This is a genomic window from Chryseobacterium sp. CFS15 (genome assembly GCF_031118795.1).
Taxonomy (GTDB): Bacteria; Bacteroidota; Bacteroidia; order Flavobacteriales; family Weeksellaceae; genus Chryseobacterium; species Chryseobacterium indoltheticum.
Genome location: NZ_JAVHYL010000010.1, coordinates 57672 through 115342 on the forward strand (window position 1 = coordinate 57672; position 57671 = coordinate 115342).

The following is a 57671-nucleotide window of genomic DNA, read 5'->3' on the forward strand; positions in this document are numbered from 1 at the left end:
CTACTTTACCGTCTTTATCAACCACGATGAAGCTTGGTAATTTGAAGCCGTACACTCCGTATTTTTTAGCAATATCAGAATTCAAACCTCCGTCACCGTAAACATTTGTTCCAGGAATTCCTTTTAACAAAGCATTGCTGGTTTTTGTAAACTGCTCTTTGGTATCATCTAAATTTACGAATACAAAATTCATTTTAGACTTGTAAAAATTCACTACTTCTTTCAAAACAGGCATTGTACCTTCAGCAATGTAAGGATTCCAAGATGCATAGAATACCAACATGTATGGTTTTCCTTTGTTTTCACTTAATTTATAAGCACTGCCATCTTGTTTTACCAAACTAGCTTCCGGAGCATCATCACCAATTTTGAAACCGTTGATTGCGAAAAGCATCTTTTTTAAATCAGCTTTAATGGTAGCATCTTTAATATCTTCTTCGATAATTTTTTTGATCTTATCTGTAGATGCAGCCGGCGTTTGTGGATGGATATCAGACTGAGCCATTACAAAAGCCAATAGATAATCTTTTTCGGTTTGAGAAACGTCTTTTTTACCTTTCAAGAATTGATTGAATAATTCTGAAGTTGTAATATCTGTTTTTCCCTGTGCTTTTGCCTGAGCAAATGTTTGGAAATCTGTACTCATTTTTGTTAAAAGATACTGTCTGTAAAACGGACTTGTTTTAATCATATTATCTTTATTCTCCTGTAGTTTGGCTTCATAATCTGTGAATGCCTTACCCAACTTGAATGAAGGATTGTTGCCAGACATTTGCTTTTTGGTCATTTCATAATTTACCAATAAATTAAGAATTGCCGTTTTAGCATCTATTTTTTTCCATTCAACCACTTCTTTTCCAGGATTGAATTTCTTTTCATTTTCCTCAATATTTTTATTGATATCAGCCTCTATTTTCTGCATTGCCTTTACATAAGCGCCTTCATCACCTGAAGCCAACTGCTGGATATTAAGACTCTGACCGTAGTTTGTTAAGAATTTCTGACAAGCCTGAAAGAAATCATTATCACTTTTAGCATCACCTGTTACAACATATTCGCCAGGGAAAGTAGCAGAATTACCTGAAATATTAAGTTTCTGACCACCTTTAAGGAAAATAAGATTCTGTTTTCCGGCATAGTTGATTACGTACATTCCGTTTTTTGGAGCTTCAAAAGTTCCTTTAAAGTTTCCGTCTTTATCGATACCAAAGTTAGCCAATGGCAAGGTCGCAACACCGGAAGCCTCTACAAACTCAATTCTTTCTAATGGAGAACCGCCTGCGATTTTTCCTTTTACTTCAACTTTTTTTGAACAAGACATTACAAATATTGCAATGACAAACAACAAAAGATATTTTTTCATTTTTGATTTTAAATAATTAAGCAAAAATAAGTTTTTCAAATATACTAAATGCAATGTTTGAAGGTAATTTATGAAAGATTTAACTAAAAAAATAAATTTAATTTTTTAGTATTCTGGAAATTGTTTTTTCTTTTAAACACAACACTTCATCTGCTATCTCATCTAAGGATTCTAGATTATGACTTATGATAAAAATTATTTTATCATTTTTAAGCTTACTAATTAATTGATATATAAAATTACGATTGTCTTTATCTAATGAAGAAGTTGGCTCGTCTAGAATTAAAAATTGAGGGTTATGATACAAAGCTCTCATCCAACCCAATAACTGCTTTTGACCTCCTGACAAATTTATCCCCTCTTCTCCTACTATAGTCATTAAATTTTGAGGAAGAGAACTTACAAACTGTTGAAAGCCCAAGTTAATAACATCATTTAACTTTTGATTATCCAAATTTTCATCTAAAATAATATTCTCTAAAAAAGTTGTATTAAACAATTGTATGTTTTGTGGAACAATAGAAATAAGATTTCTCCAATTAGCTGTAGAAATATCTTTTAGGGAAATAGTATCATTGATTATTACCTCGCCGCTTTCTTGAATATAGTTTTTCTGCAAAACTTCAGTAAATGTTGTCTTTCCGCCTCCACTTTCACCTAAAAGGCAAATAACTTTACCTTTTTCTAGTTTTAGAGAAACGTTTTCTAATAATTTACTCCTTCCGTTAAATCTAAAATCTAATTGTTTAATTTCTATTTTCTGAATATTATTAATTTCTAAACCATCTAATTTTTCTTTTGTAATTGATGAATATTCAAACATTCTATCAAAAGCAACTTTTGCTTCCTGAATGGGAATACTTACCAAAGCCAAATTTGTAATAGAAGTAAGCAAAGAACTAGAGATCCCAATAATAGCCATCATTTCTCCTATCTTAATTTGACTATTCAAAACATTGTATGAAGAAAAACTTAGAATTGTAACAAGAAAAACTACTAAAGCCAAGCCAGAATACAATGTAATTTTAACATTTACTTTTCCAAGCTCAAAGATTTTGGATTGAAAATTACCAAAAATTGAAAGGTTTTTCTTTAAAAATAAATCTTGTTTTCCAAAACCTTTTACTACATCTATTCCTCTTATACTATCTATATAATTTGCCTCATTTATGCTGTAAGCTTGCATTACTTCTCTTTGAGATAAAATAATCTTTTTATTAAATCTGAAAATGATATAAAAAATAATTGGTGAAACAATCAAACATATTATTGCTAGTTTCCAATAATAAAAAAACAAAAAACCTATAGAAATCAAAACACCTAAAATATCTACAACAGTATTGGTAATTAAATATTTTATTACGTTTTGAATTCTTTGTGTATCATTTAATCTTGAAACAAAGTCACCAATTTTTCTTGTATCAAAAAAAAGTTTGGGAAGATATAGTAGTGAATTGAAAAATGATTTGTTGATTCTTTGATTAAATTCTTTAGTCTGCCTGATAATGTAAAAATCTCTTAGTGCTTGTAAAACAACCCTAGCAAATAAAAGAAAGCTAAAAAAACCAATACTCAAAAAAAGAATGCTGACTTTTTTTTGAGGTAAAATATCATCAATTAGTTTTTGAGAAAAAATTGACATCGCCATACCAAGAAAAGTTGTTACAGCTCCTAAAACAATAACTGTATAAATAGATTCCTGGTCTTCTTTTATGAGTTTATGTAGCCATTCCCTTTTTTCGGATGCGATTTTACCGCTTATTTTGAACTCTTCATTTGGCTGAAGTGTAAGACAGGTTTTTGATACCCATAGTTCTTGTAATTTTTCTTTGCTCCAATATTCTAAACCTTTGGCAGGATCTCCAATAAGAAATTGATTATTTTTATTAGAATCTCTATAATAACAAACCACATAATGCTCGTATTTATTTTCTAAAATTACATGCAGAATTACTGGTTGATTATGTTCTATTAAAGCATCAATATCAGCTTCACAACCATCAGCATCAAACCCAATCTCTTTTGCACATTGATATAAACCTAAAAGTGTGGTTCCGGTTTTACTTGTCCCACTTTTGCCACGCAATACTTCTAAAGAAACATCACCTCGATAGTATCTTACCAACGATTGCAAACAACCTACTCCGCAATCAGTCTGGTCTTTTTGAAGAGAGAAGGTTTTTCTAATTTTTTTCATTGGAATTCTCAAATAACTTCTCAAGTTTTATAGCCCCTGAATTTCGTTTTATCAACTTGTTGTTTTTATCATAGACCAAAAAGTATGGTACACTTTTCATTTGATATTTTCTATAAAAACTTGCATTCTCATCATAACACCAATGAATATTTTCATTTTTATCTAAATAATATTTTTCTGCAAACTTTTTTATTTCATTCGCAGGTTCACTAGCTACCCAAACCCATTGAATGTCATTGTATTTATTAATATTTTCATACAACTCTTCGGCTTCACCTTGACAAAAATGACAATCGGGACTGAAGTATACAATTACTTTGGTGGTATTCTTTAAATTTTCAGAAGTCAGTAAACTTCCGTCAATAGTTTTTAAATTAAATTCAGGAATTGTTTCTAAAATTTTTACTCCTTCTTTTTTTTGTTGGAGATTAAAAAACAAATAAGCGATTACCCCAATTACTAAAACCGGAATAGTTATGGCAAGTATTTTTAGCCTAGTATTTTTCATCAATATTGAGCATTAAGAATTAAGAAACATACCGTTCCTGCCCAAAGCAGCAAACCGATGCCATAAGTAAGACTAATTAATCCAAAAGATTTTATATAGCTGATTTTTTCGTCTAAAAGCTCTCTTACTCCCCAAGCTAAAAAAATCCAATAAAATAATTCGAACAGATTAACCAACTGTAAAGGATAAGACAGCCATTTTTCTGTAGAGATATATTCTCGGAGGTTGAGCAATGAAATAGGATAATAGGTTTGTAGGTTTTCCATTGTGTAATCTGTATTAATCCAATGAAAATTAACAAATTTATAAAACCCTGCAATAATAAAGATAAACTCTGCGACAAGTGCCAAAAACACAAAGTCACTAAACTTTATTTCTTCTATTTTTGGAAGGTCTAAAAGTTTTAAAAAATTAAGGCAAAACGCAATAAGTAAAGCTTTGATACCAATCAACAAAGGGGTTACTACATAGTTCAGCCACCACCATTTTTTCTGACTTTCCATGTAGTTTTGTACCACCTCGCTGGGATAATCTTTGGTAAGGAAATCAATAATTTTGGAATTGGTCGTGATAAAACTTTTATCCAAATAAATAAGTAAAATATATAGAAGAATCACCATCATATATACTGAAAAGTTTTTCATAATAAGTGCTTAAAAAGGATGTGTCAATGTTGAGACATCCAAATATTAAAGTTTAGAATAATTTAAAGTAAATTATTGCTAACATAAAGTAATGCAATTTACTGATGACATATCACTTGAATTCATGATTCTTACAAAAATTGAAAAATTTGAAATTAAACTGATAAGTCATGAACTTGTTTTGACAAATAAATTTAATTTATAACATTGCACAAACCTTAAATTCTATTTTCTAATAAAAAAGAGGCTGTTCAATAGCACAGCCTCTTAACTTTTTCTAAATCATTGTTTAATAACCATGATCTTTATCTTTAATTACACAATTGTATGCTGCACCCATACCACTTAAACCAACGAAGAATAAAAGAGATTCATATATACATTTTAAACCGCCAGAGATATTTGCCATATCATTTTGTTCCATTTTTTTCATAAAATTTATTTTTTTTTTAATAATATTAAATAGCTAATTATCAACAAACTTGGTAAAATTAAAACGAATGAAATATCATCAAATTTAAAAAGATTAAACTTTAAAAAAATCAACAATAAAAATTGCATGATTAAAAGAAAGAACAATAATATTTTTTCGTTTTTCATTTTTTATTAAAAGCAATCAGAATAATTAACTAATCCCCATCCACCAGCTACATACGCCATAGGACTAACTATAATCCCCGCAGCAATAGATCCGACAATCATCATTCCTGCCAAATAACATTTTCGACCACCATTACCTTGCAAATTTTCCATTTGCGAAACATTTAATTTTTTCATAATGTTTTAAAATTTTGTATTTATAGTTTTTACTTTAAAAACCTTATACGAATTTGCAAGGAAATAATCAAAAAACCTATTCGATTTTAGAATAATCCCTAAATAGGGAGAATAAAGTTTTTACAAAATAAATATTTTTTTGTAATTTTATATTAAATACATTCAAACACACATATGAAAAAAATCACTGAAAAAGACTTAGGCTTTAAGCTAAGAAAACTTAGAGAAAATAATGGTATTTCTCAGCAAACCCTGGCTATAGATTTAGAAATTTCCCAAAGCAAAGTTTCTAAAATAGAAAACGGTACTGAAAAAATAACTTTACCATATTTTATAAAAATTTTAAAATACTTTTCATTATCATCTGATGAAATGATTGATTTTTTGGAAGATAAGAAAAAAAGACAAATACAATAGACAAAAAAAGACTTCAAGAAACGTTTCTTGAAGTCTTTTTTAATTTATTTTAAAAACAGATTATCCTCTGTCTGCGTAAGCAGCCATATATTCTCTGTTCATTCTTGCGATATTCTCAAGAGAAATTCCTTTAGGACATTCTACTTCACAAGCTCCTGTATTTGAACAGTTACCGAATCCTTCTTCATCCATAGCTTTCACCATGTTCAGAACTCTTCTTTTTGCTTCTACTCTACCTTGAGGTAAAAGTGCGTATTGAGAAACTTTAGCTCCGACAAAAAGCATTGCAGAACCGTTTTTACAAGTCGCCACACAAGCTCCACAACCAATACAAGCTGCAGCATCCATTGCTTTGTCTGCATCTTCTTTAGGAATAGGAATTGCGTTAGCATCCAAAGTATTTCCTGACGTGTTTACCGAGATAAATCCACCTGCAGCCATTACTCTGTCAAATGCGCTTCTGTCTACCATTAAATCTTTGATAACAGGAAACGCAGCACTTCTCCAAGGTTCGATAACGATGGTTTCACCGTCTTTGAACATTCTCATGTGAAGCTGGCACGTTGTAATACCAGTATCCGGACCATGAGCTCTACCATTGATGTAAAGAGAACACATTCCGCAGATTCCTTCACGACAGTCGTGATCGAAAGCGATCGGCTCTTTTCCTTCGTTGATTAAGTTTTCGTTTAGAATATCTAACATTTCCAAGAATGAAGAATCTGTAGAAACATCTGATATTTTGTAGGTCTCAAACTGACCTTTAGTTTTTGTATTTTTTTGTCTCCAAATTTTCAGCGTAAGATGAAGGCCTTTTTTTGCACTCATAATTATTTATTTATAGGTTGGAGATTATTTGTAACTTCTCGCTTTAACTTCGATGTTCTCATAGATAAGGTCTTCTTTGTGCAGAACTTCTTGTTTGATATCATCACCCTGATATTCCCAAGCTCCTACATATTTAAAGTTAACATCATCTCTTTCTGCTTCACCTTCCGGAGTTGCATGATCTTCTCTGAAATGCCCACCACAAGATTCATTTCTGTGTAATGCATCGATAGCCATTAATTGTCCTAATTCGATAAAGTCTGCTACTCTGAACGCTTTTTCAAGCTCTGTATTCATCCCTTCAGCTTCACCCATTACTTTTACGTTCTGCCAGAAATCTTTTTTAACCTGATCAATTTCTGCAATCGCTTCTCTTAAACCTTCAGGAGTTCTTCCCATTCCCACTTTATTCCACATAATGTGTCCTAATTGTTTATGGAAATAATCTACTGAATGTGTTCCTTTATTATTAACAAAGAAGTTTACTTTGTCTTTAATTTCTTTCTCAGCTGCTTCAAACTCTGCAGAATTTGTAGGAATTTCTCCTGTTCTAATGTCTGCAGAAAGATAATCTGCAATCGTGTAAGGAAGCACGAAATATCCGTCTGCCAAACCTTGCATCAATGCAGAAGCTCCCAATCTGTTGGCTCCGTGGTCTGAGAAGTTAGCTTCACCAATTACGAAACATCCAGGAATTGTAGATTGTAAGTTATAATCAACCCAAACACCACCCATGGTGTAGTGAACAGCCGGGTAAATCTTCATTGGCGTTTTGTAAGGATCATCAGCAGTAATCTTTTCGTACATTACGAATAAGTTACCATATTTTTCTTCAATCCAAGCTTTTCCAAGATCATAGATTTGTTGATCCGTAGGATTATGAATATGCTTTTCAATAGCAGCTTCTTTACCTTTTTTAATGATTTCTGTAGAGAAATCTAGATAAACACCTTCTTTAGTTTCGTTATTTTCGATCCCGAAACCAGCATCACATCTTTCTTTACCCGCTCTAGACGCAACGTCACGAGGAACTAAGTTTCCAAATGCAGGATATCTTCTTTCTAAATAGTAATCTCTGTCTTCTTCTTTGATATTTTCAGGTCTCAATTTACCTTCTCTGATGGCAACTGAATCTTCAATTTTCTTAGGAACCCAGATTCTTCCAGAGTTTCTAAGTGATTCAGACATCAAAGTCAGTTTAGACTGCTGTGTACCATGAACAGGAATACAAGTCGGGTGAATCTGTACATAACAAGGGTTTGCAAAATATGCTCCTTTTTTATGAATCTTCCAAGCTGCAGAAACGTTTGATCCCATTGCGTTGGTAGAAAGGAAATATACGTTTCCGTATCCTCCTGAAGCAATTACAACGGCATGTGCAGAATGTCTTTCGATCTCACCTGTTACCAAGTTTCTTGCAATAATACCTCTTGCTTTTCCGTCTACGATTACCAATTCTAGCATTTCGTGACGATTATACATTTTTACTCTTCCTTTTCCAATTTGACGGCTTAGTGAAGAATATGCACCTAATAATAACTGTTGACCAGTTTGTCCTTTTGCGTAGAAAGTTCTTTTAACCTGAACTCCACCAAATGAACGGTTATCTAACTGACCGCCGTAATCTCTACCAAATGGAACTCCTTGAGAAACGCATTGGTCGATAATATTTGCAGAAACTTCAGCTAATCTGTAAACGTTTGCCTCTCTTGCTCTATAGTCACCACCTTTGATGGTATCATAAAACAATCTGTAAGTAGAGTCACCATCACCCTGATAATTTTTAGCAGCGTTTATACCACCTTGTGCAGCAATCGAGTGTGCTCTTCTCGGTGAATCCTGGTAACAAAATGCTTTTACATTATATCCCTGCTCAGCCAAAGTAGCTGCTGCAGAACCTCCTGCCAAACCTGTACCTACAACAATAATATCAATCTTATCTCTGTTGTTTGGTGCAACAAGGTTCATATGGTCTTTATGATTTTTCCATTTATCCTTTAATGGACCTCCAGGAATTTTTGAATCTAATTTACTCATATTAGTATATTGAAATTATTGAGTTACGTAATGAAAAATTGCAATAAAAATAAAGCCAAGCGGAATAAGGATAGAATACCAGTTTCCAATAGCTCTGATAACCGGAGTATACTTTGCATGTCTTGCTCCGATAGACTGAAATGAAGACTGGAAACCGTGTGCCAAATGCAGACCCAATAATCCGAATGAAATTACATAAAGCACTACTCTCCACAAATCAGCAAACTTACCGTGCAAATCTTCCCAGAAACGAGTTTCTTCAATTGGAAGACCATCTACATATTTATAGTTCATTTCGTGAAGCCAGAAATCATACATGTGTAAAAAGATGAATGCCAAAATCACAGCTCCCGAAATAATCATGTTACGAGATGACCATGTAGAATTTGCAGAACCGTTATTTTTATCATAACCGATTGGTCTCGCTCTTTGGTTTTTGATTTCCAAAACAAATCCCATCACAAAATGGAAAATTACAGCAAACATTAACACAGGTTGCATAACGAATTGAATAAGAGGATTATACCCCATAAACTGTGATGCATTGTTATAAGCTGTTTCACCGAAAACCGACAATAGATTCACGGAAAGATGCATTACTAAGAAAATCAGCAAAAACATCGCTGAAAGTGCCATAGCATATTTTCTACCTATTGTAGAACTTGTTAAACCTGCCATATTGAGTTTAAATTTGATTTTCCACAAAATTAGGAAATGTTAACAATACTAAAAAGTGAGAAATCTCACTATTAGACAGTTTGTAATCTTTCTAAATAAGATTCATTAGCATATTAAATCCAACAAAAAGCATCAAAATTTGAGATTACTTTAATTCATAAATTTCACCTTTAAACCTTACCATTTTAGCCGAAGCCGGAAAGTTTTTTATTTCTAAATTTTTTATCCTTCGTGATGAAACATAAGGATTGATAATGTACTGTTGGATTTTATCTTTATTTTCTGAAGATTTCATCCAAAAGATTACCCGATTTCCTTTTTTCAGTGAGATAATATTTTCTTTTTTATAATGATGTACCAAAAACTCATCTTCCTGGTTTTCAATAATATTAAAAGAAACTCTTACGATAAAAAATACAGCGATCGCTAAAATTACATTTGAAACTGTTCTAAACTTGATTTTATCAAGCATAAATTTCAAAAAATAAATAATTCCAAACAACACAAAAACCTCAGCTAAATTTAAAGGAATATTTTCAAAGAAAACAGCATCAAAATCTGCAAACCAATGAATGGCTTTTAGCAAAATATTGATGATAAAATCATAACTCAAATTAATTACTCCAATATCTATATTAAAACCAATCAACGCGGTCATAAAAAAAGAAAATATAATAATTAGTTCAGAAAACGGAACAATTATAAAATTAGCTACAATTGAAATCAATGAAAACTGATGAAAGTAATACAAAACCAAAGGCAATGTTGCCAATTGCGCTGCAACAGATATAGAAATCGTATTATAAATAAGTTTTTTGAAAAAATTATTCTGTCTCGGAAGGTATTTTAAAATCGGTTGATTCAACCAATAAATCCCCAAAACAGCTATAAAACTTAACTGAAAACCTACATCAAAAATCTGTTGTGTATCAATCATTAAAATAATAAACGCCGAAAGCGCCATCGAATGCAGCAAATCTGGTTTCCGCTGAAGCAACACATAAATGAAATACACAGAAATCATGATGCAGGATCGCACCACAGAATTACCAAATCCGATGAAAACTGCAAAAATCCAGATGAATAGTAAACTGATGACAATTGCATATTTTTTGAGACTTACAGATAAAAATCTCATCATCAGAAAATAAAACATTCCGAAAATCACAACAATATGTGTCCCCGAAATGGCAAGAAAATGCACCAAACCCGAACGGTTAAAATCCTGAACGGTTTCAGAATCTATTTCTGTGCGGTCTGCCAAAATTATTCCTTTCAAAAATTCACGGCTGCGAAAAGACATATTTGAATGACCGATTTTCTGCAAAGTTTCTAACCGTTTTTGCTTGATTTTTTCTGTAAAACTCAAATCGCTTCTTTCACCAGAAGAAATTTCTCCGTTAATATAGCATTGATAGAAAATATTTTTTCGCTTTAAATATTTTGAATAATCAAACTGAAAATCGTATTCAGGAGATTTTGGCTGCACCAGATATGCTTTCGCTTTATAATAATGATTAAAATCTAATTCGTTTTTGGCTTTTTCAACATTAACGATTGCATCAAACACCTTATTTCCAACAACAATCGATGCTTCATACTTTTTGAATTTCAGATTAGAATTTAATTTTTTAGAAATTTTAAAAATGACAGTTTCATTTGTTTTAAGATTACTTTTTTGAGTATCTGAATTGCTGTAAAAGTGAAATAAAATTCCCAATCCGAAAAAGAAAACCATCAAAAGGAAATTCCTTATTTTAAATAAAATCTGGTTTTTCAGAAAAAACAATCCAAAAATAATGGCACAAAAAAGTAGAATTACAATGATTGAATTTTGTTTAAGAAAGAATTTATCCTGAAAGAAAATTCCAAGAATAAAACAGAGTACAACAATCAAAAGAGGTTGCTTGTTCAAAATCATTTGTGTTTGAACAAACTAAGTTAGAAAATTTTAGAATACAGAAATAGATTTATTTCGATTTAACTTAAACAATGATTTTATTTTAATAATAAAAATTCATCTTTCTGATTTTCAAAAAGATTAAAAAAAATTCTTACGATAAAAAATACGGTAATAGCTAAAATTATATTTGAAATATTTCTGAGACTTATTTTATCAAGCATAAATTTCAGAAAATAAATAATACAAAAAATAAAATACTTCACTACCCAAAAGAATATTAATCATAAATCCACAAATAACATTAATTTAACTTAAATAAAATCATTATCATAAATATATAATAACAAGTCAAAAACAAATAAAATCCATTACAAATTACTATTTTCATTAGCAAAACCTACAAAAAACAATGAAAATTTCCTAATTTAGCATAAATAAAAAAAATATACACGATGAAAAAGATTAAAAAATCAAATTTTGTAATTACATTATTACTATTATTGTTTACTATTTCATGTTCTAATGAAAGAAATGATGAAATAAGTACTGATATGGAGAAATATTCATTAAAAAATGAAACATTAAAAAGCCTGTCTCCTTTTAGTATAGGGCATAAGATAAATGAAATTAAAATTAAAAAAAACAGCTTATCTTCCTATACCATAACTACGACTAGGTATGAAGAAGACAATACAGGTCATAAAAATGATATTTTTGAAATTACTTTAGCTGAAGATATTTTAAATATATCTGGTACTTTTTATTCTATCAATTATGATGTAGAAAAAAATGAAAAAACCAATCAAATATATTTTTCAAAGAATGGGAAAAAAGAGATTATCTCAGAAGACTTCATCAACACAATAAGTGGAAATGATTTACATGCCTTAAATAGATTGGTAGCGTTGTATATTGAATTATATGATAATTCAATTAAAAAAATGGGACCAGAAACTGATGTATTAGCAAAAAAATCTTGTGCTAAATTTGAGAGTGGTATTGGATTCACTGGTACTGCATCTTCAATAAGATCTGTAGAAGATGCTCAAGCCTATATAGATAGTGGACATGGGGATTGCAAAATAGCAGGAACAGATACTTCTTGCGCATTAGGAAGTCACATTTGTGCTTCTACTACCACATTGCAATGCTTTGGTGGAAGCTGTTCCGGAGGAGGTGGCTCTGGAGGAGGTGGAGGATGGAAAGTCTCTAATAAATAAATATTTTATCATTATAAAAATTAATTTGTGAATGAGTTATTCAAACTTTGAACTTGCTTTTTTCTGTTTACTAATTATTTATTTGTTACTTATTATTTTGGTAACCATTAAAGTTTTACAATCAAAGACAACAAGTTTAGTTAAGTTTTTATTGATTTTAGTTCTGCTATTTATACCAATTATTGGACTAATTATCAATATTATAATCTTGCAGAAAAAAATTAGCTAAATATTTTTTTTAATTTCAAAAACATTTTCAAAGAGTTCTTATATCCTAATAAGAACTCTTTTATTTTTAATTAGGCAGATCAAAAGTGTTGATTAATAAAATTATTTCTCAAAATTACATCAGCAGCATTTTTACTTGCACCTTTTCCACCCAATTTTTCTCTGAGCAATTTAAAATCCTGAAGCATTTCACTTCTTTTTTCACCTTTAATAATGAAATTCAGTTCTTTGACTAGATTTTTAGTATTGAGTTCGCTTTGAATTAATTCTTTCACCACTTCCCGATCCATAATTAAATTCACCAAAGAAATATATTTGATATTTTTCACCAATCTTTTGGCAATAGCGTAAGAAATCTTGCTTCCGCGGTAACAAACCACTTCCGGAATATTCAACAAAGCAGTTTCTAAAGTTGCTGTTCCCGAAGTTACCAAAGCAGCTTTTGAGCACCTCAACAAATCATAAGTTTTGTTGGAAACAAAATGCACATTTTCATCAACATATTTTTGGTAAAATTCCTTTTCAAGACTTGGCGCACCTGCAATTACAAATTGATAATTATTAAAATGTGGGCGAACAGAAAGCATGATTTCCAACATTTTTTCCACCTCCTGTTTTCTGGAACCTGGCAAAAGTGCAATGATTTCTTTTTCATTTAAACCATTTTCAGTTTTAAAATCATCAACAGAAATATCCTGAAGTGTAGAAATTGCATCCAACAAAGGATGTCCTACAAAGTGAGATTTTACATCATGCTTGTGATAGAAATCTTCCTCGAAAGGCAAGATCACCATCATTTCATCAACATATTTTTTAATGATTTCAACACGACCTTCTTTCCAAGCCCAAAGTTGAGGAGAAATATAGTAGACTACTTTTATGCCCAATTCTTTTGCAAATTTTGCGATTCGCAAATTGAAACCGGGATAATCAACCAAAATCAAAACATCCGGCTGATTGTTTTTAATATCATCTTTACAGATTTTAATATTATTTAAAATCGTCCTCAGATTCATCGCAACTTCAAGAAAGCCCATAAAAGCTAAATCTCGGTAGTGTTTCACCAAAGTACCGCCTTGTTTCTGCATCAGATCTCCACCCCAAAATCTAAATTCTGCATTGGAATCTTTTTCTTTTAAAGCTTTCATTAAATTGCTTCCGTGCAAATCTCCGGATGCTTCACCTGCGATGATATAATATTTCATAAATGATAATTGATAGGCGATGAATGATTTTGTCTATTGAAATGACATTTAATCTCAAATTCCAAACATCAAAATTCAAATTATAATTAAGTAAATTTGTTTCAAAGATAATGATAAAAAAATGTCAGAAGAATTTGAAATAAAAAATAAAGTAGCCGCAAGCGGACTGATCAACTTTGATCTTACCGATCTCGTTCCAAAAGGTGCAAGAAAAGGCATTGATCTGAAAGATTTTCTATTTATGGAAATGATTTTAAAAGAAAAAGATTTCCGTGAAAAAGTAGCTGCTATCGACACTCAAGAATATAAAGACGCTTACGTTTACATCTACAATTCGGCAGATGCTATTGTTCCGCTTTGGGCTTATTTTTTACTAACCGCTAAACTTACAGATGCTACAAAGAAAATAGTATTCGGTAGTGCTGAAAATTTAGAAATCGTTTTAATGCATGACGCCATCAAAAACTATGATTTTTCTGAGATGAACGGAAAAAGAGTTTTGGTGAAAGGCTGCACAGACAAAGCAATTCCGGAAAATGCATATGTAGAATTGGTCGAAAATCTAAAACCGATTGTAAAATCTCTAATGTTTGGTGAAGCTTGCTCGAATGTACCGATTGTTAAAAATTAAACTTATACTTTAATATTTTAGCCTTACAATTTGTTATAAATTAAATCAGACATTGTCAATATTTTTGATAACTTTGAGTTTATTAACACCTTAAAAATAAACACAAAAATGAGTTTAATCGATTTACTTACAGGAAATACAGGAAACCAGGTTGCAGAAAAAGCTGAAACCAAATTCGGAATTAGCAAAAACCAAATCATCGCACTTTTGGCAGTTGCAACACCTCTTGTAATCTCTTACTTGAGAAATAAATCTCAGGACAATAAAGAAGCAGAAGCTTTAAATAGTGCGTTAGAAAAAGATCACGACGGAAGTATTTTAGATGACACTTCGCAGTTGGAAGCCAGACAAAATGAAGGTGGGTCTATACTTTCTCATATTTTTGGAAATGAAAAAAGTACTGTTGAAAATCAGCTCTCACAAAATACAGGAATCTCTATTGATAAGATCGGACCTATTCTGGCAATGCTTGCTCCCGTCATCATGGGATATATTGGCAAAGAAAAACAGCAAAACAACGTTGGAGCTGGAGGTCTTGGTGATCTTTTAGGAGGAATCTTGGGAGGTGCACAAACTCAAGCTCAACAACAGCAGTCTAATCCATTAAACGATATTCTTGGAAGCGTATTAGGTGGTGGACAATCACAATCTTCAGGAAATCCTTTGAATGATATTTTAGGGAGTGTTCTTGGCGGAGGTAGTCAACAAAAGCAACAACAAAATGGTGGTTTAGGAGATATTCTGGGCGGACTTTTTGGAGGGAAATAATTCTCTCACATTTTAAAAAGATATAGTACCGAAGTTTTTTGCTTTGGTATTTTTTTGTAAAATCAGGAAATATTGAAGTATAAAAAGATTAAGATTTAAAAATCATTTTACTTATAATTATTTAAATCAAAAACAACAAAGATGAAGTTTTGAAAAAAGCAATCAAATCGATTTATAATTAGCAACATGTATCAAATAAATTATTTAGCTTTGTATATTATTTAGATAAAATTAATATTTATGAAACAAATAATTACTACCACTTTGCTTTTTGGAATTGCTATCTTCAGTAATAGCCTGTTTGCGCAAGAACTTTCTAATGAAAAAATGAAAGTTTTCCAGACAGATAAAATAGAAGATATAAAAAAGGTTTTCAAGAAAGAAGACTTTATTAAATGTTTTGACATTAAAGGAGTTTCCTATAATATGTTTTCTTTAAGCGCAAGGTATGAAAGAGTAAATGTTATCAACTATTTACTTGCAAACAAAATAAGCGTAAACAAGTCTTGTAGCGACGTTACACCATTAATGTATGCAGCAATGTATGGATACACAGATACCGTAAAACTTTTCTTAAAAAACGGAGCAAAAAAAGAGACAAAAGATAGCAACGGCAAAACAGCTAAAGATCATGCGTTAGAAAACAACCACCCGGAAACGGCTGCTATTCTTTAGAAAATTTTAACAATATATAACTTAAAACTTCCTTCGGGAAGTTTTTTGTTTTTAAACCCTTCAAAAATATTATCTTTGCAGACGGAAATTCAAGGCTCAAAACATTGAACCTTAAACATTGAACTTTAAACAAATAATTATGTTTCGATCGCACACCAACGGAGAATTATCTCTTCAACATCTTAATGAAGAAGTTACACTTTCAGGATGGGTACAAACCATTCGTGATAAAGGATTTATGATTTGGATAGATCTTCGGGATCGTTACGGAATTACTCAGTTAGTTTTCGACCAGGATCGTTCTACAGCGGAATTGATGGAAAACGCAAAAAAATTGGGACGTGAGTTCGTAATTCAGGTGACAGGAAAAGTTATCGAAAGAGTAAGCAAAAACCCGAATATTCCGACTGGAGAAATTGAAATTTTAGTTGAAAAATTAGAAGTTCTTAATGAGTCTCAACTTCCGCCTTTCACGATTGAAGACGAAACAGACGGTGGTGAAGAATTAAGAATGAAATACCGTTACCTGGACATCAGAAGAGCTCCGGTAAGAGATAAGCTGATCTTCCGTCACAAAATGGCGCAAAAGGTGAGAAATTATCTTTCAGACGAAGGGTTTATCGAAGTTGAAACTCCGGTTTTAATCAAATCTACTCCGGAAGGAGCGAGAGACTTCGTTGTCCCGAGCAGAATGAATCCGGGACAATTTTACGCATTACCACAATCTCCACAGACTTTCAAACAATTATTGATGGTTGGTGGAATGGATAAATATTTTCAGATCGTTAAATGTTTCCGTGATGAAGATTTGAGAGCCGACAGACAGCCTGAATTTACACAAATCGATTGTGAAATGGCATTTGTAGATCAGGAAGACGTGATGAATGTGTTCGAAGGAATGACGAAAACCCTGATCAAAGATATTACAGGTCAGGAATTCGGAACTTTCCCAAGAATGACGTTTGCCGATGCAATGCAGAAATATGGGAACGACAAACCGGATATCCGTTTCGGAATGGAGTTCGTAGAATTGAATGAATTAGTAAAAGGAAAAGATTTTAAAATATTTGATGACGCTGAATTGGTTGTCGGAATCAATGTTGAAGGTTGCGCAGAGTATACAAGAAAGCAGATCGATGAGCTTGTTGATTGGGTAAAACGTCCACAAATCGGAGCTTCAGGAATGGTTTGGGCTAAATTCCAGAATGATGGTGTGAAAACTTCTTCTGTGAATAAATTCTACAACGAAGAAGATTTAACAAAAATTATTGAAAAATTCGGAGCAAAAGAAGGCGATTTAATGTTAATTCTTTCAGGAAACGAGCATAAAGTAAGAACTCAGCTTTCTGCCTTGAGAATGGAACTTGGGAACCGTTTAGGACTAAGAAAAGGAGATGTTTTCGCACCACTATGGGTTGTTGATTTCCCGTTATTGGAATTTGACGAAGAAAGCGGACGTTACCATGCAATGCATCACCCTTTTACCTCTCCAAAGCCGGAAGACATTCATTTATTGGAAACCGATCCGGGGAAAGCAAGAGCCAATGCTTACGACATGGTTCTGAACGGAAACGAAATTGGTGGAGGTTCTATCAGAATTTTTGATAAAGATTTACAGTCAAGAATGTTTGATTTATTAGGATTTTCAAAAGAAGAAGCAGAAGCTCAGTTTGGATTCTTAATGAATGCCTTCAAATACGGCGCTCCGCCTCACGGTGGTTTGGCTTTCGGATTTGACCGTTTGGTGGCAATTCTTGACGGAAACGAAGTAATTAGAGATTATATCGCTTTCCCTAAGAATAATTCAGGGCGAGATGTGATGATCGATGCGCCGGCCGCAATTGCTGATGAACAGCTCGATGAATTGGAATTACAATTAAATTTAAAAGCATAAATTAGAAGCGGAGATTTTTTCTCCGCTTTTTTATTTAAATAAAAACTATGACCGAAGAAATTTTAATCTACAACACTCCTTGTACCGAAGAAATTTTCAAACAGATTCAACACTATGAATTTAAAAGAATTTGGAAAAAAAATCTCGCAAAAAACAATAAAAATTTATTCGCTAGCACTATCATTTTACTATTCGCAATAATATTTTTTATTACTGAAGATTATGGATTTGCAGGACTTTTTGGAGGATATGTAATTGCGACATACATCTATTGTTTCTATTATTATTCTCAATACAAAAAACATAAAAAAAATATTCAGGAATTAATAGCAAGAGAAATATCAAACATCAAAATAAATTCAAAAGATGTAATTTGGGAATTTAATCCTACTTATTTTTGTTTCAAAAACTATAAATCTGAATACAAATTTATTTGGCAGGAAATCACTTACTGTATTCTAGATGACAAATATCTTTACATTACAGCCTCTTCATTCATGCATTTCATTTTAGACAAAGCGAATATTGATGAGAGCAATCTCAACAAAACAATTGCCTATCTTGAAAAAAAATCTCAGTTTAAAGAAGTTTAATCACAATTAAAACTTTTATGACAAGACAAGATTTCATTCAATTCATAGAAAATCTCGAAACAGATTTTATGGAAAATAAAGAACAATGAGAAACCAAAAGCATTGAAGATATCGACGGTTTTATAAAACACAGATCAATATGTTGATGTAGACAAAGATAATCGGAAAGTTTTTCACATGTTTTGAAAGGGAGTAGCTTACGAATAAGATCAAAATAATAACGACTCATAATTTTCAACAATTATAAAATCATTTTTTTCTCAAAAGCAACAGAATTTATTACTTTTACGTAAACACAAATTTTGAATTATGAAATCTCCTTTAGAAGTACTTCAAAAGTATTTTGGCTACGATAATTTCCGCCTCGAACAAGCGAACGCCGTTGAAAATGTAATAAATAAGAAAGACACTTTTGTCCTGATGCCGACCGGCGGTGGAAAATCGCTCTGTTATCAAATTCCGGCTTTGGTTTTGGAAGGAACAGCAATTGTTATTTCTCCTCTTATTGCTTTGATGAAAGATCAGGTTGATGCATTGCGCGTGAACGGAATTTCAGCTTCGTACATCAATTCTTCGATGTCATTTTTTGAGCAAAATGAAACTTTAAATCAATTAAAAAACGGAAAACTCAAACTTTTATACGTTGCTCCCGAAAAATTAAGTTCGGAAAATGGAGCGTTTTTAGAAATGCTCACGGAGATCAATATTTCCATGTTTGCGGTAGATGAAGCGCATTGTGTCTCGCATTGGGGTCATGATTTCCGTCCGGATTATCTATTTTTAAACGGATTAAAAAAGCAATTCCCAACGATTCCTGTCATCGCATTAACGGCAAGTGCCGACGAAATCACTCGGAAAGACATCATCAAACAACTGAATCTTCAAAATCCATTGGTTTTGATCTCTTCTTTTGACAGAGCCAATATCAAATATTTCGTTCAGTCGAAGCAATCTGTTCTGCAGAATATTATTCAATATCTTAACGAACATCCGGACGATTCGGGAATTATCTACTGTTTGTCGAGAAAAGGCACGGAAGAATTGTCTAGAAAGCTGAAGGAAAACGGCATCAATTCCGCTTTTTATCACGCAGGAATTTCATCATTGGAAAGAGCGGAAGTTCAGGAAAATTTTCTAAAGGACAAAACCCGGGTGATGGTGGCTACCATTGCTTTTGGAATGGGAATAGACAAGAGCAATGTTCGTTTTGTGATGCACGCAGATCTACCCAAAAATCTCGAAAGTTATTACCAGGAAACGGGAAGAGCCGGAAGAGATGGTCTTCCGAGTGAAGCCATTTTATTTTACTCTTACGCCGATGTAATGAAGCTGAAAAAATTTGCAATGATAGAAGGTAATCAGGAACAATCTGAACTGATGTTGCAAAAGCTGAAACAAATGTCCGACTTTGCCGAAATGCAAAAATGCCGAAGACAATATCTCATGGAATATTTCGGTGAAAAACATGATGGAAACTGCAATTCATGTGATTTTTGCCTTAGTGAATTTGAGAATTGGGAAGCAACAACAGATGCTCAAAAATTATTGAGTGCAGTTTTCAGGTTAAAAGAACGATACGGAAAAAATTTAATTATTGATTTTCTGCGAGGCTCCAGAAGTGTAAAAATCACAGACTATATGCTGACTTTGCCCACTTATGGAATTGGAGATAATCACGATAAAAGTTATTGGCAAAATTTGGTTACTCAACTTCTGATCAATGGTTTTTTGAGTGAATCGAATGAAGAATTTTCGGTTTTAAAACTAAATGAAGAAAGCAAATTGGTTTTATTTAAGAATAAAAAAGTCATCTTCAGAAAAGTAAAAGAAAAAGCCAAAGCTGTGAATGTTGATGAAATAGAGACGGATTATTCAACTTCTACAATCGACAACAATCCAGATTTATTTTTGGATTTAAAAAGCCTGAGACGAGAAATTGCCGAACGAGAAAATGTTCCGCCGTATGTTATTTTTTCGGATGCAACCTTACTAGAACTTTCAGCTTATCTTCCTCACACAAAAGAAGAACTTAATGAAATAAGCGGTTTCGGAGCTTTTAAAATCGAAAAATATGGCGAGAATCTTCTGAAAGTCATTCACAATTATAGTGAGATTCATAATTTAACCAGTAGAATTTCCGAAAAGAAACCAAAAAAGAAAACTGCAACGAAAAATACCAAAAAATCTCCAGCAGGAACTTTTACAACGACTTTTCAAATGTTCAAAGCAGGAAACAACATCGAAGAAATCGCTAAAATCAGAAATTTGACTATACCAACCATTCAAAATCATTTGGTTAATTTCATAAAAGTTGGAACTATTAAGCCAATTGAATTGATGGACATTAGCAAACTGCAACCTATTATTGATATTGCAAAATCGCAATCTATTCAATCTCTGAAAGCTATTAAAGAAGAAATCGGTGAGGATTTTTCTTATTTTGAAATTAATATTGCGGTCGCTTATCATCAATCTCAAAAATGAAAAGTACAGGTATTGAGAGAAATCTGTGAAGTTACTTGATGAGATTTAGTCAAAAACCAAGTAAACTCTTAACACCTTATTTTTTTTCCATTTTTAATAAAAACAATCTTAGATTTAAAACATTCTTTAACAAAACTAAGCATTTTGGTAAATATGCAAATCTCTCTGTGGAAAAGGGATTTCAATTCCTGCATTATCCAGGGCTCTTTTGCAATTAATGATTAACTCTTCATTCATCGTCCAAAAATTATCCAGAGAAGTTGTTGCTCTTATCGATAAATTGATGGCGCTATCACCCAATTCCGTTACCACAACCTGAGGTGCAGGACTTTCGAATGCATACTGATTATTTTTTATTACGTCTAAAAGAATTTTTTTTGCTTCATTAAGGTTTGCATTATAAGAAACTCCAATATTAAACCACGTACGGCGTGTGCCCAAATGGGTATAATTTGTAATGCTGTTATTGGAAACATCTCCATTCGGGATTATCACCATTTGATTTTGTGGAGTAATAAGTCTCGTGTGAAAAATATCAATCTCGTGTACCGTCCCAGATTCTCCAGATTTCACCTCAATATAATCACCTACTTTAAAGGGTTTCAACATTAAAATTAAAATTCCTCCCGCAAAATTCGCCAGTGATCCCTGCAAAGCTAAACCGATTGCCAAACCTGCAGCCCCAATCATGGCTACAAAGGCAGAAGTCTGCACACCAAGCTGTGTAACGACTATAATAAATAGCAAAATATTCAGTGACCATGTAATCACATTCAGCAAAAATTTTTGCAGAGAAAGCTCCACTTCCTTCTTGATAAATGCTTTTCTAATTAGTTTTTTTAGTAATCCTATTATCCATCTTCCTACGATAAATATAAGAATGGCAGATACCAAAGCAGTAATAAGTCTTGGAGCCATAGCAATAGCAGACGTTATAAAATTCTCCCAGTTATCTTGTACATTGCTTAGATTTAAATCTTTCATTAAAAATTTTTTTAGTAATTATTATAAATTAGAATTTGAGATTATTCCCAACAGTAATATTGTTGAAAATTATTTAATTAAAAAGAAGATTGACTTCTTTCAAAAATAGAAGCGTCAAAGGTAGTAAAATTTAGAAAACACGAATACAAGCAGTTATATTGAAAACATTTTACTATAAAATAAATATATAATCCTTTTTCATTAATTAATTGATATTCATACGGCACAATCATTGTATTTTCTTCTAAAAATAAAGACAATGAAAGCAATTTGGAACGGTGCCATTGGTTTTGGCTTGGTCAATATTCCTGTAAAGATTTATTCTGCAACAGAAACCAGTAAACTGGATCTTGATATGCTGGATAAATCTGACTTTTCAAATATTAAATTCAAAAGAGTCAACGAAAAAACAGGTAAGGAAGTAAAGTGGGCAAACATTGTAAAGGGTTATCTTATGGATGATAAATATGTTGTTCTTGATGATGAAGATTACGAAGCTGCAAGCCCGGAAAAAACGAAAATTCTTTCGATAGAACATTTTGTAAAAGAAGTAGAAGTTGACTCTGTCTATTTTGAAACTCCATATTTTCTCGAACCGCAGAAAAACGGAGAAAATGCTTACAGACTTTTAATTAAGGCTTTACAACAAACTAAAATGGTCGGTATAGGAACGTTTGTTCTACGTGACAGTGAAGCGATAGGAATGGTTCGGCCGTACAATGATGAGGTTTTAGTTTTAAACCGTCTCAGATTTGATCAGGAAATCAGAGATTACAAAGACTTAAAAATTCCAGCCAAGAAAGCGCCGAAACCAGCCGAACTGAAAATGGCTAAAAACCTCATCGAGCAGTTATCAGAACCCTTCGATCCTACATTTTATAAAAATACATATTCGGAAGAATTGCTTAAAATCATTAAGAAAAAAGCGAAAGGTAAATCTGTTAAGCTGAAAAAATCTGAACCAGCAAAACAGGGAAAAGTGATTGATTTAATGGCACAGTTAAAAGCCAGTTTACAAAGTCCGAAATCTAAAAACGCTTCTTAGTTATGGCACTTAAAGATTATAATGATAAAAGAAAGTTCGATGAAACTACCGAACCGAAAGGAAAAACAAAAAAAAGTGATGACAAGCTGATTTTTGTGATACAGAGACATGCTGCCTCAAGGTTGCATTACGATTTCAGACTGGAAATGGAAGGCGTTCTTAAAAGTTGGGCTGTTCCGAAAGGACCTTCATTAAATCCTGATGACAAACGTTTGGCGATGATGGTAGAAGACCATCCTTATGATTATAAAGATTTTGAAGGAAATATACCGGAAGGAAATTATGGAGCCGGACAAGTTGAAGTCTGGGACAGCGGAACTTATGAACCTTTAGACCAAGCCAGCAAGCTTTCAGATGAAAAAGAATTGTTGAAAGAACTAAAATCTGGTTCGCTAAAATTTATCCTTCACGGCAAAAAACTGAAAGGTGAATTTGCATTAGTGAAAATGAAAAACACTGATAATAACGCATGGTTGCTAATAAAACATAAAGATAAATTTGCCAAGGATGAATATGATGCCGAAGAAAATGTTTCACCGAAATCATTAGTCTCGAAATTTTTAGAGGAAAAAAAAAGCCCAAAAAGCAGCAAAAAGAAGTCATAACTTCTCAAACAAAACATAAATTTCAACGGTTCAATTCTTTAGTTGATGAAAAAAAACTAGAGAAATTCATCAAGCCAATGCTCGCAAAATCTTCTCACGAGGCTTTTGATGATGAAAACTGGATTTTTGAAATCAAATGGGATGGCTATCGTGCTGTGGCTGATTTAAGCAAAAAAAATCCTTTATTTTACTCCCGAAACGGCATTTCGTTTGTATCAAAATTTCACACAATCGTAGAAGATTTTTCTCAGCAAAAACACAAAATGATTTTGGATGGCGAAATTGTAGCTTACGATGAAAATGGAAAACCAAGTTTTCAACTATTACAACAAATCGGCGACAATCCGAATCTTGCTTTAACGTATCAGGCTTTTGATTTACTCTGGCTAAACGGACATTCTACCGAAGAATTGCCTTTAATTCAAAGAAAAGAGCTTTTAAAAGATGCATTAATTGAAACCGACCTTATTAAATATTGCGATCACGTTCCTGAAAAAGGAATTGATTTTTTCAGTCAGATGAAAAAAATGAAGCTGGAAGGGATGATTGCTAAAAAATCTGATAGTATTTATACTGAAAACAGCCGAAGTACCGATTGGCTCAAAATAAAATTCACCAATACCGAAGAAGCCATAATTTGTGGTTTCACAGAACCAAAAGGATCCAGAAAAGCCTTTGGAGCATTAATTCTTGGTAAATATATCAATGATAAACTCATCTATTCGGGACACACCGGAACGGGATTTAATAATGAATTATTGAATCAGCTGCATGAGAGACTGAAAAAATTAATTGTAAAAACTTCGCCGTTTGAAACCATTCCCAAAACCAATATGCCGGTTACATGGACGAAGCCCGAATTGGTTTGTGAAATAAAATATTCTGAAATTACAAAAGATGGAATGTTCCGACACCCTGTATTTGTAGCGATTCGGGAGGATAAAGACGCGAAAGAAATCAGCAACTCCATCACAAAAAATACTCAAAAGACCACAAAATCTAAAAATATGAAAACTAAAAAAAATACAGAAAATACAGAAGATGAGTTTGAAAATGATAGCGAAATTAAACTCAACCGACATACAATAAAACTCACGAATCAGAACAAGATATATTTCCCACAAGATGAGGTCAGCAAAGGGGATATTGTGGAATATTATCAGTCGGTCGCTGAATACATTTTACCACATCTGAAAAATCGACCGCTTTCTTTAAACCGTTTTCCTAATGGAATTGAAAAATCCGGATTTTATCAAAAAGATGCTGGTGACTCGTTCCCTGACTGGATCAAAACAACAAAAGTTTATTCTGAATCTACAGATAAATATATTGATTACGCTATCTGTAATGATAAAGCGACATTGGCTTATCTTAATAATCTGGGTTGCATTGATTTTAATCCGTGGAATTCTTCGCTTCTTGATTTGGAACATCCTGATTATCTGGTTTTAGATCTTGACCCTTCGAAGAAAAATAGTTTCGATGATGTGATTGAAACGGCTCAACAAGTAAAAGAAGTTTTAGATTTAATAAAAATAAAAGGTTATTGTAAAACTTCCGGCAGTACGGGAATTCATATTTATATTCCAATGGGTGGCAGTTACGATTATGATCAGGTAAAAGATTTCGCCCATATTCTGATGAAGCAGGTGAATGACAAACTCCCTAAAATCACGACTTTAGAACGCAGTCTTCAAAAAAGAGACGACAAAAAGATCTATCTTGATTATCTTCAAAACCGACAAGGGCAAACTTTGGCAAGTGTTTACAGCATAAGACCGAAAGAAGGAGCATCGGTTTCGATGCCGATTGAATGGAACGAACTGAAAAAAGGATTGAAGCCTACTGATTTTACTATTGAAAATGCCTTGGAACGAATTAAGGAAAAAGGTGATTTATTTAAGCCTGTTTTAGGAAAGGGAATTGATATGATGAAGGCGCTTGAATTGTTGCAGGATGTGGAGTAATTTAGTATTTTTAATTAAACGCTTATTATGAAAAACAAACCCTACTTAATAGTATTTCTATTTATACAATTTTTTTTCAATGCTCAAATCACACAATTATCGTACGATAAGATATTAAATTACACAATAAAAGAAGACAATAATTTTAAGGTTTATAGCAGTAAATCAGAAACAGGTAATCTAATCATTGGATACGGTGAAAATTGGGAAACTACATATAGTAAAGACTTTACTTGGCAATACAAAAAAAATATTCTTAATGGATATTTAATGAATGACAAATATCTCCATCAAAATGGTAGTAATTTAAGTAATGATTATTTGGAAGTAGTTTTAATAAAAAACAGTGATCTTTACAATGTGGGTTCATTTAAAAACTGTATTGCGTATAACGGCTCATTCAAAGAAAATAAAACTGGGAATAACTTCATGATTTATTGCTTGCAAATGGACGATGATTATGATTATTCAGAGATGAACAGGTTTTTATTTACAACCCAGTTCGGAATTAATTTTGAAAATTTACCAAAAGACAATATCGTCGTAAAAGTAGTTTTAGTTGATAAAAATGGAGAAGCTACAGTCAATTTTTTAGATTTGATTGATACTGTAAATGAGACTCAGAAATTATACTTTAATAAAGACTATATCGAAGCTTATATCAACCAAAAACCATCTCCAAAAGATAAAAAGACCGCACCATTTTACTGTAAATTTATTATTGAGGAAGCTTATCTTTCTAATGAGGTTGAGAAGAGGCTCAATCAATTTACGAATGAAATGGCTATTTTTTATAATGAATATGGATACCTGGATATCGATGATCAAAATAAATTCTACGATTCTGAAATTCAAAGATTAGCAACTTTTTATAAAAAACATAATCATTTGGACTCAAAACAAATTGAAAAATTTACATCAACCTTGAAAAAACTAAAAACAAGTAAAAAAGAAGAGGACTTCTTTTGGGTTAGGGATGCTTATTAATATTACGGTAATTTCGCCACCAAACTCTCTGGCAATATTTTCAAAATCAAATAAATCAATTTCCATTTAAAATTTGGGACAATCGTGAAAGAATTCCCTGCATTCACGATATGCTTTGCTACATAATCAGGTTCCATCAGAAGGTTTTTATTGAGGTCTAAGCCCGCATTGATTTTTGTATTAATATATCCACTTACCAAAACATTGACCTTTATATTTCTCTGCGCTAATTCCTGCCTTAAACCAGCCAAATAAGTCGTGAAAGCCGCTTTTGTACTTCCGTAAACGAAATTACTTTTGCGACCTCTCACTCCGGAAAGTGAAGATAATCCGATAATTCTCTCTAAATTTTTATTGCTTTGATCCATTGCAATTATATTTAAAACAGAAACGGCTCCCATATAATTGACTGTCATCATTTGTTGAGCTCCCTGGAAATTGCTTAAAGCTTTTTCATTATCAACTAAAAATCCTGCTGCGTAAACTACTAAATGAGGCTTTGTTGGAAGTTCATCATAAAATTTCTGATGTGAATCAAAGTCTGAAGCATCAAAATATAAAACAGAAACCTTTGACAAGTTATTTTTAGTAACAAATTCTTTCAGAGAATCTATACTTCTGGAAGCTGCAATAACGGCAAAACCTTTTTCGACATATTGTAAAATACATTGTTTGGCAACATCGGAATTGGCTCCGAGAATGAGAATGCTTTTATTTTGATTCATTAGGCAAAGATAAATTAAACCCAATAAATTAAAAGAAGCTTATCATTCGAAGATGAACTTCGTTACAATTTTAAATTGAAAAAGTAAGTTTTAGTTAAGAAACTAAGATTATTAAGATGGATTCTTCACTCCGCTTTGCTGCGTTATAAATGACACTATGCTTAAAACATTAATATAAAAAGAATCGGCGCGGTGACTAAACGTCACCCCGCCGAAACACAATATTATTTAAAACTAAAATTATTTCTTTTCAGTTTCGATAACTTCTTTTTTGTCAGCAGCTTTCGTTGCTTTTTCGCCGAAACGGTTATCAGTAAACTCTCTTGAGATCGCTGCTTTTTCAAATTTCAGTTTCCCGGAAAGAGTTTCTATAACTACTCCGTCTTCCTGAATCTGAGCTATTCTTCCGTGAAGACCAGAAGTAAGTACTACTCTGCTTCCCACTTTCAGCTCTTCCTGAAATTTTTTCTCCTGCTTCTGCTTCTTCATCTGTGGTCTGATCATCAGAAAATAAAATCCGACAACCATCACCCCCATCATCATCAACATGGTAGTTGAATTTCCCTGTGCAGGTGCTTGTAAAAATAATGTTAACATATTCATTTTTTATGGTTGAATATTGGCATTGAATGTCAATTTTACCGGAGCATTTTCTACGTTAGCAAAAACATCAGCATATTTTTGTACGCTTCCGTCAAAGTTTGAAGAATCAAAGCTTAACGTGATTTTTCCTTTTTTACCCGGCATAATTGGTTCTTTTGTAAATTCAGGAGCAGTACATCCGCATCCAGGCTTTACTTCAGAGATAATTAATGGGTTTGTTCCTGTATTGGTAACCTCATAAACGTGGTTTACTTTTGCACCTTTTTTAATATTTCCAAAATCGAAATTGCTTTCAGATAATGCAATTGTTGTGGTAGGCTGGTTAGATTTTACAGGTGCTGCAGCTTCAGTTCCCGCTACTGTAGGAGTTACCGGTGCAACTGTAGAATCTGCAACAGGAGCATTGGTAGAATCTACACCAATAACTTCTGGGTTTTGTACTTCTTTATTTTCTTTTTTACAAGAAACCAATCCGAAACCGATTACAGACAAAGCAATAATTGATAATGTCTTTTTCATATTAAATTAATTTTAATTTATATTCTATTTAAGTCTTTACAATATTTATCTAAAATTCCATTGATGAATATGTTGGAACGATCTGTAGCAAATACTTTTGCAATCTCAATATATTCATTAATTATAACTCTTGAAGGTGTAAAAGGAAAATTGTCAAGTTCCGAAATAGCAGTCGTTAAAATAACTTTGTCCATCAATGCTATTCTTTCCAAATCCCAGTTTTCAAGACGCTCAGAAAGCTTTTTCTCATTGGCTTCCCAGTTATTTAAAGTATCTCTTAGAAGTTTGCCTGCAAAATTTTTGTCTTCATCATCTTTAACCATTTTAATCAAAGTGCGGCTTTCTTCATTCTCCTTCATAAAACCAATGGTCTTCTGCACCATTGAGTTTGCAATATGAATATCGTCTGACCAGGTAAGTTCTCTATCACTTATATAATCATGAAAATCTTCGTTTTCGGCAATATATCTTAAAAATAATTTCCCGATAAATTTCTGGTCATCTTCAAAAGAATATCCATCTTCCTTCATAAAATCCTGATAACGCTTTCCTGCTGTCATACGTTGGAAAGTTTTCACCAACATATCATCATGCAAGTCCCATTTCAAATCTTTATGCTGACCCGTGAAATACAATCTCTCAGGGTTTTCCTCAAGCTTTTTTAAAACCTGATTATTGATAAATTTTTGATTGGGATTGACATCTGAATCAGTTTTAAAGTATTTATTCTTACCAATTTCCATTTGGTTTTCTGCAAGGTCTTTAAGACCAACCAGAAAATTCAACTGAAAAATATAGAGATTATAGATTTTCTCTATTCCCGAAAACATGTTTTTTTCTAACACATCAAATTTTATCGGATTTTGGTAGTACGAATACACGGTTTCTACTACTTTTTCACGGATTTGTCTTCTTCCTAACATTCAAAGAGCTTTTTATGGGTGCAAAGATATGAAATTTAAAATTTATGAAATTCTCTGTCTCCCTCAATTTTTGTAATTTTGTAAAACTTTATGAAAGCACTGAAAACTCTGAACCCATACTTCTGGAAGCACAAAATATTATTATTTTGGGGGTTCCTATTTATAATTGCCAGTAATTTTTTTAATATCTATAAAGTACAGTTTGTCGGGAAATCAGTTGACGAATTGACGAAACAAGGAAATCTCGGCTTTAATAAGCAGGTTTTAATCTATGTTGCCATTATTGTCGGCTGCTCACTTCTTACCGGTTTTTTTACTTTTATGATGCGACAGACCATCATTGTTGCCTCCAGAAGAATTGAGTACGAACTGAAAAATAAAATTTACAGACATTATCAGGATTTATCGCTCACAGATTACAAGCAGACAACGATTGGAGATTTAATGAACAGGTTAAGCGAAGATATCGTTGCTGTAAGAATGTATCTGGGACCTGGCGTAATGTATGTGATCAATTTGGTTGTATTATTATTGATTACCAGCTTTTATATGCTCACAACCGATGTCTCAATGACAGTTTGGACGTTGTTGCCACTTCCCATCTTGTCTTACATCATATTTAAAGTAAGCTCAATCATCAATAAAAAATCAAAAGTGATGCAGAAGAGCCAGTCTGCAATTTCTACTTTTGTACAAGATAGTTTTTCTGGTATACGTGTGGTAAAATACTTTGCAAAAGAAAAATATATTCAAAAAAATTATGGTCTAAAAGTAAGCGATTATCAGGATAAAGCTTTAGATTTAGCAAAAACAGAAGCCTATTTTTTTACCATTATTTTGTTTGTAATCGGATTGTTGAACGTTGCTGTAATTCTCATTGGTGGGCAAAAATACATCGCCGGCGAGCTTACGGTTGGTAAAATTGCAGATTTCTTCATGTACATTAATATTTTGATCTGGCCGTTTTCAATGGTGGGTTGGGTGACGTCGATCAATCAAAGAGCAGAAGCTTCTATGCAGAGAATTAATGAGTTTTTGGAAAAGCAGTCTGATATTTATAACAAAAACTTTGAAAACTATCCTATTAAAGGTGATATTGAGTTCAAAAATGTATCTTATGTCTATCCAAATACAGGCATCAAAGCATTAGATAATTTAAGTTTTACAATTGAAGCCGGAAAATCTTTAGCCATTATGGGGAAAACCGGTAGTGGAAAATCAACCATTGCCTTACTTCTCTGCCGACTTATTGATCCTACTGAAGGTGAAATTCTGATTGACGGTAAAAATTTAAAAGATCATAATCTTGAAAATTACAGAAACTTTATCGGATATATTCCACAGGAAAGTTATCTATTTTCAGATTCTATTGAGCATAATATCGGGTTTTCTATCGATAATCCTACTCACGAGAAAGTGGTTGAATATTCTAAAATTGCAGACGTACACAAAAACATTGTTGAGTTTAAGGAACAGTACAAAACCATGGTAGGAGAACGTGGCGTGATGCTTTCGGGAGGTCAGAAGCAGAGAATTTGCATTGCAAGAGCACTGATAAAAGACCCTAAAGTCATTATTTTTGATGATTCACTATCGGCTTTGGATACAGAAACCGAGCAAAATATTCTTGAAAATATTGATACTAAAATCAATAATGCGACTTCTATAATCATCACACATAGAGAGTCTAGCGCACAAAGAGCCGACAAAATTCTTAATCTTAGCGAAATTACCAATTCTGCAACCGCATAGTCAAAACATTTGGAATTGTTAAATAAATCATAAAAAAAATTTTGTGATTGAAAGAAATATTTTATATTTGTTCTTAACAAGATTAAAAAAAATATCTAATAATGAGTGAATACAAGGAACGCCATGAAAATGAAATTTTCACTAAGGTGTTAAAAGCGGGGAGAAGAACTTATTTCTTTGATGTGCGAGAGACTAAAGCAGGAGATTATTATCTTACGATTACCGAAAGCAAAAAGAATTTCGGAGAGAATGGAGAAGCTACATTCGAGAAGCATAAAATTTATCTTTATAAAGAAGATTTTAAGAGTTTTCAGGAGATGTTTAATGAGTCCACAGATTTCATCATTAATGAAAAAGGTGAGGATGTTATTTCAGAAAAGCATGATAAAGATTTCAAAAGCAGAACATACACAATAGATTCTGACGACGAAGTTTAATCAAAACATATCTAAAAAAACACAAGCATCTGAAAAAGGATGCTTTTTTTATGAATAACTAATTCCAATTTCATGTTGGAAAAATGCTATTTGTAAAAATAAAAAAAACACATTTTCAAAAAGAAAATGTGTTTACTGTGGGTGAATGAGGGGTCTCGAACCCCCGACCTCCGGAACCACAATCCGGCGCTCTAACCAACTGAGCTACAATCACCGTTTTGGTGGTGCAAATATAAGAAAGATTTTTTAATTACAAAATAATTCCATCAAAATTTTTCATCGCAATCAGCTTCTCAGTCGTAAATCCCTCAGCATAAGCAACTCCCGATAGTCGACCTAAATTCTGGGCACGATATGTCAAACTTTCATAAAAGTCTTTTGTAGCAATTGGAGTCACCGGCTCTTTAGATGCTGGATCATAAAACTGAGTTTTAAATGCCATACAGGCCTCCAGCTTTTTTTCAAGATGTTCTGAAATATCAATGACAAATTCCGGTTGAATTTCTTTCCATTGAATATAGTGGAATATTTGTTTCGGTCTCCATACTTCCTGAATCTCGCCTTCTAAAACAGTTTCTATTTTTCTCAGCCCAGATAAAAAGCACGCATCCGACACTAATTTCGCTGCTTTTGCATGGTCCGGATGTCTATCATCAATTGCGTTAGCTAAAACGATTTCTGGTTGGTATTTGCGGATCATTTTTACAATCTCTATCTGGTATTCTTCAGAATTGACAAGGAAACCATCTTTTAGCCCTAAATTCTCTCTGGCAGCAACTCCCAAAATTCTGGCAGCTTCAGTCGCTTCTTCTTTTCTTGTCTCATCTGTTCCCCTAGTGCCCAATTCACCTTTGGTTAAATCAACGACAACGCAGGTTTTTCCTTCTGAAATTAATTTAGCAATTGTTCCGCCACATCCCAATTCAACATCATCGGGATGAGCTCCAAAAGCAAGTATATCTGTTTTCATAATTTTAATAATAATTTAAATGATGTAATCGTCTCAATTTATCTAATAATTAGAGCAACTCATCAAATTCAAAGATAAGGTTTAAACAAAAACTTCCCAAACATTACGAATGGGAAGTTGTTATATCAATAATTTAATTTTTAAATTACTTATTTATTTCTGCATTTAATTTTACAGCATCCTGATAAGCAGGGTCTAGCTGTAAAGATTTTGCAACATAATCTTTTGCTTTAGCAAGATCTTTATCTTTTTCAAGATAAGCAACCGCAAAGTATGCATAAGCAAGAGTTTGCTTGTTAGCTTCTACTTCTGCTGGTTTCACCGTTGAAATAAATTTCTCGTAAGAAATTTTTGCTGCATCATTATTCCCAGCTTGCTGATAAGCATAACCCTGGCTGTAATATGCCGGCGCCCAATCTGGAAGTAATGTGCTCATTTTCTGCCATGTTACCACAGCTCCATTCCAGTTTTTAGCATCCTGATAAGCATTTGCCAATTTGTATAAAGCATCAGAGTCTTGTGGGTTTGCAGCAACTAATTTTTTGAAAGATTCAATTTCTGGAGAAGTTGGTCCAGCATTTACAGAAGCCTGAGAAGCTCCTCCACCATTGATTTTAGCCAATTCCATATCCCACTTCATTGTTTCATCTTTCGCAGCTTTAGCTAATCCAATTTTTTGCTGTGCTTCTGCCTGTAAAGCTGATTTTTTAGCTGCATCAGTTTCAGTTTTAGCCAAACCTGCAGCAATTAATCCCATTAAACCTTGGTCAGCAGGCTGAATTCTTGATTTTTCAGCTTTAGAAACGAATGAATCCATATTTTGTTTAGCTTCAGCATATTGACCATCTGCATAATTAACATATGATCTTAACTTGAACTTAATAGGATCATCAATTTTATCAAAGATTTTATCTAAAATAGCTTTTGAATTTGCATAATCTTCGTTAGTGAAATACAATTTTGCAATCTCTAACTGAGTATAAGGATCTTCATCTGCATATTTTGTATAATTAATCAAATCCTGAGTTGCTTTTGCATTCTCTTGGTATTTGATGTCATAAGCCGCCAAAGCTTTGTAAGCCGGCGCATAGGTAGGATCTGTAGCTATTGCCTTATCAATACTAGTTTTAGCTTGTTGCCACTGCTGAGCAGCCATCCATAAAGTTCCTATTCTTGTATACACAGAAGCTTTATTTTTTGCTAATGGTAATGCATTGTCATAAGCCGTCATCGCATCTCCAGGAACTCTTTTTAATCTGTACGCATCACCTAAAGTATAGTAATAGTAAGCAGGAACATCTTTTCTCGAAGCTCTTTCAATAGCTTTATTCAAAAATTGAATCGCAAGATCCGGAGAGTTATTTTTTTCAAATAATGTCAAGGCTTCAGCAGCTCTGAACAATACTTCAGCATCTTTTTCTCTAGAGTCTGAAACAATTTTCTGGATCTCTGCAATAGCAGATTTATCACCTTTTCCAAGTTTAACCGTAGCTAAACCAATTTGATTTAAATAGCTTTTTTTACCAGCAGCTAAACCTTTATTGAAGTTTTCTGTAGCCTGAGCAAAGTCTGGTTCACCTTGTCTTAAAAAAGAATTTCCTAGGTAGAAATAATTTTCTGCTGTAGGTTCTTTTGCAATCATAGACGCGAAATTGGTTTTCGCAGCAGCAAATTTATCGCTATCCATGCTGTTAATACCATCCAGTAATGTCTGTGCAAAGGCAAAATTGGTAAAAAATACCACTGATGCTCCTAAAGCAATCTTCTTTACATTCATAATCATTATATCTTTCATTATTATTTTTAAATATGTATTCTAAAAAACCGAATTATAAATACACAATTTTCAGACCAATATAATAAATCGGTTTGAGAGTTGCTATTTTTTAAGATTTTTTAACGCATCTGTACTTCTCTGCGATAAAGATTGTAAGGCTGCAATCCTTCTTTCTGAACAATTTTCTGACCCAAATGTGTACAAGAATATCTTATAAAGCCATTTGCAATGTTGAAGCCTCCTTCGTTAGTAAGAAAATATAATACTCTTGTAAAAGGATATTTCATCTCACGAAGACCTTCAAAATCGGGAGAATGAGTTTCTTTTCCATTGACAACAGGAAGAATCTTTATCATACTTCTTAGTTTCTCAGCTTCTTTATCATAAGGCCGGCTTATTGTATTCAAACCAATTACACCGATTTTATTGGGATACTTATTTAATTCCTCGATCACATTTATACTTCCGGGAATAATTGAAAATTTCAAATCTTTAGGAAGTTTATTTAGTTTTTGAGCAACAAAATTTAGGTTACTGGAATTTGTTCCGTCAAAAACAAAATTTTTCTCTTCCGACTTAAGACCGGAAGTTATCTCTTCCATTGTAATATTTTCCTTTTTAGAATCTTTGGGTACAAAGAATACAATAGCGTCTGCAGCAAATTTAGCAGGTACAATTTTCATGTCTACTTTTTCTTCGTAAGCCTTAATTTCTTCAGGAGATAATTCTTTAGACATTACCGCAATTCGCGCTTTATTATTTAGGAGATCAATAAATCCTAAATCTTCTTTCTTGGTAACTACTTTTATTTTTGTATCGGGATATCCAATCATATAACCGTCTGCCAAAGCTTCAGTAACACTTTTAAATGACTCATCGGTTAAGATTGTCATTTCACCTTTATTATAGGAAGCCTTATTTTCCTCTTTTTTTGAACAGCTAATCATTAAAACCGTACAAAAAAGGGCTGAAAAAAATGCTCTAATTTTCATCTTCATCTGTATTTCTGAATTTTTTTATTACTCTCCATATTCTGAAGATACCGTAAAGTATTAATACTGCTCCCAGAGAGTATGCATATATGGGCTCGAGAAATTTATACACCATCATTACGATTCCCAAGACAACGTAACAAATTCCTGCGACTAAGGATAACCAATTGAACATCATACAACAAAAATATTAAAAAAAATAAAAAGAGAAGCATATGCTTCTCTTTTTTAATTATTATTTAAAATAAACTAATAACTTATTCTGGCGGTTGCATTGCCAATGGAAGTCTATATCTGTAACGTACAGCTTTACCATTAATTTTTGCAGGAGCCCATTTGTTTTTAATAGATTTTACGGTTCTTACTGCTTCAGAATTGAAATCTGAATTTTTACCATTTACTTTGATATCAGTAATACTACCATCTCTTTCAACTACAAATGTAACTTCACCTTTTACTATTCCGTCTGCACCTTCAATTGCCGAACTGTCAAAGTTTTCAGAAACTTTTTTTCTAAAGGCATTAATTCCTCCAGGGAATTCTGCAGTTTGCTCCACCTCGTTATAAACCTGAGTTTCACTTACCTGCGGCTTAACTTCAGCTGTTGAAGTTTTATTACCTGTAGATGGCGGCGGCGGCGGTGGCGTGTAAGCAGGAGCTTTTACTCCTTCCTGAGCTACCAAACCAGTAGTAGTTTCTAATTGCTTAGAAATTGGCGGCGGCGGAGTTTCCACTTTTGGAGCTTTCACCGGTTCCGGAACTACGTTTTGAATAATCTCAATCTTTTCCTCTTCCACTGGTGGCGGAGGTGGTGGTGGTTCTTCTTCTTTTGGCTGCTCGATAATCGGGTCTTCTTCGATAATTTCAACCAAATCAGACTTTACCTCTACAGCTTCTTTTTCATTCATACTTTTAATAGTCATATAAATGAAAGGAGACAAAGCAGTAACCAAGAATAATCCTGTACCGATAAGAAAAGACTTTGTCAGTAATCTAGGATACTGATGTCTAAGATCGTACGCACCATATTCTTTATTTCTATTTTCAAATACAATCTCGTCTAAAGTAAGATTTTGATTGTAAATATTTTCATCTGCCATTATGTTGCAAATTTAAATGTTAAATTACTTTGCAGCAACTGATTAGTTACCTACTTTCTTATCATAAACAGCTTTCTCATAAGGCTTAAGATCGGTTACCCCATATCTTTCGCTTTGTGTAATTGCCATCTCGTCAAGAATGTCTACAAAGTTCTTATATACCGCATCATCAGTAGGCTTAATAATCACTGTAAACAGATCTTTCTTTTTAGCCCTTGCTTTTGCTTGCTTAATAATCTCTCTAATCCCTTCTCTATCTAAGCTAGTTTCAATCATCGTCTGGTCGTTAAGACCTGCCTGGTCTTGCTGATGCCAAAAAACTCTGTTGTCTTTTCCTAATAATAAAGTTATAGAATTTGATAAGTCGATTTCAGTCGGAGGTGGTTTTTTTGTTTCGTCTTTCGGTTTTGCCGGCAGACCCAAATCCATCACATTCGGTTTACTAAACGTTGATGTAAACATAAAGAACATCAATAGTAAGAAATTAAGGTCAACCATTGGTGTCATATCGACAGCAGGGTTGTTTTTCTTGGATCGAACTTTACCACCTTTGGCGCTCTTATCCTGTACTTGTACTTGTGCCATTTCTTCTTCTTAATTATTCGTTAGGTTTACCTTCTTGAGACGTAATCAACCAAAATTTAAGAAAATCGATATCTCTTAAACCCTCAAATAAACTTTTAACTTTAGGATACTCTGTCGTAACATCACCCTTGATTGCCAGTTTGTAGTCTGCGTTTACACTTAAACTCTGCTCTACCCAATCCGTTAATTGCTTGTTTGTACTATCCATCGGAATCCCTGTAGGACTCTTATAATTTTTCTGCTCATCTTCAGGCAAATCCAAGTAGCTTCTCAATTGGTTCATAGGAACTCCAATAGATTGTACTTTTTGGAATGCTGCTTTTTGTTTATTATCAAAAGTAACATTGTACTTTTTGCCCATTTTTTCTAAAAGCTCTAATCTCTCTGTTGCATTTTCTACAGGCTGAAAATAAAATTTTCCGTCCGGTGTAGCGTTAATAGTCATTAAACTTGCATCAGGAAGTAACTTCTCTGAGATTGAAGATGGCGGTTTGATCTGCTCCACATCAGGTTTTTTGAACTGAGTGGTCATAATAAAGAACGTAAGTAGTAGGAACGTAACGTCGCACATTGCGGTCATATCCGTAACTACACCATGTCTTTTTGGTTTTATTCTCGCCATTATTTATTATCTAATTATTAAAACTTCTTTTTTTGTGTAAAAACACATTCTCACTATTTCTTAGTGGAATTCTGCAAAAGACTGCTGAATGCTCATTGCGATCTCATCGATCTTATAAGTCAACCCGTCAATTTTAGAAGTAAAGAAGTTGTAAAGGATAATCGCTACTGCAGAAGTACCAATACCTAATGCCGTGTTGATCAAGGCTTCAGAGATACCGATTGATAATGCAGCTGCATCCGGAGTACCACCTCCAGCTCCTAAAGCGAAGAATGCTCTAATCATCCCGATTACTGTTCCCAATAGTGCTACTAATGTTGCAACAGTACCTAAAGTAGAAAGAATCATCATGTTTTTCTCTAACATTGGCATCTCAAGAGTTGTAGCCTCTTCGATCGCTTTGTTTAGAGCAACCATTTTCTGCTCTTTGTTTAGAGTAGTATCGTGAGCTAAAGCTTTGTAAGTTGTAAGACCTTCTTTTACAACATTTCCTACAGAACCTTGCTGTCTGTCGCACTCTTCTAAAGCTTCGTCAACTTTATTGCTATTTAATAAACTTCTTACTTTTACTACGAAGTTATCTACGTTACCTGCACCTGAAGCTTTGCTTAAAACAAAATATCTTTCAAATGAGAAAACAATTACAGTAATCATGAATGTTACCAATAACGGTACAATAATACCTCCCATGTAGATCATTCCCAAAAATCCTTCAGGATGCATCTCTTTACCTTCTACATCAGAAAACGCAACTGATGCACCTGCCAATCTTGGATCAGCTTTAAAGTTACCCGGGCTACCCAATACGAATAACCAAATACAAATTCCTATAACTAATAGAATAGGAATAATTACAGCTGGATTAAGACCTCCTGCTTTTCTAGCAACTACTTGCTCATCATTTTTTGAAACATTCATTTCCATATTTAACTAAATTATATTGTTTTAAAATTTTAAAGTTGTAAAATAAAGGCAAAATTAATTAAAATGCAATAGTATCAAATAACATTTTGCCTTTTTTTCATAATGATATTTTAATAAGATTCCGATATCGTAATTATATTTAAATATTTTATTAATATTTTCTAATTTTATAAAATACTTTAGAAAATCAAAAATTTAAAACCTTTAAATTTTTGATTTTAGCAATGTTAAATTTCTTTTAAATTACAATATTAACGATTTTTTTTGGCACAACGATGATTTTTTTAGGGGTTTTACCTTCCAAAAGCATTCCCATTTTGTCATTTTGAAGCACTAAATCTTCAACCTCTTTCGCAGATAATGTTGCAGGAAGAGCAATTTTAAATTTCATCTTACCATTTACACTTACAGGATACTCAATTTCGTCTTCAACCAAATAGTCTTCATTCAAAATCGGGAATTTCTGAAACTCTATAGATTCTTTATTTCCCAGTAAACTCCATAGTTCTTCACAAATATGTGGCGCATACGGAGAGATGATAACGGCTAAAGGCTCTAAAATATTGCGTTTGTTACATTTTAATTTCTGCAACTCGTTTACAGCGATCATAAATGAAGAAACTGAGGTATTAAAAGAGAAATTCTCAATATCATACACCACCTTCTTTATTAAGGTATGCAAAACTTTATATTCAGCTTTTGTAGGTTCTTCATCAGACACTTCAAAAACCTCTCCATTAAAGTATAAATTCCAAAATTTCTTTAAGAAACCATAAACTCCGCTTAGACCTTGCGTATTCCAAGGCTTGGATTGCTCTAATGGACCAAGGAACATTTCATACAATCTTAAACCGTCTGCACCGTATTCATTACAGATATCGTCTGGATTTACAACATTGTATTTTGATTTTGACATTTTTTCTACTTCACGATCAACTTTGAAGATCAGGTCAGGCTCTAATATAACATTATAAGTTTTCGTAAAGTTTTGAACCTTATTTAATTTATCAGACTCAATTTCATTTGAGATTTGATTAATATCATTAATATCAATTGAAACTCTTCTAATTGCAAATGGCAAATTATAAGCTGGGCTACTAAAATCATCATATTTAAAACAGATATCATTTAGCGCTTTTTTTAAGTAATTATAATGCTTTAACTCTTCTTCATTAAAAGACTTAATTAAAACATTTGCCGTTTCTTCGTTTTTTAAGAATATATCATGAATTTTTTTATAATTCTTTTTATAAAAATTTGATATCTCTTTACTAATTAGAGTTTCATATTTATTACCTCCAACAATGGCACCATCATGCTTATCAATAAAACTTAAAGAAATTACATCAGCATAAGCACTCATCCCCAAAATCATCCCTTGGTTGATCAACTTTTGGAAAGGCTCATCTTGATTAATATACCCTCTGTCTTTTAAGAACATATTCCAGAAACGGGAATACAATAAATGACCGGTTGCATGCTCGCTACCTCCGATATATAAATCTACCTGTCCCCAATAATCAGACAATTCTTTATTCGCAAAAACTTCACCATTATTAGGATCCATATATCTTAAGAAATACCAAGAACTTCCCGCCCAACCCGGCATTGTAGATAATTCTAAAGGAAATACCGTTTTATCATCAATTAAATCTGTAGCAACTACTTTCTGGTTTGCTTCATCCCAGGCAAAAGTTTTTGAATTTCCCAATGGCGGATCTCCGTCTTCCGTTGGCAAATATTTTTCAACTTCAGGAAGTTCCAAAGGTAAAGCAGAAGCTGGCAAGGTGTATGGCATTCCATCCTTATAATATATAGGCACCGGCTCGCCCCAATATCTTTGTCTTGAGAAAATCGCATCACGTTGCCTGTAATTCGTTGTTCCGTGACCAATTCCTTTCTTTTCAATAGCATCAATTATTAATGCTTTTGCCTCGTCATAATTTAATCCGTTTAAGAAATCAGAATTTACACAAACGCTGGTTTTAGAATCAAAAGATTTTTCCTGAACGTCTTCTTCAGTTTCTACAACTTTTTTAATTTCAAGATTAAATTTCTTTGCAAATCTGTGATCACGCTCATCATGCGCAGGAACAGCCATTACAGCTCCAGTTCCGTAGCCCATCAATACATAATCTGAAATATAGATCGGCATCTTTTCATTGCTGAAAGGATTGATCGCATAACTTCCCGTGAAAGCACCCGAAACATTTTTCACATCAGACATTCTGTCTCTTTCGGTTTTCTTGGAAGTTTCTTCTATATAATTATCTACTTCAGCTTTTTGTTCCTCTGTCGTAATTGTTTCCACTAAAGGATTTTCCGGAGCCAAAACCATAAAAGTCGCTCCAAAAATAGTGTCGGGTCTTGTCGTGAAAACCTCAACGATCTCGTCATGCCCATCAACATTAAATTTAACCTGAGCTCCCTGAGATTTTCCGATCCAGTATTCTTGTGAATCTTTCAACGGTTGTGGCCAGTCTAAAGTTTTTAGACCCTGCAATAATCTTTCAGAGTAAGCAGAAATTCTCATGCTCCACTGCATCATTTTCTTTTGAAAAACAGGGAAACCTCCTCTTTCAGATTTTCCGTCTTTCACTTCGTCGTTCGCCAAAACTGTTCCTAATGCAGGACACCAGTTTACAGTCGTTTCCGCTCTGTAAGCTAAACGATAATTTAATAAAATATCTTCTTTATCAATCTCAGAAGCATTTTGCCATTCTTCTGAAGTGAAGTTTAACTCGTCGTTTTGATTGGCATTTAAATCTAAAGTTCCTTTTTCTTCAAAATGTTTGATCAAAGTTTCGATAGATTCTGCCTTGTCTGTATTTTTATTATACCAAGAATGGAATAATTCAATGAAAATCCATTGGGTCCATTTATAATAAGAAGCGTCAGAAGTTCTCACTTCCCTGCTCCAGTCGAAAGAGAAACCAATTTTTCTTAATTGCTCCTCATATCTTGTAATGTTTTGCTCAGTTGTAATTGCAGGATGCGTACCGGTTTGTATTGCATACTGCTCAGCAGGAAGCCCAAAACTATCGTAACCAACCGGGTGGAGAACATTAAAACCCTGATGTCTTTTATATCTTGCATAAATATCCGACGCAATATATCCTAGCGGATGACCTACATGAAGCCCCGCTCCCGACGGATACGGAAACATATCGAGAACATAAAATTTGGGTTTGTCTGTTTTATCGGAAGTCTTGTAGGTTTGATTGTCTTCCCAGTATTTCTGCCACTTTTTTTCTATCTGCTGATGATCGTAAAACACTTTTTATTATAGATGTTAGATGTTAGACTTTAGATATTAGAATTAATTTCACTATCAATTCTCAATCTAGTTTCACAAAAATAATGATTATAAAATAAATGTAAATTTAATTCTGAATTAATTACAATATAATCTTTATAAACAAAAAAATCTCACCTTGCGATGAGATTATATATATTAAAATAGAAATACTGATTATTATTGCGCGATTCTTTTAAAAGTATACGTTGTAGACTTGTATATAGTAGGATCTGTAGTGTCTTCAATTTTCAGATTTAAAGTTTCAGCGTTCAGCAAAGTCACTTTACCTTTATCTGAAACCACAGTTCCCTGATATTTGATTTCGAAGTTTTTCTCAGAAGCATTATAAATATACGTGAAGTTACGCTCAGAAGTTGTGCTACAAGTTGGCGTTATTGTACCCGCCATATCTTTGTTGGTTCTTTTACCAGAAGAATTTTCATTAAAAACCCATCTTCCTTCTTTCTGACAGTCTGTATAAACTATTTCATCAGAAAATCCGGATCCGTCAGCGGGAACCTGCGTTCTTACTTCTTTTGTTGGAGACCAGGTTCCTACAAGAGGAAATACCTGTTCTGGTGCGTCGTCGTCGTTACATCCTGTAAAAGCTAATAATGATAATCCTGCAAATAATGCTAATTTCTTCATAGATCAAATTTTTCAAGCGTTAAAATTATGATTTTTTTTAAAAATTCAATCATTTTTTTTGAATTTTGATATATAATTTCCAATTCATTGAAAATTCCCCTAATAAAACTGATTACCAAAAACCTTATATTTGCAAAAAAACACGTGCCTGAAGTTTCCATCATTACCCCTTGCTATAATTCTTCTCTTTTTTTAGAAGAAACGATCAGCTCGGTAATGAATCAATCTTTTACCGATTGGGAATGGCTCATTACAGACGACCAGTCAACAGATAAATCAGTTGAAATCATTCAAAAACATCAAGATCCGCGAATAAAGTTAATTATTGCTGCAAAAAACGGTGGCGCAGGCCATGCAAGAAATCTTTCTTTACAAAAAGCTTCCGGAAGATTTATCACCTTCCTTGATGCTGATGATTTTTGGGAACCTAATTTTCTTGAAGAAATGGTCAATTTTATGAAGCTTGAAAATGCAGAAATTGCCTATTCTAATTACGCTAGATGTGACGAAAATTTACTTCCAAAGCTTGAAGATTTTAAAGCCGACAAAGAAGTTACTTTCAACAATTTACTTAAAACCTGCAGACTTTCACTTCTCTCATCGATGTACGATTCACAAAGAGTCGGAAAAGAGTATTTCCCGGAAGGAAGCAAAAGAGAAGATCATGTAATGTGGCTCAATTTATTAAAGAAAATCCCGTCAGGAAAGCCACTTCCAAAAACAATGGCAAAATATAGAATGCACGAAAACAGTATCTCAAGAAAAAAACAGAATATCATCAAAGATCAATATCTTGTTTATAAAGACTTCATGAGATTTTCTACATTAAAATCATTGTACTACACCGCAAACTGGGCATTAAACGGATTTATAAAGTATTCGAAAATATTTAATTAATGGAGTATTCTAAAGAATTTAAAGCCGCTTTGAGCCAGCTTTCACCAGCAGAAAAAGACCGTTTAATTTTCAGATTACTGAGAAAAGACGAAATTTTATCTAAAAAATTATATTTTGAATTGATTGATGAAGAAACTGTTGATCAAAAGCGTGATGCAATGGAAGAATTGATTAAAGAAAAAGTAGAATATGCTTCTAAATATATCAGCAATCAAAAATATTTTATTGTACTTATCAGGAAAATAAGTGCACAAATTACCGAACATGTAAAGGTAACGACAGATAAATTCGGTGACATTAGTTTAAATCTTTTATTGATCAATGAAATACTGGAAAGCAACGAAAAACTGAGCCGACAGAAATTCAATGACGTCTACAAACTTTATCTATACATGATTAATAAAATAGTAAAAGCATTAGCCTTAACTAAAAAATTAGATGAAGATTATTGGATGGAAATTGATGAGTACCTTTCAATTGCGTACGATAAAATTACTGCTAATATTTATCTTGAAAAACTTTTTATCAATAACGGAATAGATTTTAACTGGCTCAATGCCGATAGAATTCCGGATCATTTTGATTTGATCATTAAAGATATTAAGAATCAAGGCTTTTTAAAGTGATAAAATTTTCTGAAGAATAAGTTCTGAAGAATTAGGTTGCTTCGTAACAAATTGTTCTGCATTTTCAGACATTTCCAAGAGCATCTTTTCATTTTTAAATAGATCCAAAACAAAATAAGCTGCTGACTTTTCATCTTCAAAAGACTTCCCGCCTTTAGCTAAAATTAAATTGTCTGCTTCAGGGTTTTTCTTATAATGATTTCCAAAAATTACAGGAACACCGAAAGTTGCTGCTTCCAGAATATTATGAAGTCCCGCCTCGTGAAAACCTCCACCTACAATAGCCACATCAGCGTAAGAATAAAGTTTTGACAATAACCCGATACTGTCGATGATCAATGTTTGAGAGTCTGAGGGTTGGAGAGTTGGAGAGGATTCCAATTCGCTGTATAAAATCGCTGAAGGAAAGATTTGTTTTAAATTTTCTACTCTTTTTAGGTCGTGTGGAGCAATTATTATTTTTAAATCCTTATTTTTTTCGGAGATCATTTTGGCAATTTTTTCTTCCGCCTGCCATGAACTACCAAAAACAATTGCCTTTTTATCACTGATAAATTCTTCAACGAAATCGACATGATTATCACGAAGTCTTAATTGTTTTACTCTGTCGAATCTGGTATCTCCGGTTACCGAAGATTTTAGTAGACCAATATTTTTAGCCAAAACATATGAGTGCTGCGTCTGATGAAAAAACCATGTTATATTTTGTTTCAGCTGTTTTACAAACCACTTTCCATACGTTGTGAAGAAAGACTGTCTTTCATAAAACAATGCAGAAATCACAAAAGTTTTTACATTTTTACATTTAAGCTCAGCCAGAAGATTATACCAATAATCATATTTTACAGTGAAAAACAATTCACAGTCAAAATGAGAAACAAATTCTTTTACGGTGCTTTCTTTATCGAAAGGAAGATAACAAACAGCATCTGCAATATGTTTTTTCTTGACCACATTTTCATAGCCCGATGGCGAAAAGAATGTGATCAGAATTTTATGATTCGGAAAGTTTTTTTTCAGTTTTTCTAAAACTGGAAGTCCCTGTTCGTATTCTCCAAGACTTGCAGCGTGCATCCACAAGACTTTATCTGATGCTGAAAAAGCTGATTTTACAATATCTAAAGATCGCTTTCTACCTTCAACTCCTTTTTTAGTTTTATCATTAAACAACGATAAAACTTTCATTCCGAAAATGAGAAGATTTACAAATATGGTGTATAAAATAGCCATAGATTATTTATAAATATATGCAGAAATAAGCGCAACCATTAAGCTTATAAAAATAACCGGAAGCACAATTAAAATAGGAACTCTCGCTTTTGAATCTGCATTAAAGCTATATCTGATCATATAATCCTGAATATTTAAAAACAATAAAAGAATTAAAAACAAAAGCCATTTTACAAACAGTGTCATAATAAAATACTGAATTTCATAATTCGCTTTTGTAATTTCTACAGGATAATTGGCACTTTCAAGATATTGATTAAGAAAAGTTAAAAGTATAAATATACCCAAACCAATAGCAGGCATGAAGAATGCGTATTTCTTGCTCCCAAAATGATCAGGTTTTCCTTGAAAATCAAAATGAGTAGGAATTTTTTCCGGAAGCTTTTTATATATTCTTAAAGTAAATATCCACAAAAGCAGAATCAATACTAAATTCAAAATATCAAAAACAGTAAAAATAATGCCTTCCATAACAGGTTTAAATAATGCTTCTAATTACTCTAAGTTTGTGAGTATGTTTATTCATTTCTTTATTAAAAATCCCACTAGAATCTAGTGTATCTATTCTCACTTTTCCGGAAGCATGAATGATTTTTTGATTGTCGAGCATAATTCCCACGTGAATAATTTTGCCTTCAGAATTTTCAAAAAAAGCTAAATCGCCCGGCTGGCTTTCTTCTACGAAACTCAACGCTTCACCTACTTCCGCCTGTTGATAAGTATCTCTGGGCACTTTTATATTGTGAATTTTAAAAACTAACTGTACAAAACCCGAACAGTCAACTGCAAAAAAACTTTTCCCACCCCACAAATATGGGATATTCAGGAATTCTTTTGCCGTTAAAGCAATACTTTCGCGCAAATCATGACTTCTTCTTGATGCAACAGCGGGAAACTCCACTTCAGAGCCCATCGACAAAAGCGTTTTTCCCTCAAGCGTCATTACCGAAGAAAAATCTTCAGTAATCATCGTAACTTTTCTGTTGGCAAGATATTCTTCAGTGACAGGTTTTATTTGTTTGGTATCCATCCAGCCTTCATAGCCGTCGTAGTGCATTTTTATTTTCGTCCAGTTTTTATTTACTTCCAAAATATCTGCACTTTCACCATACAAAATTTCGGTAACGATTTCCGCTCTATCCGAATTTTCGGCACGAACAGGCGCAACGGTAACGATACAAATTCCTTTATCCATCAATTTATATTAAGGTTATAGGTTGAGGTTGAGGCTGAGAAAAATACGCTGTAAAAATCTTAACCTTAAACTCAGCCTTATTTTATTTCCTTCTTAAGAAGTTTACTCCGTCACGCAAAGGTAGAATAAGATTTTCAAAATCTTCATCTTTTGCCGCCAAATCATTAAGCTCTTTAATGACCTGTGTAGATCTTTGTTTAGGATTTTCTTCCAGAACTTTCCCGTACCAAAGTACATTATCAAACAAAATTACTGAGCCCGATTTTGTTTTTGGTTTTATTAATCTGAAATATTCAGCATAATTTTCTTTGTCAGCATCAATAAAAATCAGATCAAAAACCTCATCGGTATTGCGCAGAAATTCTTTTGCATCCTGAATCTTAAAATTAATCTGATTTGAAAATTCACTTTCAGAGAAATATTTTCTTGGCAGATAAGCCAAATCTTCATTCACATCAAGTGTAGTGATCTTTCCGTCTGAATACAGACCTTCTGCAAGACAAAGTGTAGCATATCCTGTAAAAGTTCCTATTTCTAAAACATTTTTAGGATTCAGCATTTTTGAAACAATCGTTAAAAGTCTTCCCTGCTGATAACCGGAAATCATATGCGGCTGAGTGGTTTTCTGAAAAGTTTCTCTTCTTAATTTTTTTAGAATTTCAGGCTCGGAAGAAGCATGATTTTCCAGGTATCGATCCATTTCGGGATTTTTTTCTTCAAAAAAACTCATTTTTTTTTATTTGTTCAAATTTAATTAAAATAATTCTGTGTCTTAAATGAAAATATAAACTCTCAAAAAATATCCGTGAAAATACGGATTGTTTTATTGATGACACACCGATAACTTTGTGGTACTGCAAAATAGAGAAAGAGGTAAAAATACTCGAATGAAGATGATGAAAACAAATTTGTTACCCGCAAATGGCAAAGATTACACGATTACGAAGCCATCTGCAAGAAATAATTCCCGAAAAAGAAAACGCAGTTTTATCTTGAACCAGATTATAAAGCTTCTGAAAAAAGAAGATGTAGTTTGAAAACAAAAAAAATTCCGATAATCACTTATCGGAATTTTAATTTAAATTTTATCTTATTACTTTTTAGGAGTAATATCCATTAATTTCATAAACTCATCCAGCTTAGGCATGATGATAATTTCAGTTCTTCTGTTTTCAGATCTTCCCGAAACACTCATGTTTGTAGCTTTAGGATTGTATTCAGAACGCCCACCTGCTGTAATTCTTGCAGGATCTACCCCAAATTGAGTCTGTAATATTTTAGCAATCGCCGTTCCTCTCAATGCAGAAAGATCCCAGTTGTCTCTCGGTAAATTTGCAGAGCTCAATGGCGCGTTATCTGTGTTACCTTCAATCAATACAGAATATTTATCGTAATCGTTGATTACTTTTGCCACTTTACCCAAAACTTCCTGAGCTGCAGGCAAAACATTGTAATCACCCGTTTTGTACAATAATTTATCTGACAATGAAATCATCACAACACCTTTAAGAACTTTTACCTGAACATCCTGATCAGCCATGTTATCCAAAGATCTTTTCAGCTTGTTTGATAAAGCTAAATTTAAACTGTCGTTTTTCGCATTTGCAGAAATCAATTGCTTGATATAAGAATTTGATGCATTGATCTCACCAACCAATTTATCAATATTCGATGAGCTTTTTCCGGTATTTGAAAGACAAGCATCCAAAGACGATTTCAAAGCATCGTGTTGACTTTTTAATAAGTTATTTTCCGCCGTCAATGTAGAATTCTGACCTTTCAGATCCTGAATTTCACGTTGTCTCTCTCCAATATTTTCAATACACTGTTTGTAGTTGCCACTTAGGGCATCATACTGCTTCTTACTTACGCAAGATGTCATTCCTAACACCACTGCTGAAGCTACTAAAATTTTAAAAATCTTCATAAATAAACTTTTTAAACGATTTCAAAGGTAACAAAATTCATTTTAATAAATAGGATTATCTTTGTACAAAAGAAATTCTGAGCATTATGCTTACACAATCCGCATTCGAAAAACAGCTTCAAAATCTCATTCGATTATCAGAGAACCAAACCTATCTTTTGGCGATAAGCGGAGGCGCAGATTCTATGGTTTTGGCTTATCTGTTTAATGAGTTAAGGAATGCGGAGATAAAATTTCAGATTGCACACATTAATTATAAACTTCGTGGCGAAGATTCTGATTCTGATCAGAAAGTTGTGGAAGATTTCTGCAAAAAGAATGATATTAAATTTCATTTATATGAAGTTTCCGAAAATGATAAGCAGCCAGAAAATTCTATTCAACTTTGGGCTCGTGAACTTCGTTATCGGTTCTTCCGCGAAATTCAGGCAAAAGAAAATCTAGATTTTTTGGTAACCGCTCATCATCTGAATGATCAGTTGGAAACTTTTATTATTAATCTTTCAAAAGCTTCGGGTATTAATGGCTTAAGCGGAATTCCTGCAAAGGAAAATAATATTTTAAGACCGTTGCTGAATTTTTCAAAAGACGAAATTTATCAATTTGCTAAAGAAAACAATATTGTATTCCGTGAAGATCTTTCCAATAAAAAAAATGATTATCTGAGAAATAAGATCAGGAATGAAATCGTCCCTAAACTTTCTGAAACCAACGATCAGTTTTTAGAAAACTTTAAAAAAAGTATTTCGCATCTTAATCAAACCAAAGATTTTGTACACAAACAAATTGAGATCATAGAAAAAGACCTTTCTGTATTTAACAAAGAGCACAAAATTCTATCAAAAGAAAAGCTGGCTCAGGAAAGCGATTTCGTACAATTTGAGATTTTAAAAAAATACGGTTTTAAGCGAACGGAAGAAATTCAGAAAATTTTCTCGGCAGAAAACGGAAGTTCTTTTTTTTCAGAATATTATCATTTAACTGTCGATAGAGAAGGTTTAATTTTAAAATTAAAAATCCTTTCACAAAAAATTGACCCTGAAATAATTTTACTTGAAAATTTTGATTTTCATCAAGATCAAATAATGATCGATCTGAAAAGTTATATTGATGATAATAAGTCTTTCAATTGGGTTTTTGACACAGATAAACTTCATTTCCCTCTATATTTAAGGAAACAAAAAAATGGCGATGAATTTTATCCTTCAGGCTTTTCCGGAAAAAAGAAGGTTTCTAAGTTTTTCAGGGATGAAAAATTATCTGCTTTAGCTAAAGAAAAAATATGGGTTTTGTGCGACACCGAAGATCAGATTTTAGGAATCGTTCCGCTAAGACAAGATCGCAGATTTGAGGCAGAAGCCAACACTCAAAAAACAACAACAGTACAATGGACAGAAGAACAACAAATTCTTTAGCCATAGAAGATTTCAAAAAAAACAGCAATGTAGCATTCGGTATATTGTACCAGAACTATTTTGTTTATGTAAAAAAATACATTCTTAATAACAAAGGAAAATCTGAGGACGCAGAAGATATTTTTCAGGATTCGCTGCTTATTCTTTACGAAAAACTACATAGCGATAATTTTGAAGCGTACACTTGTTTAGGTAATTACATTGTAGGAATTTCTAAGAACCTTTGGCTGAAAAGACTAAAAAACAGGAATTTTTACATAGAATTTCCGGATACTTATTTCATAGAAAACCAACAAGAAATTAATTCTGCCATCGAAAACGAAAAATATTATTGGGAAAAGCTGACGGGATATATTAAAGCCATTTCTTCACATTGTCAAAATTTAATTCAGGATATTTTTGTGCAAAACAAAAGCATTGAAGAGATTCAGGATAAATATCAATACTCCAGCAAGCACAATGCCCAAAACCAAAAATACAAATGTATTGAGCAAATCAGGAAGATAAAAAACGATAACGCTCATTAAAAATTTAACACTGAAAATCAATTACTTATAAATAACCTTTCATCGCACGGGTGATTTTTTACTTTTCTGAGGAACTTAAGTATAAATCTCATTTATGTTTAAAACAATTTTATACAGTGTATTTCTGTTACTTGGAATTGCTATTCAGGCGCAAAGTACAAAAGGAATTAATTTTCAAAAATTAAATCTCGAAGAAGCTAAAAATCTTGCAAAAAAAGAAAACAAGCTTATTTTCATCGATGTATATACGACTTGGTGCGGGCCTTGTAAACTCATGAAAAAAAATACTTTCACAGATAATAAAGTGGGAGAACTTTTCAATAAAAACTTCATCAGCCTGGCGGTGGATGCCGAAAAAGAAGGTATTGGCCTTGCAAAAGAATTCAAGATTGTCAATTATCCTTCGTTCCTGTTTTTAGATAAAGAAGGGAAATTAGTGCAATATGATTTCGGATATTACAATGCAACACAGTTTTTGCAGATAGGAAGCAGCATCCTTCAAAAAAGAATGTCACAAAACGACACGAAGTCAATCGATCAGGTAAAAGGAAAAATGGTAGGCGAAAAAGTAGAAAATTTTACAGCGAAAGATCAATTGGGAAAATCATTTTCTTTACCAGCTCAAAAACAGAAAATCATTTTGGTTTTCATTCGCGGACAATGGTGCCCTTACTGCAACAAATACGTAAAAGAACTTCAGGATCTTTCTCCGGAACTGAAATCTAAAAACACAAGACTGGTCATCGTTTCTCCCGAAAAACCGGAATTCATAAAGAAAACTATTGAAAAAACAGGAACGCCATACACCGTTTTATATGACGAAGATTATAAAATCGCACAAGCTTTTGATGTTTTATACACCCCAAATAAAGAGACTTTAGATTTTTATAATTCAAAAATAAAAAATGATTTTACAGAAAGTCGATCTGATCATTCCGGAAGACTTCCGGTTTCTGCAACTTTCATTATTAATGAAAACAAAGAAATTTCCTGGAGACATTTTAATCCTGATTATAAAGAAAGAGCTTCCTTGGAAGATATCCTTAAACAACTATAAACTTTAGTTTAAAATAATTTAAATCTACACAAATGAAAAATCAATATTTCTATAGTTTTTGCTTTCTTTTGTTTGCAATGGCTACAAGCTCATTACAAGCTCAAGGGTGCAGCGACGCCGGATTTTGTACCGTAAACAGTTTAAAACCACACCAGAATGATTCTATTTCCTTGCAAAAAAATCAGTTGAAAATAGGTTTTTCTGTCGGGAAAGCAGATAACGACATTACCGCTTACGGTCAGTACGCAGAATACAACAGACAAATAAATTCTAAGTTTGGCATCAATGCAAAAGTAACCGCGCTTTCACAAACGGGAAATGATATAAGTACTTTTGGGTTATCAGATGTTTATTTGAGTACGAATTATCGTTTAAATAAAAATGTAAGTTTTACTTTGGGAACAAAAATTCCTTTAACAGACGGAAATAAGTCTAAAAACGGAAATGCTTTACCGATGGATTATCAAGCCAGCTTAGGAACTTTTGATCTTATCGTTGGAGCAGGATATCAGATTAAAAAACTACAGTTGGTCGCTGCTTTACAACAGCCACTGACTCAAAACAACAATCAGTTTGTTGTCGAAAATTATTCAGCAAATTCTCCGTTGAGAAGCTTTCAGACAACCAAAGACTTTAAGCGTAGTGGTGACGTTTTACTTAGAGTATCTTATCCTTTTAAAATTACTGACAAACTTCAGATTACTCCCGGCTTACTGAATATTTACCATCTTTCTAACGATCAGTTTACCGATATGTTTGGAACAGAAAGAGAGATTGATGGTTCTGAAGGCTTAACGGTTAACGGAAATCTGTTTTTCGATTATAATCTGAATGAAACTCATGCTTTGCAACTCACTTTGGGAGCTCCATTTGTCATACGTGACGTAAGACCTGATGGTTTAACACGAAGTTTTATCGCCAATCTGGAATACAGTTTTAAGTTTTAAATCAAATCTTAGTAAAAAGCTTTATTTTTGTAGAATTCATTTAATTAAAAATACCTTTATCATATGCGGTCAAATGCTATTCTGAAAATCCTCACATTTACTTTTCTATTGCTATTTGTAGGAATTTCAGCACAAATAAAAAATCCCGTAAAATTCAAATTCACCGTTAACGAATTGGGCAACAATCAGTATGAAGCTGTTTTGAATGCAACGTTAGAAAGCGGATGGCACATTTATTCGAGAGACATCCCGGAAGACACGGGAATTCCAACAGAATATGTTGTTTCAGGGAAAAATATAGAACTGATTGGAAAATTTCAGGAAGTAGGAAAAAAACATGAAGAATTTTCTGAAGCTTTTGGCGGAACGATTATTTACTATTCCAACGCTGCCGGTTTTAAGCAAAAATTTAAATTAAAAGATCCCACAAAAGCTGGAGAAGTCGTTGCTGAAATCACTTATCAGACTTGCGACGACAGAGTTTGTCTTGCTCCGAATACTTTAGAATTCAACAAAAAAATTACTCCAACCGGAGTGACAGAAGAAGCTGTAGCTGATGATAAAACAAAAATTACAATAGATTCTATAAAAGCTGTTGAAACCCTTGTACAAAACCCTGCGAAAGGAGATTCTGCAGTTGCGGAGGCTTCAAAACTGGATCCTAAACAATTAAAAATAGCTTCTATTGACATCGCAAAACCTTTAACAGATTGCGGTACAGGATCATCAAAAATTACTGAAAATTATTGGACGTATCTTTTATTAGGTTTCGTTGGAGGTTTAATAGCTTTGTTGACGCCATGCGTCTTCCCGATGATTCCATTAACGGTTTCTTTCTTTACAAAAGGGAACAAAAATCCGGCAAAAGGGAAAAGAGATGCTTTGGTTTATGGTTTTTTCATTCTTTTGATTTTTGTTTTATTGAGTCTTCCTTTCCATTTAATTGATGGAATTGCCGGAAATATCTTCAACGAAATTTCTACCAACGTTTGGCTGAATATCGTATTCTTTATCATCTTTATTTTCTTTGCAGGAAGTTTCTTCGGGTATTACGATATTACATTACCAAGCTCAATTGCCAACAAATCTTCGAAAGCGGAAGAAGCGGGCGGAATGATCGGCATTTTCTTTATGGCTTTAACTTTGGTAATTGTCTCTTTCTCTTGTACAGGTCCTATTTTGGGAAGTTTATTGGGAAGCGCAATTACAGGTTCGGCAAACGTTCCGATGTTGTTGACATTTGCTTTGGCTGGTTTCGGATTGGCTTGGGCGATTGTTTTCGGATTATTGGCGTTATTCCCGCAGGCTTTACAAAGTCTTCCAAAATCGGGAGGCTGGATGAATACAGTGAAAGTAGTTTTAGGTTTTGTAGAATTGGCTTTAGCTTTAAAATTCTTATCAAAAGCAGATTTAGTTTCTAAAACTTTCTTAATTAAAAGAGAACTTTTCATTGCAATCTGGATTGTAGTTGCGATTGGATTGGTTATCTATTTATTCGGATTAATAAGATTCCCGCACGACGATAAGAAGCCGAAAATTTCTGTTGCAAGAAAGATCATCGGAGTTTTAGGAATTGGTTTTGTGATCTATTTAATTCAGGGTTTAATTCCTGCCGAAAGACCAAAACTATCATTATTAAGCGGAATTTTGCCTCCTTTGAATGTAAGTTATTTCCATGACGAAAAAGACGGAATTCTAGGAATGCATCCTGAACATGATTTCTTTAAAGCTATTGAACTGGCCAAAAAAGAAAACAAACCTATTCTACTAGACTTTACAGGTTACGGTTGTGAAAACTGCAGAAAAATGGAGGAATTCGTTTGGAGCGAACCGGATATCTTACCAATTCTTCAGAACGACGTCGTACTTGCTTCTCTTTACGTGGACGACAAAGAAGAGCTTCCTGAAGATCAAAAAACCAAAATTGATTTAGGAGACGGGCAGGTAAAGAAAGTGAAAACAATTGGTGACAGATGGAGTTTATTCCAAACCGCTAATTTTAATAATAATTCGCAGCCTCATTACGTTCTTTTGACTCCGGATGGAAAAGTAATCAATACTCCGGTTTCAGGTTACATGGAAAAAGAAAAATTTAAAAAATTCCTGGAATGTGGAGTAAATTATTTTAAGAATAACAAATAAAACATTCAATTATAAAATTAAGCCTTATCAATTCATTTTGATAAGGCTTTTTTAATGAAAACAACAGGCAATTGCCAAAACAAGAGTTAATTTTAATAATTTAACATTAAATTGAAAATTTAGGTATAAACTTTGCATCGAATCATTTTAAAGTGAAATAAAATTTCATTGATTTTAAAATTTTGTTCAACATTTAAAAAACTGAATTATGGCTGAAGTTATTACAAAAGAAAAATCCGGAGGCAAACAAAACAAGAAACCCATTAAAATCGATATGACTCCGATGGTCGATTTAAATTTTTTATTATTGATGTTTTTCATGTTTACATCAAGTTTTTCAAAACCTAATGTAATGGATTTGGGTTTGCCAGCAAAAGGAACTGATGCTCCAGTTGGTCAAATAGGAGATCAAAATCAAATTACGTTTATCATTGGAGAAAACAACCGTATTTTTTATCATCAAAGCAATGAAAAAGACCTTACAGAAGCAGGTTTAAAAGAAACAGACTACAACGGTCTCAATGTTTCAAAAATAATCTCTAAGGCGTATGAAAAAGCTCCTAAAAAAGAAAACTTCACAATCATTGTAAAGCCGGCTGATGATGCGAATTACAAAAATTTTGTAGACATGATGGATAATATTTCAATTTCTAAAAAAGAAAGATATGGAATAAGCGACATCAAACCTTGGGAAAAGAAAGTTTACGAAAACGTAATAAAATAACACTTTGAAGCAATATAACTTCATAGTTTAAAGTAACTTATTTCTATCTTTTCGCCACGAATGCACAAATCTTATTCATAAAACAATTGTATATTCGTGGCGAATAAATTTTTAAAACCTGAGAGCATTTTTATAATGCTCTTTTTTTATATAAATTTGAGCATAAAAATTTCAAACCTTGATGAAAAACATCTTAATTTTAGCCGGAATCGGAATCCTAAGCTTTTCATGCTCAAAAAAAGAAACTACAGAAGTTAACGACAAAGTTGACAGCACAAAAATTGTAGACTCCATCAATGCCGCAAGAACAAAATTGAACGACAGCATTAAAGCTAAAAATAGTGAAAACCGTTTTAGAGATTTCAGTGGAAACCACAAATTCACCTATCAGAATGACAGTTCATCTAAATATTCAGGATCTGTAAAGTTTACAAAAATTGAAGGCGAAAGAGACAATTATAATGTTGCTGGAAGCATTAAATCCGGAAGCAATTCGGTTACCATTACTGGCTTTATGCAGGTAGTTTCTGCAAAGCACATGAATTTCACCGGAGAAATCACTCAAAAAATACCTGAAAACGACAACGGAAAACCCTACACAAGAAAAGGAACTAAAACGTTTGCATCTAAAGATGGCGGAAAAACATACAGACTTCAGGATATGATAAATGGTTCGGGATTTGTAGATTATATCGACATTCAATATTAAAAATCTTACGGTATGCTCAATTTTGAAAAAAAAGGACAAGGAAAAGAGACATTGGTTCTGCTTCATGGTTTTATGGAAAACATTTCAATCTGGAGTGACCTTGAAAAAAATCTTTCAAAAGACTTTACTTTACTGAAAATAGACCTTCCCGGACATGGAAAGTCGGATATTTTAGCCGAAGTTCACACGATGGAAATGATGGCGGAAGAAGTAAAAAAAGTTTTAGATCATCAAAATTTAAAAAATATACATTTGCTCGGTCATTCAATGGGCGGTTACGTTTCTTTGGCATTTGCCGAGCATTTTTCTGATTATTTAAAAAGTTTAACTCTATTTTTCTCTACTTATTTTCCCGATGATGCGGAGAAAAAAGAACAGCGTAAAAAAAGTTACAGAGTGATAAAAGATGCTTTTGCGCATTACGCAAGAGTAGGAATTCCCAATTTGTTTAATCCTAATGAAATAGATGTTCTGGAAGGAAAAATAGAAATAGCTCTGGAAGTTGCCCTTTCAACCAATAATCTTGGAGCTTTAGCCTGCGTAAAAGGAATGGTGGAAAGAACAGACAAAAAACATGTTTTAGAAAATCTGGAATGCCGGATTTTAGTTCTTGCCGGAAAACACGATAATGCCGTAAAAACGGAAAACACGATCAAAAATCTTCCTGACCGCACTAATATCAAATCTTACGTTCTCGACTGCGGACATAATGGACACTGGGAAAAACCTTCTATCTGTGCCGAAATTATCAATACCGAGCTCTTGCATCATTTACCCAAAAAACTGGTTCTTTAAGGATCATGATCAATCTTAAAATTTTTAATATATAAAACCATATCTTAGTAAGGTTTAAATTTTTCAATGAATTTATTTTCTTTCAAAAAAAAGAAACCCATTATAGGACTTACACTTTCCGGAGGCGGAATGCGCGGAATTGCCCATATTGCTGTTCTAAAAGCATTGGAGGAATATGACCTTAAACCTGATATAATCTCAGGAACAAGCGCCGGATCTATAGTTGGAGCATTCTACTCATTTGGAAAGACGCCTGATGAAATGATGGAGATTGTAAAGCAAACCACATTTTTCTCACGTTCTTATCTGAAGCTTTCCAGAAACGGGATTTTTAGTTCAAAATTTATTCTTAAACTTTTTAATGATCATTTTCCGGAAGATGATTTTAAGATCTTGAAAATTCCCGTGTATGTTACCGCTACAGAAATGACTCACGGCATTGTTGATTTTTTCTCTGAAGGAGAGCTTTTCGGTCCGCTTCTAGCCTCTTCAAGCGTACCTTTTGTATTGCCTCCTGTAAAAATTGGAGAAAAAATTTATGTTGATGGCGGAGTTTTAGACAATCTTCCGATAGAACCAATTGTCGATAAATGTGACTTCCTGATCGGCTCCCATGTGAATTCTATCAGCTACGACGGGTTAGAAAACATGAGTTTAATGAAAGAATTTGACCGTATTTTACATTTAGCCATTGCAAAATCTGTTTACTCCAAAGCAAGTCATTGCGACATATTTTTAGACCCTCCAAAAATGACGAAATTCAGTTTATTCAACAAAAAATTTCTGGATGTCATGTTTCAGGAAGTGTATGAATACACCTGCAATGATCTTGAGGAAAGAGGGTACAAAAAGTTATAAGTTTTGAATTATTAGTTATGAGTTTGCAACTAACTAACTAACTAACTAACTAACTAACTAACTAACTAACTAACTAACTAACTACAAATTCTCTTCAGCAATTCTGCTT

58 protein-coding genes and 1 tRNA gene (2 of these 59 cut by a window edge) are annotated in these 57671 nt (G+C 33.0%); 26 read left to right on the forward strand and 33 right to left on the reverse strand.

Translation table 11 applies throughout. The features are described from left to right. The 6 genes from OH814_RS15465 to OH814_RS15490 all read right to left on the reverse strand — a co-directional run. Window positions 1-1363 carry the 5' portion of a TlpA disulfide reductase family protein gene (locus OH814_RS15465; RefSeq protein ID WP_115622141.1) on the reverse strand. Its footprint begins 173 nt before the window's first position, so the window shows 1363 of its 1536 coding nt (coding positions 1-1363); its start codon is at window positions 1361-1363; the stop codon falls past the left edge of the window. Between the two features lie 97 nt (window positions 1364-1460). Further along, a complete protein-coding gene (locus OH814_RS15470) occupies window positions 1461-3560 on the reverse strand; it encodes a peptidase domain-containing ABC transporter (RefSeq protein ID WP_308828784.1) in 2100 nt (699 codons plus the stop codon). Continuing rightward, complete coding sequence (locus OH814_RS15475; RefSeq protein ID WP_123886801.1) at window positions 3547-4068, reverse strand: redoxin family protein; 522 nt, start codon at window positions 4066-4068, stop codon at window positions 3547-3549. Before OH814_RS15475 ends, OH814_RS15470 begins: the two co-directional genes overlap by 14 nt. Further along, complete coding sequence (locus OH814_RS15480; protein ID WP_308828785.1) at window positions 4068-4712, reverse strand: hypothetical protein; 645 nt, start codon at window positions 4710-4712, stop codon at window positions 4068-4070. Before OH814_RS15480 ends, OH814_RS15475 begins: the two co-directional genes overlap by 1 nt. A gap of 289 nt (window positions 4713-5001) precedes the next feature. Beyond that, window positions 5002-5145 (reverse strand): hypothetical protein, encoded by a 144-nt coding sequence (locus OH814_RS15485; RefSeq protein ID WP_164463157.1) that lies wholly within the window; start codon window positions 5143-5145, stop codon window positions 5002-5004. Window positions 5146-5318: 173 nt separating this feature from the next. Beyond that, window positions 5319-5489, reverse strand: a complete 171-nt coding sequence (locus OH814_RS15490) for a hypothetical protein (protein ID WP_164463156.1) — start codon at window positions 5487-5489, stop codon at window positions 5319-5321. A 174-nt stretch (window positions 5490-5663) separates the two neighbouring features. Between OH814_RS15490 and OH814_RS15495 the strand changes: the two genes are divergently transcribed. Next, window positions 5664-5906, forward strand: a complete 243-nt coding sequence (locus OH814_RS15495; RefSeq protein ID WP_308828786.1) for a helix-turn-helix transcriptional regulator — start codon at window positions 5664-5666, stop codon at window positions 5904-5906. A 60-nt stretch (window positions 5907-5966) separates the two neighbouring features. On the opposite strand, the gene OH814_RS15500 is transcribed toward OH814_RS15495, so the two are convergent. The 4 genes from OH814_RS15500 to OH814_RS15515 form a co-directional block, all read right to left on the reverse strand. After that, a complete protein-coding gene (locus OH814_RS15500) occupies window positions 5967-6734 on the reverse strand; it encodes a succinate dehydrogenase/fumarate reductase iron-sulfur subunit (protein WP_076560212.1) in 768 nt (255 codons plus the stop codon). A gap of 24 nt (window positions 6735-6758) precedes the next feature. Then, the gene (locus OH814_RS15505) at window positions 6759-8771 is read right to left on the reverse strand and encodes a fumarate reductase/succinate dehydrogenase flavoprotein subunit (RefSeq protein ID WP_076560214.1); all 2013 of its coding nucleotides are present in this window, start codon (window positions 8769-8771) and stop codon (window positions 6759-6761) included. 15 nt (window positions 8772-8786) lie between these two features. Further along, entirely contained in the window at window positions 8787-9449 is a 663-nt protein-coding gene (locus tag OH814_RS15510; protein WP_076560216.1) for a succinate dehydrogenase cytochrome b subunit, read from the reverse strand. A 145-nt stretch (window positions 9450-9594) separates the two neighbouring features. Continuing rightward, a complete protein-coding gene (locus OH814_RS15515; protein WP_308828787.1) occupies window positions 9595-11370 on the reverse strand; it encodes a ComEC/Rec2 family competence protein in 1776 nt (591 codons plus the stop codon). A 434-nt stretch (window positions 11371-11804) separates the two neighbouring features. On the opposite strand from OH814_RS15515, the gene OH814_RS15520 reads away from it, so the two are divergent. After that, window positions 11805-12572 carry a hypothetical protein gene (locus OH814_RS15520; RefSeq protein WP_308828788.1) on the forward strand — a complete coding sequence of 256 codons (768 nt, stop codon included), beginning with the start codon at window positions 11805-11807 and terminating at the stop codon, window positions 12570-12572. A 308-nt stretch (window positions 12573-12880) separates the two neighbouring features. On the opposite strand, the gene lpxB is transcribed toward OH814_RS15520, so the two are convergent. Then, window positions 12881-14005, reverse strand: a complete 1125-nt coding sequence (gene lpxB, locus OH814_RS15525; protein ID WP_308828789.1) for a lipid-A-disaccharide synthase — start codon at window positions 14003-14005, stop codon at window positions 12881-12883. A 121-nt stretch (window positions 14006-14126) separates the two neighbouring features. Here lpxB and OH814_RS15530 point away from each other — a divergent pair, with 121 nt between their 5' ends. From OH814_RS15530 to recQ, 6 genes are all read left to right on the forward strand, one after another. Further along, complete coding sequence (locus OH814_RS15530; RefSeq protein WP_308828790.1) at window positions 14127-14636, forward strand: DUF2480 family protein; 510 nt, start codon at window positions 14127-14129, stop codon at window positions 14634-14636. Between the two features lie 108 nt (window positions 14637-14744). After that, window positions 14745-15404 (forward strand): DUF937 domain-containing protein, encoded by a 660-nt coding sequence (locus tag OH814_RS15535; RefSeq protein ID WP_308828791.1) that lies wholly within the window; start codon window positions 14745-14747, stop codon window positions 15402-15404. A gap of 240 nt (window positions 15405-15644) precedes the next feature. Next, window positions 15645-16079 carry an ankyrin repeat domain-containing protein gene (locus OH814_RS15540; RefSeq protein ID WP_308828792.1) on the forward strand — a complete coding sequence of 145 codons (435 nt, stop codon included), beginning with the start codon at window positions 15645-15647 and terminating at the stop codon, window positions 16077-16079. A gap of 139 nt (window positions 16080-16218) precedes the next feature. After that, a complete protein-coding gene (gene aspS, locus OH814_RS15545) occupies window positions 16219-17973 on the forward strand; it encodes an aspartate--tRNA ligase (protein WP_308828793.1) in 1755 nt (584 codons plus the stop codon). 47 nt (window positions 17974-18020) lie between these two features. Beyond that, on the forward strand, window positions 18021-18566 hold the full coding sequence (locus OH814_RS15550) for a hypothetical protein (RefSeq protein WP_308828794.1): 546 nt from the start codon (window positions 18021-18023) through the stop codon (window positions 18564-18566). Window positions 18567-18875: 309 nt separating this feature from the next. Then, a complete protein-coding gene (gene recQ / locus OH814_RS15555) occupies window positions 18876-21050 on the forward strand; it encodes a DNA helicase RecQ (protein WP_308828795.1) in 2175 nt (724 codons plus the stop codon). 135 nt (window positions 21051-21185) lie between these two features. On the opposite strand, the gene OH814_RS15560 is transcribed toward recQ, so the two are convergent. Further along, window positions 21186-22034 (reverse strand): mechanosensitive ion channel family protein, encoded by an 849-nt coding sequence (locus tag OH814_RS15560; RefSeq protein ID WP_308828796.1) that lies wholly within the window; start codon window positions 22032-22034, stop codon window positions 21186-21188. Between the two features lie 259 nt (window positions 22035-22293). On the opposite strand from OH814_RS15560, the gene OH814_RS15565 reads away from it, so the two are divergent. The 4 genes from OH814_RS15565 to OH814_RS15580 all read left to right on the forward strand — a co-directional run bounded on the left by OH814_RS15565 (window position 22294) and on the right by OH814_RS15580 (window position 26638). Then, window positions 22294-23079 carry a Ku protein gene (locus tag OH814_RS15565; RefSeq protein ID WP_115621089.1) on the forward strand — a complete coding sequence of 262 codons (786 nt, stop codon included), beginning with the start codon at window positions 22294-22296 and terminating at the stop codon, window positions 23077-23079. Window positions 23080-23081: 2 nt separating this feature from the next. Then, on the forward strand, window positions 23082-23684 hold the full coding sequence (locus OH814_RS15570; RefSeq protein WP_076560246.1) for a DNA polymerase ligase N-terminal domain-containing protein: 603 nt from the start codon (window positions 23082-23084) through the stop codon (window positions 23682-23684). 77 nt (window positions 23685-23761) lie between these two features. Then, window positions 23762-25651 (forward strand): DNA ligase D, encoded by a 1890-nt coding sequence (gene ligD, locus OH814_RS15575; protein WP_308828797.1) that lies wholly within the window; start codon window positions 23762-23764, stop codon window positions 25649-25651. A 27-nt stretch (window positions 25652-25678) separates the two neighbouring features. After that, entirely contained in the window at window positions 25679-26638 is a 960-nt protein-coding gene (locus tag OH814_RS15580; protein ID WP_308828798.1) for a hypothetical protein, read from the forward strand. A 2-nt stretch (window positions 26639-26640) separates the two neighbouring features. Here the strand turns inward: OH814_RS15580 and OH814_RS15585 are convergent, their stop codons facing one another. The 4 genes from OH814_RS15585 to nusB form a co-directional block, all read right to left on the reverse strand. Further along, window positions 26641-27363 (reverse strand): SDR family NAD(P)-dependent oxidoreductase, encoded by a 723-nt coding sequence (locus OH814_RS15585; protein ID WP_201133251.1) that lies wholly within the window; start codon window positions 27361-27363, stop codon window positions 26641-26643. Between the two features lie 240 nt (window positions 27364-27603). After that, complete coding sequence (gene yajC, locus OH814_RS15590; RefSeq protein ID WP_115596464.1) at window positions 27604-27960, reverse strand: preprotein translocase subunit YajC; 357 nt, start codon at window positions 27958-27960, stop codon at window positions 27604-27606. 9 nt (window positions 27961-27969) lie between these two features. Beyond that, window positions 27970-28485, reverse strand: a complete 516-nt coding sequence (locus OH814_RS15595) for a DUF1573 domain-containing protein (RefSeq protein ID WP_076560254.1) — start codon at window positions 28483-28485, stop codon at window positions 27970-27972. Window positions 28486-28502: 17 nt separating this feature from the next. Further along, window positions 28503-29408, reverse strand: a complete 906-nt coding sequence (gene nusB, locus OH814_RS15600) for a transcription antitermination factor NusB (RefSeq protein WP_076560256.1) — start codon at window positions 29406-29408, stop codon at window positions 28503-28505. 90 nt (window positions 29409-29498) lie between these two features. Here nusB and OH814_RS15605 point away from each other — a divergent pair, with 90 nt between their 5' ends. Both OH814_RS15605 and OH814_RS15610 read left to right on the forward strand, forming a co-directional pair. Then, window positions 29499-31160, forward strand: a complete 1662-nt coding sequence (locus tag OH814_RS15605; RefSeq protein ID WP_308828799.1) for an ABC transporter ATP-binding protein — start codon at window positions 29499-29501, stop codon at window positions 31158-31160. Window positions 31161-31261: 101 nt separating this feature from the next. Beyond that, window positions 31262-31597 carry a DUF3276 family protein gene (locus OH814_RS15610; RefSeq protein ID WP_029295477.1) on the forward strand — a complete coding sequence of 112 codons (336 nt, stop codon included), beginning with the start codon at window positions 31262-31264 and terminating at the stop codon, window positions 31595-31597. Between the two features lie 139 nt (window positions 31598-31736). Here the strand turns inward: OH814_RS15610 and OH814_RS15615 are convergent. From OH814_RS15615 to OH814_RS15665, 11 genes are all read right to left on the reverse strand, one after another. Further along, a tRNA-His gene (locus tag OH814_RS15615) sits at window positions 31737-31812 on the reverse strand. A gap of 35 nt (window positions 31813-31847) precedes the next feature. Beyond that, on the reverse strand, window positions 31848-32567 hold the full coding sequence (gene bshB1 / locus OH814_RS15620) for a bacillithiol biosynthesis deacetylase BshB1 (protein WP_279196514.1): 720 nt from the start codon (window positions 32565-32567) through the stop codon (window positions 31848-31850). A gap of 145 nt (window positions 32568-32712) precedes the next feature. Beyond that, window positions 32713-34362 carry a tetratricopeptide repeat protein gene (locus OH814_RS15625; RefSeq protein ID WP_308828800.1) on the reverse strand — a complete coding sequence of 550 codons (1650 nt, stop codon included), beginning with the start codon at window positions 34360-34362 and terminating at the stop codon, window positions 32713-32715. Window positions 34363-34463: 101 nt separating this feature from the next. Next, the gene (locus tag OH814_RS15630; protein WP_374990584.1) at window positions 34464-35291 is read right to left on the reverse strand and encodes a PstS family phosphate ABC transporter substrate-binding protein; all 828 of its coding nucleotides are present in this window, start codon (window positions 35289-35291) and stop codon (window positions 34464-34466) included. 34 nt (window positions 35292-35325) lie between these two features. Then, complete coding sequence (locus OH814_RS15635) at window positions 35326-35514, reverse strand: C4-dicarboxylate ABC transporter (RefSeq protein WP_228421337.1); 189 nt, start codon at window positions 35512-35514, stop codon at window positions 35326-35328. 79 nt (window positions 35515-35593) lie between these two features. After that, the gene (locus tag OH814_RS15640) at window positions 35594-36436 is read right to left on the reverse strand and encodes an energy transducer TonB (RefSeq protein WP_279196511.1); all 843 of its coding nucleotides are present in this window, start codon (window positions 36434-36436) and stop codon (window positions 35594-35596) included. A gap of 42 nt (window positions 36437-36478) precedes the next feature. Continuing rightward, window positions 36479-37021: a biopolymer transporter ExbD gene (locus OH814_RS15645; RefSeq protein WP_308828802.1), complete on the reverse strand. Its 543-nt coding sequence runs from the start codon at window positions 37019-37021 to the stop codon at window positions 36479-36481. A 13-nt stretch (window positions 37022-37034) separates the two neighbouring features. Beyond that, complete coding sequence (locus OH814_RS15650) at window positions 37035-37643, reverse strand: biopolymer transporter ExbD (RefSeq protein WP_076560270.1); 609 nt, start codon at window positions 37641-37643, stop codon at window positions 37035-37037. A gap of 60 nt (window positions 37644-37703) precedes the next feature. Further along, window positions 37704-38567, reverse strand: coding sequence for a MotA/TolQ/ExbB proton channel family protein (locus OH814_RS15655; RefSeq protein WP_076560271.1), 864 nt, complete (start codon window positions 38565-38567; stop codon window positions 37704-37706). Window positions 38568-38805: 238 nt separating this feature from the next. Next, complete coding sequence (locus OH814_RS15660; RefSeq protein WP_308828803.1) at window positions 38806-41844, reverse strand: class I tRNA ligase family protein; 3039 nt, start codon at window positions 41842-41844, stop codon at window positions 38806-38808. A gap of 198 nt (window positions 41845-42042) precedes the next feature. Then, window positions 42043-42513, reverse strand: coding sequence for a lipocalin family protein (locus tag OH814_RS15665; RefSeq protein ID WP_076560275.1), 471 nt, complete (start codon window positions 42511-42513; stop codon window positions 42043-42045). Window positions 42514-42657: 144 nt separating this feature from the next. Between OH814_RS15665 and OH814_RS15670 the strand changes: the two genes are divergently transcribed. Continuing rightward, window positions 42658-43410, forward strand: a complete 753-nt coding sequence (locus OH814_RS15670; RefSeq protein WP_308828870.1) for a glycosyltransferase — start codon at window positions 42658-42660, stop codon at window positions 43408-43410. Next, window positions 43410-44036: a deoxyuridine 5'-triphosphate nucleotidohydrolase gene (locus OH814_RS15675; protein WP_123886779.1), complete on the forward strand. Its 627-nt coding sequence runs from the start codon at window positions 43410-43412 to the stop codon at window positions 44034-44036. The genes OH814_RS15670 and OH814_RS15675 overlap by 1 nt, the downstream gene beginning before the upstream one ends. On the opposite strand, the gene OH814_RS15680 is transcribed toward OH814_RS15675, so the two are convergent. The 4 genes from OH814_RS15680 to OH814_RS15695 all read right to left on the reverse strand — a co-directional run bounded on the left by OH814_RS15680 (window position 44028) and on the right by OH814_RS15695 (window position 47191). Further along, entirely contained in the window at window positions 44028-45266 is a 1239-nt protein-coding gene (locus tag OH814_RS15680; RefSeq protein ID WP_308828804.1) for a glycosyltransferase N-terminal domain-containing protein, read from the reverse strand. The genes OH814_RS15675 and OH814_RS15680 overlap by 9 nt on opposite strands. A 3-nt stretch (window positions 45267-45269) precedes the next feature. Beyond that, complete coding sequence (locus OH814_RS15685) at window positions 45270-45737, reverse strand: DUF1648 domain-containing protein (protein ID WP_308828805.1); 468 nt, start codon at window positions 45735-45737, stop codon at window positions 45270-45272. Window positions 45738-45744: 7 nt separating this feature from the next. After that, window positions 45745-46461: a C40 family peptidase gene (locus OH814_RS15690; RefSeq protein WP_308828806.1), complete on the reverse strand. Its 717-nt coding sequence runs from the start codon at window positions 46459-46461 to the stop codon at window positions 45745-45747. A gap of 82 nt (window positions 46462-46543) precedes the next feature. Then, entirely contained in the window at window positions 46544-47191 is a 648-nt protein-coding gene (locus OH814_RS15695) for an O-methyltransferase (RefSeq protein WP_308828807.1), read from the reverse strand. A gap of 166 nt (window positions 47192-47357) precedes the next feature. Here OH814_RS15695 and OH814_RS15700 point away from each other — a divergent pair, with 166 nt between their 5' ends. After that, window positions 47358-47498: a hypothetical protein gene (locus tag OH814_RS15700; protein WP_308828808.1), complete on the forward strand. Its 141-nt coding sequence runs from the start codon at window positions 47358-47360 to the stop codon at window positions 47496-47498. A 56-nt stretch (window positions 47499-47554) separates the two neighbouring features. Here the strand turns inward: OH814_RS15700 and OH814_RS15705 are convergent, their stop codons facing one another. After that, the gene (locus OH814_RS15705) at window positions 47555-48388 is read right to left on the reverse strand and encodes an OmpA family protein (RefSeq protein ID WP_076560291.1); all 834 of its coding nucleotides are present in this window, start codon (window positions 48386-48388) and stop codon (window positions 47555-47557) included. A gap of 86 nt (window positions 48389-48474) precedes the next feature. On the opposite strand from OH814_RS15705, the gene tilS reads away from it, so the two are divergent. The 9 genes from tilS (at window position 48475) to OH814_RS15750 (ending at window position 57562) form a co-directional block, all read left to right on the forward strand. Continuing rightward, complete coding sequence (tilS, locus tag OH814_RS15710) at window positions 48475-49803, forward strand: tRNA lysidine(34) synthetase TilS (protein WP_308828809.1); 1329 nt, start codon at window positions 48475-48477, stop codon at window positions 49801-49803. Beyond that, the gene (locus OH814_RS15715; protein ID WP_076560295.1) at window positions 49776-50330 is read left to right on the forward strand and encodes an RNA polymerase sigma factor; all 555 of its coding nucleotides are present in this window, start codon (window positions 49776-49778) and stop codon (window positions 50328-50330) included. The genes tilS and OH814_RS15715 overlap by 28 nt, the downstream gene beginning before the upstream one ends. 94 nt (window positions 50331-50424) lie before the next feature. Further along, window positions 50425-51387 (forward strand): redoxin domain-containing protein, encoded by a 963-nt coding sequence (locus tag OH814_RS15720; protein ID WP_308828810.1) that lies wholly within the window; start codon window positions 50425-50427, stop codon window positions 51385-51387. A gap of 32 nt (window positions 51388-51419) precedes the next feature. Next, the gene (locus OH814_RS15725) at window positions 51420-52334 is read left to right on the forward strand and encodes a hypothetical protein (RefSeq protein ID WP_308828811.1); all 915 of its coding nucleotides are present in this window, start codon (window positions 51420-51422) and stop codon (window positions 52332-52334) included. Between the two features lie 63 nt (window positions 52335-52397). Then, window positions 52398-54476, forward strand: a complete 2079-nt coding sequence (locus OH814_RS15730) for a cytochrome c biogenesis protein CcdA (RefSeq protein WP_308828812.1) — start codon at window positions 52398-52400, stop codon at window positions 54474-54476. Window positions 54477-54684: 208 nt separating this feature from the next. After that, window positions 54685-55200 (forward strand): biopolymer transporter ExbD, encoded by a 516-nt coding sequence (locus OH814_RS15735; RefSeq protein ID WP_308828813.1) that lies wholly within the window; start codon window positions 54685-54687, stop codon window positions 55198-55200. A gap of 181 nt (window positions 55201-55381) precedes the next feature. Next, on the forward strand, window positions 55382-55909 hold the full coding sequence (locus tag OH814_RS15740) for a hypothetical protein (protein ID WP_308828814.1): 528 nt from the start codon (window positions 55382-55384) through the stop codon (window positions 55907-55909). Window positions 55910-55921: 12 nt separating this feature from the next. Next, window positions 55922-56704: an alpha/beta fold hydrolase gene (locus tag OH814_RS15745; RefSeq protein WP_123886769.1), complete on the forward strand. Its 783-nt coding sequence runs from the start codon at window positions 55922-55924 to the stop codon at window positions 56702-56704. 66 nt (window positions 56705-56770) lie between these two features. Further along, window positions 56771-57562, forward strand: coding sequence for a patatin-like phospholipase family protein (locus tag OH814_RS15750; protein WP_115621066.1), 792 nt, complete (start codon window positions 56771-56773; stop codon window positions 57560-57562). A gap of 81 nt (window positions 57563-57643) precedes the next feature. On the opposite strand, the gene OH814_RS15755 is transcribed toward OH814_RS15750, so the two are convergent. Beyond that, window positions 57644-57671 carry the end of a bifunctional oligoribonuclease/PAP phosphatase NrnA gene (locus tag OH814_RS15755; RefSeq protein ID WP_308828815.1) on the reverse strand. Its footprint extends 977 nt past the window's final position, so the window shows 28 of its 1005 coding nt (coding positions 978-1005); its start codon lies off the right edge, out of view; its stop codon occupies window positions 57644-57646.

Coding starts and splice junctions, on each gene's coding strand:
- OH814_RS15570 (WP_076560246.1), top strand. CDS start 23,082: ATGGCACTTAAAGATTATAATGATAAAAGAAAGTTCGATGAAACTACC.
- OH814_RS15665 (WP_076560275.1), bottom strand. CDS start 42,513: ATGAAGAAATTAGCATTATTTGCAGGATTATCATTATTAGCTTTTACA.
- OH814_RS15610 (WP_029295477.1), top strand. CDS start 31,262: ATGAGTGAATACAAGGAACGCCATGAAAATGAAATTTTCACTAAGGTG.
- OH814_RS15580 (WP_308828798.1), top strand. CDS start 25,679: ATGAAAAACAAACCCTACTTAATAGTATTTCTATTTATACAATTTTTT.
- bshB1 (WP_279196514.1), bottom strand. CDS start 32,567: ATGAAAACAGATATACTTGCTTTTGGAGCTCATCCCGATGATGTTGAA.
- OH814_RS15630 (WP_374990584.1), bottom strand. CDS start 35,291: ATGATTAGCTGTTCAAAAAAAGAGGAAAATAAGGCTTCCTATAATAAA.
- OH814_RS15480 (WP_308828785.1), bottom strand. CDS start 4,712: ATGAAAAACTTTTCAGTATATATGATGGTGATTCTTCTATATATTTTA.
- yajC (WP_115596464.1), bottom strand. CDS start 27,960: ATGTTAACATTATTTTTACAAGCACCTGCACAGGGAAATTCAACTACC.
- OH814_RS15735 (WP_308828813.1), top strand. CDS start 54,685: ATGGCTGAAGTTATTACAAAAGAAAAATCCGGAGGCAAACAAAACAAG.
- OH814_RS15700 (WP_308828808.1), top strand. CDS start 47,358: ATGAAAACAAATTTGTTACCCGCAAATGGCAAAGATTACACGATTACG.
- OH814_RS15745 (WP_123886769.1), top strand. CDS start 55,922: ATGCTCAATTTTGAAAAAAAAGGACAAGGAAAAGAGACATTGGTTCTG.
- OH814_RS15680 (WP_308828804.1), bottom strand. CDS start 45,266: ATGGCTATTTTATACACCATATTTGTAAATCTTCTCATTTTCGGAATG.
- OH814_RS15470 (WP_308828784.1), bottom strand. CDS start 3,560: ATGAAAAAAATTAGAAAAACCTTCTCTCTTCAAAAAGACCAGACTGAT.
- OH814_RS15515 (WP_308828787.1), bottom strand. CDS start 11,370: ATGATTTTGAACAAGCAACCTCTTTTGATTGTTGTACTCTGTTTTATT.
- ligD (WP_308828797.1), top strand. CDS start 23,762: ATGCTCGCAAAATCTTCTCACGAGGCTTTTGATGATGAAAACTGGATT.
- OH814_RS15645 (WP_308828802.1), bottom strand. CDS start 37,021: ATGGCACAAGTACAAGTACAGGATAAGAGCGCCAAAGGTGGTAAAGTT.
- OH814_RS15695 (WP_308828807.1), bottom strand. CDS start 47,191: ATGAGTTTTTTTGAAGAAAAAAATCCCGAAATGGATCGATACCTGGAA.
- OH814_RS15520 (WP_308828788.1), top strand. CDS start 11,805: ATGAAAAAGATTAAAAAATCAAATTTTGTAATTACATTATTACTATTA.
- OH814_RS15475 (WP_123886801.1), bottom strand. CDS start 4,068: ATGAAAAATACTAGGCTAAAAATACTTGCCATAACTATTCCGGTTTTA.
- OH814_RS15635 (WP_228421337.1), bottom strand. CDS start 35,514: ATGATGTTCAATTGGTTATCCTTAGTCGCAGGAATTTGTTACGTTGTC.
- OH814_RS15560 (WP_308828796.1), bottom strand. CDS start 22,034: ATGAAAGATTTAAATCTAAGCAATGTACAAGATAACTGGGAGAATTTT.
- OH814_RS15510 (WP_076560216.1), bottom strand. CDS start 9,449: ATGGCAGGTTTAACAAGTTCTACAATAGGTAGAAAATATGCTATGGCA.
- OH814_RS15500 (WP_076560212.1), bottom strand. CDS start 6,734: ATGAGTGCAAAAAAAGGCCTTCATCTTACGCTGAAAATTTGGAGACAA.
- aspS (WP_308828793.1), top strand. CDS start 16,219: ATGTTTCGATCGCACACCAACGGAGAATTATCTCTTCAACATCTTAAT.
- OH814_RS15650 (WP_076560270.1), bottom strand. CDS start 37,643: ATGGCGAGAATAAAACCAAAAAGACATGGTGTAGTTACGGATATGACC.
- OH814_RS15530 (WP_308828790.1), top strand. CDS start 14,127: ATGTCAGAAGAATTTGAAATAAAAAATAAAGTAGCCGCAAGCGGACTG.
- OH814_RS15495 (WP_308828786.1), top strand. CDS start 5,664: ATGAAAAAAATCACTGAAAAAGACTTAGGCTTTAAGCTAAGAAAACTT.
- tilS (WP_308828809.1), top strand. CDS start 48,475: ATGCTTACACAATCCGCATTCGAAAAACAGCTTCAAAATCTCATTCGA.
- OH814_RS15585 (WP_201133251.1), bottom strand. CDS start 27,363: ATGAATCAAAATAAAAGCATTCTCATTCTCGGAGCCAATTCCGATGTT.
- OH814_RS15505 (WP_076560214.1), bottom strand. CDS start 8,771: ATGAGTAAATTAGATTCAAAAATTCCTGGAGGTCCATTAAAGGATAAA.
- OH814_RS15750 (WP_115621066.1), top strand. CDS start 56,771: ATGAATTTATTTTCTTTCAAAAAAAAGAAACCCATTATAGGACTTACA.
- OH814_RS15740 (WP_308828814.1), top strand. CDS start 55,382: ATGAAAAACATCTTAATTTTAGCCGGAATCGGAATCCTAAGCTTTTCA.
- OH814_RS15535 (WP_308828791.1), top strand. CDS start 14,745: ATGAGTTTAATCGATTTACTTACAGGAAATACAGGAAACCAGGTTGCA.
- OH814_RS15605 (WP_308828799.1), top strand. CDS start 29,499: ATGAAAGCACTGAAAACTCTGAACCCATACTTCTGGAAGCACAAAATA.
- OH814_RS15640 (WP_279196511.1), bottom strand. CDS start 36,436: ATGGCAGATGAAAATATTTACAATCAAAATCTTACTTTAGACGAGATT.
- OH814_RS15595 (WP_076560254.1), bottom strand. CDS start 28,485: ATGAAAAAGACATTATCAATTATTGCTTTGTCTGTAATCGGTTTCGGA.
- OH814_RS15675 (WP_123886779.1), top strand. CDS start 43,410: ATGGAGTATTCTAAAGAATTTAAAGCCGCTTTGAGCCAGCTTTCACCA.
- OH814_RS15690 (WP_308828806.1), bottom strand. CDS start 46,461: ATGGATAAAGGAATTTGTATCGTTACCGTTGCGCCTGTTCGTGCCGAA.
- OH814_RS15550 (WP_308828794.1), top strand. CDS start 18,021: ATGACCGAAGAAATTTTAATCTACAACACTCCTTGTACCGAAGAAATT.
- OH814_RS15685 (WP_308828805.1), bottom strand. CDS start 45,737: ATGGAAGGCATTATTTTTACTGTTTTTGATATTTTGAATTTAGTATTG.
- OH814_RS15485 (WP_164463157.1), bottom strand. CDS start 5,145: ATGAAAAAAATGGAACAAAATGATATGGCAAATATCTCTGGCGGTTTA.
- OH814_RS15720 (WP_308828810.1), top strand. CDS start 50,425: ATGTTTAAAACAATTTTATACAGTGTATTTCTGTTACTTGGAATTGCT.
- OH814_RS15725 (WP_308828811.1), top strand. CDS start 51,420: ATGAAAAATCAATATTTCTATAGTTTTTGCTTTCTTTTGTTTGCAATG.
- OH814_RS15540 (WP_308828792.1), top strand. CDS start 15,645: ATGAAACAAATAATTACTACCACTTTGCTTTTTGGAATTGCTATCTTC.
- OH814_RS15705 (WP_076560291.1), bottom strand. CDS start 48,388: ATGAAGATTTTTAAAATTTTAGTAGCTTCAGCAGTGGTGTTAGGAATG.
- OH814_RS15655 (WP_076560271.1), bottom strand. CDS start 38,567: ATGGAAATGAATGTTTCAAAAAATGATGAGCAAGTAGTTGCTAGAAAA.
- lpxB (WP_308828789.1), bottom strand. CDS start 14,005: ATGAAATATTATATCATCGCAGGTGAAGCATCCGGAGATTTGCACGGA.
- OH814_RS15730 (WP_308828812.1), top strand. CDS start 52,398: ATGCGGTCAAATGCTATTCTGAAAATCCTCACATTTACTTTTCTATTG.
- OH814_RS15565 (WP_115621089.1), top strand. CDS start 22,294: ATGAAAGCAATTTGGAACGGTGCCATTGGTTTTGGCTTGGTCAATATT.
- nusB (WP_076560256.1), bottom strand. CDS start 29,408: ATGTTAGGAAGAAGACAAATCCGTGAAAAAGTAGTAGAAACCGTGTAT.
- recQ (WP_308828795.1), top strand. CDS start 18,876: ATGAAATCTCCTTTAGAAGTACTTCAAAAGTATTTTGGCTACGATAAT.
- OH814_RS15490 (WP_164463156.1), bottom strand. CDS start 5,489: ATGAAAAAATTAAATGTTTCGCAAATGGAAAATTTGCAAGGTAATGGT.
- OH814_RS15715 (WP_076560295.1), top strand. CDS start 49,776: ATGGACAGAAGAACAACAAATTCTTTAGCCATAGAAGATTTCAAAAAA.
- OH814_RS15625 (WP_308828800.1), bottom strand. CDS start 34,362: ATGAAAGATATAATGATTATGAATGTAAAGAAGATTGCTTTAGGAGCA.